The following is a 57,671-nucleotide window of genomic DNA, read 5'->3' as shown; positions in this document are numbered from 1 at the left end:
GGCAGGTCCTCTACGCCGGATCCGGGGCCTGGGACCGGCCCTTCTGGTCGCCGGCCGCCAAGGTCGCCGACCGGCTGGGCATCGGCGAGGCGCACTGCTTCGAGGTGGCGAACTTCTGCAACGCCGGGGCGGCGGCCCTGTGGCTGGCCGCCCAGAACCCGGCGCTCGGGCCCGGGGAGTACGCACTCGTGCTGGTCGGCGACCGGCTCAGCACGATGGTGGACTACGCGGATCCGGCGTCCAAGGGCCTGTTCAACTTCGGTGACGCGGCCGCCGCGATCCTGCTGGCGGCCGACGGCGACGCCGCCACCTCCTTCCGGGTCCTGCACTCCGCGATGCGCACGGACCCCAGCTGGTCCGACTACTACCACGGCGAGAGCCGGAACGACCGGGTCGTCATCCGGCGCGGCCCGCACCGCTCCGGCCTGGCGGACGCCTATGTCCGCACCTTCACCGAGCTTGTCCGGCAGACCCTGAAGGAACTGGGCCGGGACATCGACGACGTCGGCCGGCTGCTGATCAACCAGGGCGACCAGAACATGCACGAACGGCTGCTGGACGAGCTGGGCATCCCGGCATCGCGCAGCGTCTTCAACTACCACCGGTTCGGCCACATGGGCGGGGCCGACCCCTTCATCGCCCTGCGCGACCTCAGCGACGACGGACTTCTGAGCTCCGGCGACCTGATCCTGCTGGCCACCAGCGGCATGGGTTTCAGCTGGGGGATCACCGCCCTCGAATACCAAGGATGAGAGCCGTGCGCCCATGAGTACGCCCTTGAAGATTCTTGTCATCCACCAGGTTCCGTACCAGAAGATCTCGTACGACCGGGGCATCGACCACGACGTGCACCACGTCACCTACATCGGACGCGCCACGGCGATGGAGAACCTTCCCGACACCCTGCGGTGCGAGCGCGTCGTGCTCGGCGACGACGAGGACCTGGTCGCCGGGATCACCGCGCGCACCGCCCCGGCCGACGGCTTCGACAAGGTGCTGGCCCTGTCCGAGTTCGGGATCCTCGAAGCCACCCGGGTCCGGCTCCACCTGGGGCTTCCCGGACCCTCCGAGGAGCAGATCCGGCTGGTGCGGGACAAGGTTCTGATGAAGGAGGCCCTGCGCGGGTCCGGCATCCGGCTGCCGCGCTTCGTGGACGCGCCGCCGTCCTGCGGCCCGCTGCCGTGGCAGGGCCGGACCGTGGTCAAGCCCCGGCAGGGCGCGTCCAGCGAGAACGTGATGATCTTCGACAGCGCCCGTGAGGCCCTCGGCGCGTACCGCAGGCTGCCCGAGCCGCACGACTACCAGATCGAGGAGTACGTCGAGGGCGAACTCCACCACGCCGACGGGCTCGTCGCGAACGGCGTCCTGACCGATCTGGTGGTCAGCCGCTACGTCAACAAGCCCGCCGAGTACCTCGACGGCAGCCCGCTCGGATCGCACCAGATCCACCGCACCGAGGAGCACTGGACGTTCACCTCCCGGGTCGTCGAGGCGCTCGGCATCACCGAGGGCTGCGTCCATCTGGAGTTCTTCACCACGGCCGACGGCGAGACGGTCTTCCTGGAGATCGCCAACCGGGTCGGCGGCGGCGGCATCGTCACCATGCACCACCGCCACACCGGGGTGCATCTGCCCACCCACGAGATCGCCCTGCGCCTGGGGCTCCCCCGGCCCGCGCCGGACGCCGCATCCGGCCTCCACCACGGCTGGGTGGCGCTGCCCGGACACCAGCTGCCGGCCGGCAGCACGGTCCGCGTCGAGATCCCCGACGAGCTGCGCGCCGATCCGTGCGTGGACCGGATCCATCTGCTCGACCCCGAGCTGCCGCTCCCCGACCACGTCACCTACCAGGAATGGGAGGTTCCGGTGTTCATCGAGGCCTCGCACACCGACCCGGAGAAGCTCGGCGCCTTCCTGCGCACCTGCGCCCGGCGCATCACCCTGCACCACACCGCGCACCAGGAACCGGCCCGGGCGGAGGCGACCCTGTGAGGCACTACCCCACCGACCTGCTGCTCGCCGTCGAAGAGGCGGCGGCCCCGCTGACCGCACTGCTGCGGCGCGAGAAACTCGACGGTCTCGTCCCCCTGCTGGACGGCGCACCGCTCGCCGAGGCGCTCGACGAACTGCTCGGCGGGCTCAGCCAGTACCCCTGGCAGCCCCTCGCCGACACCAACGACGTGTACGAACTCCGGCCCGCCGGGGCGGTCGCCCTCGACGACCACCGGCCCGGCAATACCCTGCGCGGACTGCTGTACGCCTGGGCCACCGGCAACACCGTGGTGATCCGCAGCAGCCGCCCCGCCCTGTGGCAGGAGGTGCTGGAGACCCTGCGCGGCACCGGTCTGCCGCTGCCCGACGGCCGGGTCACCGGTCCGGACGCCCCGGCCGACGCCCTGCCGGTCACCGTGCCCGACCTGGTGCCCGTGCCCGGCGACCGGCCGCCCCCGGCGTGGTGGGACGAGCAGCTGTACGCCCCGTCCCGTACCCCGGGCGAACCGGCCATCGGCATCGCGGTCCCGGCCTCCGGCGACGGCCTCCCGGCGCCCGTCAGCGCCCTCGACGCCCGCGACGACTGGACGCGGGGCCTGCTGCGCCGGGTGTATCTGCCCGGCACCACGCTGGCCGCCGTCCGCAACGCCGACCCCGAGCGCACCGGGCGGCTCGACGCCAAGCTGCGCTATCTCCTCGGCACGGCCCGCCGCGCCCCGTACTACCGCGACCTGCCCCGGGTGCGCGGCACCGCGGAGCTGGACCGGCTCCCGATGCTCACCAAGGACCTGCTCGAAGCGCACTCCCTGCCGCGCTCCGCCGACCTGTCCAGCGGCGCCCGCCCCAGCGGAGAGGTGCTGCGCAGCGGCGCCACCAGCGGCGAGCCCCGCTATGTCGTCTTCTCCCGCACCGACTGGGAGAACATGGTCCGCGAGGCGCTGCCCGTCCTGCGGGAGCTGGGCGTGCGCAACGGCGACCGGGTCGTCAACACCCTGATCGGCGGCAGCATGTACGGCGGGCTGCTGACCAGCGCGAGCGAGCTGACCCGGCTCCCGGTGGAGGCGTACTCCACCGGTCAGCAGATCACGGTCGACCTGCTGCTGAAGCTGGTCGACCACTTCGACGCCAACGTCCTGCTGGGCCAGCCCGCGCTGATCCTGCCGCTGCTGCGCGACGCCAGGAAGCAGCACCCGGGGCTGCGCATCGAGACGGTCATCTACGGCGGCACGGCGATGACCGAGTCCGACAAGAAGTGGCTCCGCACGGAGCTCGGCACCCGGAAGATCACCAGCATCCTCGCGGCCAACGACGGTGCCCAGCTCGGCTACCAGTGCGGTGAACTGGGCGGCACGCTGCACCACCTCAACGACGACTACAACCTCATCGAGGTCGTCGACGACGAAGGCCGGCCGCTGCCCGACGGCGAGAGCGGGGAACTGCTCGTCACCAGTCTGCAGAAGTTCGAGGGCCCGCTGATCCGCTACCGGATCGGGGACGTCGGACGGATCGTCGAACGGGACTGCGCCTGCGGCGTCTCGGGCCGCACCCTGGAGTACCTGGGCCGCTCCGACGGCCTGCTCCGGTTCAAGTCCTGCACGGTCCACCACCACGAGGTCCTCGCGGCCCTGGAGACCTTCCAGGTCTCGCAGCTGCAGCTCGAACTGGACACCCGGGAGCACCGGGAGACGCTGATCCTGCGCACCGAGTCCCCGGAGCCGCTGGACGAGGCCCGCGTGCGCGCCCATCTGACCAGCACGCTCCCGGCCCTGAGCGACGAGCAGCTGTACGACGACAGCCTGTCCGCCTTCGAGCTGGTCGTCGAGTGCCTGGCCGAGGGGGAGCTGCCCCGGAACCCGGTCAGCGCCAAGATCCGCCCGGTCATCGACCGCCGCGTGACACAGCCCAGCCCCAGCCCCTCCCCCTCCCGACGACGGACGCCGCAAGGATGATGACGACCATCGCGACCACTCAGACACCGGCCCGCATCACGGAGCTCCTGGACCGGGAACTCGCCCGCCCCGGCAGCGAACTGGCTGAAATCGACCTGAACAGCGGCCGTTTCGAGCGGCTGCACACCTTCGGCGCCCCTCGCCTCTCCAGGCCCCTGCTGCTGGGGGCCGGTGAGATACGCGCGCTCGGCGAGGACCTGATGGTCCTGGTCGGCCTGCTCACCACCGCGCATCTGCGGCTCTTCGACGGCGACCCCCGGCGGCTCGCCACGGAGCTCGGCATTCCCGAGGTCCAGGCCCGGCTCATGTGCCGCCCCCGGACCCGGCCCGCGCCGCCCTTCGGGCGCATCGACGCCTACCACGACGGCGCGTCGCTGAAGGTCCTGGAGGTGAACGCCTCCAGCGACGCGGGCGGCGCCCACTGGGTGAGCGAGATCCCGGAGGCGTTGCGGGAGTTCCCGCGGTTCCGGGACTTCGCCGACACGCACGGCCTGCGGCACACGGACACCGTGGGCATGCTGGCCGACGCGCTGCGGGAGGTGGCCGCACCGGTGACTTCCGGCCACGACCCGGTGGTGGCGGTCCTCGAAGGTCCGGGCGGGCTCGCGGAGTACGGCGACGCGTGGCGCCCGCTGACGGAAGCGCTGCGGCTGCGGGGTCTCGACTGCCACCTCGGCGAGATCACCGACGTGACCTTCCGCGACGGCCGGGTGCTGCTCGGGGACGTACCGGTGGACGTGGTCTTCCGGGTGTTCTCGCTGGACCAGGTCACCGCGGACGCCGAGAACACGGAGAAGACCGAACGCCTCCTCGCGGCCCACGAGGACGGCCGGGTGGCCCTGTGGATCACCCCGCAGGCCGGCGACAACAAACGCTTCCTCGCCCACCTCTCCGACCCCCGGCTGCGCGGCCACCTCAGCGACGAGGAGCGGCGCGTCGTGGACCGCAGGCTGCCCTGGACCCGCGCCCTGCCCGACGAGGCGGCCCTGGACGGGGACCGGGAGCTGGCCGAGCAGCTGCGCGACGAGCGCGAGCGCCTCATCCTCAAGCCCGACACCGGCTTCGGCGGCCAGGGCATCGTCCGGGGCTGGGAGACCGACGACGACGCGTGGTGGCGGGCGCTGCGCGCGGCGGCGGCCGGAGGAGCGGTGGTGCAGCGGCGCGTCGTGCCCCGGGCCGAGCGGCTGTACGACCCCGCCACCGGGCGCACCGCGGACTGGGAGGCCTGTTGGGGGATGTTCTACCTGCCCTCCGGATACGCGGGCGGCGGCGGCCGGCTCATACCCGTGGGCGCCCCCTCCGACATCCCTCTGGAGCAGCGGCGCGTCGCCGGCCTGTTCCTCTGCCCCGACGACGCGACGGGCGCGCCGGCCGCGACCGCCGCGGGAGGTGCCACCCGATGACGTCCGACGTGCTCGACCCCTCTCCTCCCACGAAGAAGCAGCGCCACCGGCTGGGCCGCGACTACGGCTTCCAGGTGTCGGCCTACTCGGTCCAGACGCTGGGCGAAGGCGTCATCATCGCGACGCTGCCGCTGCTCGCCAGCAAGATCACCGAGGACCCCCGGCTGATCTCCTGGGTGAGCGTGGCCCATGAGCTGCCCTGGCTGCTGCTGGCCCTGCCCTGCGGCGTGCTGGTGGACCGCTTCGACCGCCGGAAGCTGATGCTCCGCACCCAGGCCGCCCAGGGCGGGCTGCTGTTCTGCTTCGCGATGCTGGCGTCCTTCGGGTTCGTCCAGCTGTGGATGGTGTATCTGCTGGCGTTCCTGCTGTGCACCGGCGACATCCTGTTCACCGGCGCCAGCCGGGCGATGATCCCCAACCTGGTGCCGCGCAGCCGGCTGGAGACCGCCAACGGGCGGATCGTGACCGCCGAGACGATCGGCAAGCAGTTCGCCGGACCGCCGCTGGGCACCGCGCTGTTCGCCTTCGCCCTGCCGCTGCCGCTGTGGTTCAACGCGATCACCTATCTGGCCTCGCTGGTGCTCCTGATGCGGATCAACGGCGCGGGCGGCCGGTTCCAGCCGGAGCGCCCGGACCTGGAGGAGGGCCGGGAGCGGCCGAAGCTGCTGGCCGAGGCGACGGAGGGGCTGCGCTATGTGATGCGGCACCGGGTGCTCGGCGTGATCGTGGCGATGGCCGCCGTCTCCAACTTCGGTGCGCTGATGGCCCTGTCGATCCAGGTGCTCTTCGCCCAGCAGGTCCTGGGCGTCGGGGACATGGGGTACGGACTGCTGCTGGCCGCCATGGCGACCGGCGGGGTGGCGGGCGCGCTCGTCAGCGAGCGGATCGTCCGGTGGCTCGGGGCGCGGAAGGTGGCCGTCACCGTCTCGCTCGGCAGCTCGCTCAGCCTGATGGCGATCGGGCTGATCGGCCGTCAGCCCTGGGTGGTCGTGCTGCTGTTCTGCGTCTGGTCCGCCGGTCTCGCGGTGTGGAACGTGATGGCCGCATCCGTCAGCCAGCGCCTCACCCCGGACGACCTGCGCGGCAGGGTCAGCGCCGGTTCGCGCATGGTCTGCTTCGGGGCGCTGCCGCTGGGGGCCTTCGTCGGCGGGTTCGTCGCCGCCGAGTTCGGCCTGGCCGCGCCCTGGATCGCCGGGGGCGCCGTCCACCTCGCCGCCACGATCCTGCTGGCCCCCGCCATCCTGCGCTGGCCGGACGAGGCCGTCGGCGCCGTACCGGAGGAGGAGGCCGGGGAGCCGGATCCGGCGGCGCACGAGGCGCCGGACACCGGGTCGGGGAGCGGACAGCCGTGACCCCGTGCCAGAACTCCGGACCGCTCATGGAAGCCGTACGTTCCCAGCGGCGCGGTGACGCCGACGCACCGCCGCACGAGGGGGAGTTCAGTGTCAGCACGCTCTCCCTGGACGGCCGGCACCTCACCCTGGGCGTCACGGCACGGCGGCCCGCCGGGTACGTCCATCCGGCGCCGCTGCCCGATCCCGACCGGGCCGCCGCCGAGGAGCAGTCGCACGCCCTGCTGCGACGGGCGGGCCATCGCACGGGGCCCGTACATGTCGAGTTCGTGAACACATCCGGCGGGCCCGTGCTGGTGCGGGCCCGGCCCGGGCACGGCGGCGCCAGGATCCCGTTCCTGATCGAACTCTCCCGGGGCGTCGTGCTGTCCCGGGACGGGAACGGAGGTCCGTGGCACGACGAGCCCGCCCGGCTGCCGCCCCCGTACCGCTGTGCGGAGATCGGCTTCTTCCGGGTGCCGGCGGGCCGGCTGTGGTCCGTCGCGGGGCTCGACAGCATCAGCGTCCTGCCGTACGTGCACGCGGTGCGCTTCCCGTTCGGGACCGGTGCGGTGGTGCCGCCGGCGGCCGAGGACGGCGCCACTGCCGACACCGGACACGGCTATGTGGTGGTCACCGGCGGCTCGCAGCGGGAGACCGCCCGGCGGGTGGGCCATGTCCGGACGCTGCTCCGCACGGACGTACGCCCTGGCGGGGAGCCCGGCGCCCGGGAGGCGGGGCGGCCGCGGACCTGATCTCCGGAGCGTCGGCCGGTCATGGCGGGGCGCCGGGTGCCGAGACGGGAACGGAACGGGAACGGCGCGCGGCAGTCTTCCTCCTGCGAAGCACGACCGACACCCACAGGGGGAACAGAAAATGCGCGGTACCACCAGATTCGCAGGGCTCGTAGCACTCGCCGCGGCAGCGGTGCTCATCTGGGGCGGCGCCGCCCCGTTCGGCGCGGAGGCGACGGACACCCGGTCGGCGTCCTCGGCCCAGGCAGCCCCGGCGGCCGGTGACGACGGCAAGCTGGAGGACAACAAGGGCAACGGCTGAGCCAACCGGCCCCCGAGTGCGCCCCCTTGCGCGCCCCTCGTACGCCCCGAACTTCTCGGGCGAGGCGTGGTTGACACAACTCCGGTGCGGATCGATCCTCACGTTGGATGGTACGTATCTGCGGGGGGCAGCACATCACCATGGGCGAAAGAGCACGCACGGGGACGCTCACGAAGCCGACTTTCCAGATCCTCGGCGCTCTGAAGGGGTGGCAGGGCGAGCAGCCACTACGGCTGGGCGGGCGGCTGCGCGAACGCACGCTGACGATGCTGCTGCTGGAAGCCAACCGCGTCATCCCGGTGCACCGGCTGGTGGACGCCGGCTGGGACGACGCGCCACCCAGCAGCGCCGCCCACCAGGTGCGCAAGGCCATAGCGGAGCTGCGGCAGAACATCCCGTACGGCCTCGAGACCATCGTCACCGACGGGCCCGGCTACCGGGCCTGCGTCACCCCGGAACAGGTCGACCTCGGCCGGTATCTGACCCTGCTGGGGCAGGCCCGGGAGGCGAAGGCGCGCGGCGAGTCCGCCACCACCGCCGACCGCCTCCACCAGGCCCTCGAACTCTGGCGCGGCCCCGTCCTGGCGGGCGAGGGCGGGCCGGTGATCAACGGTGCGTCGGCGGCCCTGGAGGAGCAGCATCTCGGCGCCACGGAGCAGCTGTTCGAGCTGCGGCTGGACGCCGGCAAGGACGCCGAGATCATCGGCGCGCTGCGCACCCTCGTCCAGCGGCACCCGCTGCGCGAGACCCTGCGCCGCCAGCTGATGCTGGCGCTGTACCGCACGGGTCAGCAGGCGGAGGCGCTGGAGGAGTACGGGCGGGCCCGGACGCTGCTGGCCGAGGAGTTCGGCATCGACCCCAGCGCCGAGCTGTCCGGCCTGTACGAGCGCATACTGCGGCAGAGCGCCGACCTCGCCCCGCTCCGACACCCGGCGGCCGTGCCGCCCGCGTCCGCGCCGGAGGAACCGGCGGAGACGACCGGACCGGCGGGAGAGCGGGGAGCGCCGGGCGCACCGGGCCACACCGCCCACACCGGCTATACGAGATCGGCGGGGCCGGCGGCCGTGGAGGCCGACGAGCCCAACACCCTGCCCTACGGCCTGCAGGACTTCTCCGGACGGGCCACCGAACTCGACTGGATCCGGGACGCCGCGGAGCGCACCCGGGGGCAGTCGGCCCATATCGTCGCCATCGACGGCATGGGCGGCAGCGGCAAGACCGCACTGGCAGCGCGCGCGGCCTGGCAGCTCGCCGAGTGGTATCCGGACGGTCAACTGTTCATCGATCTGCGGGGGTTCACCCCGGGGCAGGAGCCGCTCTCCCCGTCGGCCGCCCATGAGGCGCTGCTGGCCATGGCCGGGGTGTCGGGCACGGAACTGCCGGCGACCGCCGCGGGCCGGGCCGCACTCTGGCAGTCGGTCACCCGGCGGCGCAGACTCGTCGTCGTCCTCGACAACGCCGCCGACTCCGAGCAGGTGCGCTCCCTCATCCCGTCCTCACCGCACTGCCTCACCCTGATCACCAGCCGCCCCCGCCTGGTCGACCTGGACGCCGTCGAGTGGCTCTCCCTCGACGTGCTGCCCGAGCAGGACGGCATAGAGCTGATCAAACGGATCGTCGGGGCCGGGCGGGTCGACCGCGAGCCGGACGCCGTGATCGAACTCGTACGGCTGTGCGGCCGCCTTCCGCTGGCGATCCGCATCGCCGCCGGCCGGCTCCGCAACCGCACCAACTGGACGGTGCGGCGGCTGGTGGAACGGCTCGACGACGACGCGCGGCGGCTGGCCGAGCTCAGCTCCGGCGGCCGGAGCGTGGCCGGGGTGCTGCGGCTGTCGTACGACTCCATGCCGCCGGAACAGCGCACCGGTCTGCGTCTGCTGAGCCTGCACCCGGGCCGGGTGATCGGGACCGAGGACGCGGCGGCGCTGCTGGGCACCGGCACCGAGGACGCCGAGAAGCTGATGGAAGCCCTCACCGACGCACATCTGCTCCAGGAGAACCGGCCGGGCTGGTACACCCTCCACGATCTCGTCCGCAGTTTCGCGGGCGGCCTGTCCGACGAGAGCACCGCGCCGGAGGACGCCGCGGCGACCCGGCGGCTGCTCGACCACTACGTCCACACGGCGGAACGGGCCAACGCCACCCTCTTCCCGGAGCGGGTCCCGTACGGCGACTTCCTGCCCCCGGGCCGCTCGCTGCACCCCGGCTTCGGCAGCAGGGACGACGCGCTGGCCTGGCTGGACCTGCACCGCGACGACCTGCTCGCCGCGGTGGAGGTCGCCCACGCGCACGGGCTGCCGCGCCATGCGGCCACCCTGCCGCGCGAGCTGGGCTTCCACTCCGACATCAGGAACTACCCGCGCATGGCCTGTACCGCCTACCGCAGGGCGGTCGACGCCTCACGGCAGCTGGAGGACGTCGCCCTGCTGCGGCTCAACCTCACCAACCTGGCCATGCACCTGTGGCCGCTGGGTCGCTTCCGGGAGAGCGTGGCCTGCCTGGAGGAGGCCAGGGTCCTCGCGCGCGAGCTCCGCGACGAACGCGCGGAGGCGGCGTGCCTGGGCGGTCTGGGGCAGAACTACAACAGCCTCGGAGACTTCCCCGCCGCGCTCCGCCACACCGAGGAGGCGGCCCGGATGGAGGCCCGGCTCGGCCTGGTCCGGGGCCTCGCCTCGTCGTTGAACATCCTCAGCTCCGTCCGCCTGCGCACCGGCCGTTTCATCGAGGCCGCGGAGGCGGCCGAGGAGTCCATCAAGATCTTCGAGTCGACCGGAGAGACCCACAACTCCGCCCTCGGCCTCACCCACCTGGCGCTCGCCCGCACCGCACTGGGCGACCCGGAGGAGGCGGCGAACCTCCTCACGGCGGCCCAGGACCTCTGCGAGCAGGTGCACAGCCCCGCCAACACGGCGTTCGTCCTGGCCTGCTCCGCCGATGTCATGACCCTGCTCGACAGGGCGGACACGGCCCTCACCCTGATCGACCGCGCCCGGGCCCTGGTGCAACAGGCGGATGTGGCCGTACGCCAGGCGGCGGTGATGAACGCCGCGGGCCGGGTCCACCGCGCCCTGGGCGAACCGGCCGAAGCCCTCCGGTACCACCGGCAGGCCCGGGACCTCTCGGCCGGCATCGGCTTCCGCTTCGAGGAAGCACTCGCCCTGGACGGCATGGCCAAGGCCCACGCGCAGTCGCGGGAACCCACCGAGGCGGCCGACTGCCGGCACCGGGCGGACGCGCTGTTCGCGTCCATGGGCGTACCGGAGGGCCCACGCACCCTGTTCTGAGACCTGTGGCGGCCCGGGCGGCCCGGCCCTCTCGCACCCGACGGCCCGGGGCACGATGCCGGCCGGCCGGATCAGACCAGGAGGCGTCCCGCGGCGGACTCCCGTGCCGCCCGCGACTTCCGGAGATCCCGTGCGACCACCGCCTTCTGGAGCCAGCGGTCGGCTCCGTCGTAACGTGCCGTGAACGCGCGACGCCCGTGCACGGCATGGTAGTTGTCGACGACCAACAGGCATCCCGCTTCCACCACCACGTCCTGCTGCACCCGTTCCAGCTCCGTCACCAACTCCTTGAGCGCCACCTCCGCTTCGGCGTCGCCGTCCAGGCAGCGCATGAAGAACGGATCGATGCGCAGGTACGGGGCGTCCTCGGCGCCGAAGAGCACGGCGACGGGCTCGGGGTGGTCCCTCATCGCGCGCACCCGCAGCAGCCCCGGGTCGTCGGGCCGCTGGACCGCGAGCTGCCGCAGGTGCTCGTCGTCGGGAAGGATGTAGAACCGCGGCTCCGCCAGCACCTGTCGCGCTTCGGCCGGCAGGTCCACGTCCTTGACCGAGGCGAGTGTGGTCGGCACCCGGTCGTGGTTGCGGATGCCGAAGAGAGCCAGGTAGTCGCAGCGGTAGGGGTGGAATGCGTCCTCGGTGTGCCATTCGAGGAGCACGTCGCTGCCGTGGCCGCTCTGTTCGTCCTCCTCGCCCTCGATGGGCAGCACGTTCTGGATCATCCGTCCGGACTGCAGCGTGGGCCAGCTGAACACTTCGCCGAGGCACTGTCCCATCAGCGCGAGGAAGAGCTCTTCCCGGCGGGTACGTCCGGCGGCCGCGGCCTCGGCCCAGTTGCCGGGGGTCGGGCCGACGGCTTCGTCGTCGACGCCGAAGCCGCGCAGCAGGAAGCCGGCCGCCGCGTCATCACGTCGGAATTCCTCCAGGAACCGGCGAAGTCCGATCGGCGCCTTCGACACCAGCTCCCAGGCGTTGTCGTAGAACGCCTGCTCGCCGGGATCGCGCTGTGCCACGTTCGGGTCGGCGAGCAACCGCTCGAGGGACGATATCTCGTCGGCGGAGAGCTCGTAGCTCAGAATGCCGCGGTACTGACTCATGGGCGCCTCAATTCTCGTGTCGAATGGTTGCTGTCAGCCGTTGAAGACCGGCGCAAAAGACGATCCTGCTGTTCTTTCGCTGTGCCGCCGTCAGGCACCCACCACGGGATGTGATCACCGAGAGATTCGATCGGCATGACGGCCTTGAACATGTCGTTCTCCACATTGGCCAGTCGCGCGTCGTACGGTTTACCGACCGCGGCGAAAGCGCGATGGATTCCGGCACGTTTCCGGTCGATGGATCTGGCATTCCGGTCGAAAGTGCTGGCGGGTTGCAGCAGAAAGTAGATCCGTTGATCTCCGTAGGTGTGCCGCGGTGATGTATCCGGATAGCAGGGGGCGAAGGAGACCAGGAAGAACAGTTCACCTTCGATCATCGCGTACCAGCGTTCATCAGGCCGCGGATCTTCGGGAATGTATACGCTTGAGAACATCCGGGCGAGCGTGATGTAGAAGCGTCGGGTGAGCTCCGTCAGCGCGTCCAGCGTGCTACCGAGCGTCGTATCCTCGAAGGTGATGATCATGCCGTCGAGTGACTGCTCGGCGGCCGTTCGGAAGAAGTCCGCGATGATGTCGCGGTGCTGCGTCAGCTCGTTCTCGACGTCATCGGTCCTGATGGTGACCCCGGGCCCCATCTTCGACGGCTTGGCGAAGGGGCAGTACGTCTTCTCCGTGATCTCTTCGAAGCTCATTCCCAACTCCCCACCTTCACCGGTTCCGCGCCCACCTGCGCAGGTTCGCGATGGGCCGCCGTGGCCCGGCAGCCGATGACGAAGAACCACCAGCTGGCCACCACGATGGCGATCAGGACGTAGAACATCGCGGCCGGCACGAAATGCTGGAGAAGGAAACCGCAGAGTATCGGCCCCAGTGCTATGCCGATATGGATGAGATTCTGTGCGCCGAAATAGCTGCCGCGCAGGTTGTCGGGAGCGATGGAGTCGATGAAGGTGAACTCCGCCGGCACCAGAATGACCTCGCCAAGGCTGAAGATCACCACAGCGATGACGATGATGGCCGCATTCGTGGACAACGACAGCCCGACCAGCCCGACGACGAAGGCGCCGATCCCGACGGTCAGCCACTTCAGGAGGTTGTCCTGCCTCAGGCGGCTGCCGAGGGCGTACTGGGCGCCGATGACCGTGATGGCGTTGGCGGCGGAGATATAGGCGACCAGCTTGTAGGCGGTGTCGCGGTCCTCCACCAGGACGAGGTACTGCGACATGAAGGTCAGGAGCGGCCCGTACACCACGATGCTGAAGATTCCACCGATGGTGAAGTAGGTCAGCCGCCGGTCCGCCCCCATCACCTTCAGGACTTCACGGAACTTGGGAGTCTCTTCCTTGTCCTGCTTCTCCGCACTCTGCTCTGCTGCACCGGCCGGTTCCTTCGTGCCGCTGTCGGCGGGCACGAACCGGTGACGAAAGATCACCAGAGGGACCAAGGAGGCGCCGATGACAGTGATGCTGAGAAAAAACGGTCCACTGGATCCGGCCGCGACCGCTGCAATTCCCAGGAAGGGGCCTGCCGCTGCACCTATGTTCTGCAACGAATAGCGCAGAGAGAACACCTTGATGCGATTCTCGGACGGCACCAGTTCGGAGAGCAGGGCATTACCGGTGACGCCCATCCACCAGGAGGCGATGTTGGTCAGCAGCAGGATGACCGTAACGGCGACCGGATCGTGGAACATCGTCAGGCTGAGGTAGAGCAGCATGACCGCGACGTCCAGCACGATGACCAGGTCGACTTTCCTGACCCGGTCCGCGATATAGCCACCGTAAACGCTCGCCAGCGTGCCGACCAGTACGCTGCCGCCGATCACGTACCCGATGGTGGCGCCGTCCATGCCCACCGTGTCGTACAGGTAGATGGGCATGTAGGCCAGGATCGCGAAGGAGCTCAGGCTTCGTGCGGCAGTGGAGGCCAGCAGGACCTTCATCGCGAACGGAAGGCCACGAACCATCGTCAGGAAATTCTTCATCCGTTTTCCCCTGCCGCGATCGTCTCGAGCGTACCGATGATGGACTCCTTGATCTCGTCGATCTGGTCTTCGTCGAACAGATGAGGGTGGTATCCGACGGTAAATCTGATGCGCAGGCCCGGAGTTACCGTGATGCCGAGCGGGTAGTGCGGAAGCCCCTCCGCACCGTGCACCCGTTCACGCACCCGCAGTCCGCCGGTCTCGCTCTCGTCAAGAGAATCCGCGGGGTAGCTCTGGAACACGTAGCAGGCGTCGAACAGTTCGCCCGCCCCGAGCAGTCGCTGAATTTCGGTGAGTTCGATGGAGCGGTGCGGGAATATGTCCAGCTGTGATTCCTGCACCCGCGCCATGGTGGCGCCGAGGGGTTCGCCCGGGCGGATACGCACGCGCAGCGGCACGGTGTTGAGCAGCAGCCCGACCATGGACTCGACGCCGTCGAGTTCGGCCGGCCGTTCGGAGACGGTGTTGCCGAACAGCACGTCGTCCCGCCCGGTGAGACGGGCGAGCGCGATGCCCCACGCCGTCTGGAGCGCTGTGTTGAGAGTGATCCCGGCCTGTGCGCACCGCTGCCGCAGCGATCCGGTCAGCTCCGGTGTGAGTGCGACACCCAGGGTGCGCAGCGGGACGTCCGGCGCCGGCTTGGCGGCATGGACCCTGGTCGGGCCGTCGACGTCCGTCAGATAGCTTCGCCATGCCGACACCGCGGCATCGCGGTCGCACGACGCGAGCCACGCCAGGTAGTCACGGAAGGGCGGCGCCGCCGGCAGCCGTTCGCCGCGGTACAGGGCGAACAGCTCCCGCCACACCAGCGAGTTCGACCAGCCGTCCAGCAGGATGTGGTGGTCCCCGACGATCAGCCGGTGCCGCTCCGCTCCGAGGCGCAGCAGGGTGAAGCGCATCAGCGCGGGCACCGACAGGTCGAACCGCCGGTCCCGGTCCGCAGCGAGGATCTCCGCCTCCCGGTGCTCCTGCTCGGCCGGTGCGAGCCGGGACAGATCGTGCACGGTCCACTCCACCTCCACCTGTTCCCGCACCACCTGCACCGGGGCCTGAAGGCCTCTGTGGGTGAAGCCGGCGCGCAGGTTGGGGTGTCTCCTGAGGAGGGCGTGCGCCGCCTGCCGCAGCCGCTCGGTGTCCAGCGGCCCGTCCAGGTCGAACAGGCTCTGTCGCTGATAGGGATCAGGGCCCTGGTGGCCGGCGGCGGTGTGCAGCAGGAAGCCCTGCTGGAGCGGGGTGAGCGGCAGGATGTCGCAGAGGCCGGGGTAGTCGGTCTCCAACTGGTTGATGGCCGACTGCCTGGCATCGACCAGGGCGACGTCCGATGGAGTCAGCCCACCGAGCTCCGGATGCTCCGCGAGGTCTGCCAGCGCGACCAGGAAGGTCACCCACCGGTCGGCGAGCGCCGCCACAGCGGCTTCCGTGAACCGGGTGGCGTCCCAGGACCAGCTGGTCTCCAGAGCCCTGCCGTCATCGGCCGTCCGGACATCGATGCCGAGAGCGGGTTCCGTACCGTCGTCCCCGAAGCGCACGCTGCCGTCGGCAGGAGCCGTACCGGTGGGCATCACCCGGCAGCGCACCTGCGAAGCCCCGTACGAGGACAGTCGCCGCGCGGCCGCCGGGTCGGCGAGCAGCGCGGAGTAGTTCCGGCCGTCCTCCGGTACGGCGCGTACCTGCTCCTTGACCCGCTTCAGCACCCGCGCCAGCTCCTGCGGTTCGGCCAGAACCCTGTCCAGGTCCGGGGCGCCCGGATTGAGACGGACCGGGTGCGCGGCCGGCGAGCCCGCCGTGGCCAGGTCGAGTCGCAGCCAGGCTCCGGCCCCGGGCAGCTGCGTCCGGCGCCACTCGATGAGCACCGGCGCGAGCGCGGCCAGCGCGATGTGTTCGGGGCCGCAGCGGTACAGGCGCGGCAGGCCGGTCAGCAGCCGCTCGGCGTCCTTGCCGACCACCCGCCGGGTGATGCGCCGCCGGTCCACGGCGGGTGAGGCGTCGGACGCCGGGTAGGCCGGATCGGGGGTCCGCAGGATCTTCTCCCAGGCATCGACGTCCACGGCCGCGCCGTCGCTCGCCGGGTGCGCCTCGGCGTGCTGAGCGGCCCGGGCCACCAGAGCCTCGACCGTCTGCTCGTGGAACACATCGCGCGGGGTGATCCGGAAGCCCTCTGCGCGTGCCCTGCTGACGAGCTGGATGGACCGGATGCTGTCGCCGCCGAGGTCGAAGAAGCGGTCATCCGCGCCGACCGCCGCCAGGCCGAGCACGTCGGCGAAGAGCGCCGCCATCGTGGCCTCCTGCGGCGTGGCCGGCGGCCGTCCCGCCCGGGAGCCGAACTCGGGAGCGGGCAGCTGCCGGGTGTCCAGCTTGCCGTTGGGCGTCAACGGCAACGCGTCCAGTACGACGACGGCGGCGGGCACCATGTGGTCCGGCAGCCGCCGGGCCGCATGGCGGCGCAGTGCGGTGGCGAGGTTGCGGCCGCGATCGGCGGCCTGCGGGTCGTTGGCAAGCTCCCGCAGCGGGCGCTCGTCCTCGTCCGCGGCCAGGAACACATCGGTGAGCCCCTGCCCCGCGGCCCGCCCGGCAGCGAGGAACACCACGTCGAACCGGTCGCCTTCCTCGGTGTCGGTCCACGTCGGATGCACGGTGTAGCCGAGCCGGGCGCCGAGCTCGCACAGGGTCTCGGGGTCGACCCCGGACCGTACGTCTGCGGCCTCGGACAGGCTGCGCACGAGAGCGCCGGCCCCGGCAGCCACCCGCTGCGCGGTCGCCACCTTCGCCGTCACCCGGCCGTTGGGCACACCGGTGACACGCAGCGCCTGCGGCCGGGCCGTACCCAGGTGGGTGTCGACGTCCTCGGCACCGCTCCATTCACGCGTGGGCACATCGGCGAGGGACACCAGGTCCGCTCCGCGCTTGTGCAGGACCACGTCGTAACGGAAGTCCGTCAGCTCGTTCCTGAACGAACCCCGCTTGAGCTGTACGTCCACACCGGCGACGTCCGGAACCAGATCGCCGATCCGGGCGAAGAAGGCCGGATCGAGCAGCAACTCGCTCTCCAGCTCCAGCTGGTGGGCCACGATGTCCCGCACCGTGGCCAGGGACTCGTCGGCGTGCGCGCCGTCGTGCAGGACGATGGCGGTGACGAAGGCCCGCAGCAGCCGCAGATTGCGGATGTCACCCAGCACGATCCGTCCGCCGGGAGCGAGCAGTTCCATGCTCCGGCGCACGACGTCGATCAGGTAGTCGGCGCTGGGGAAGTACTGCGCCACCGAGTTGATCACCACGGTGTCGAAGCGGGCGGGCGCCAGCGCACCGATCTCGTGGGCGGCCAGGGTGTGCAGGTCGACCCGGTCGTGCAGGTCGCCGCCCTCGATCGCCCTGCCGAGGGTCCGGATCAGGGCGTCGGAGAAGTCCACACCGGTGTACGCGGTGCAGTGCGGTGCGACCGGCCGCAGAATCAGACCGGAGCCGACCCCGACCTCCAGCACATCGGCCGGCCGCAGATCGAGAATGCGCCGGACCGTGGCCGACTGCCACTCGGTCATGTGCTCCAGTGGCAGTGGCGCGTTGTCATAGCTGGAGTTCCAGCCGGTGAAGTCCTGCTCGGCGCCGAGGTCGTGCTGCTCGCTGTATCCCTGCTCATGGATCTGGTGCCACTTGTCGACGTGCTCGATGTCGTGGGCCCCGCCGTGCGTCCGGGGAACCACATAGCCGACGAGCTGCTGGTGGCCTGGGGTGTCCTCGCGGACGAGGACGGCGGACTGCGCCACCTCCTGGTGGTCCTTCAGCACCGTCTCGATCTCGCCGAGTTCGATGCGCATCCCGCGGATCTTGACCTGGTCGTCGGTGCGGCCGACGAAATCCACCACACCGGCCGCACCGTTCGCGCGCCAGCGCGCCAGGTCTCCGGTGCGGTACATCCGGCTGCCGGGGGCGCCGAACGGGCAGGCCACGAACCGCTCGGCGGTCAGGGCAGGCCTGCCGAGATAGCCGCGAGCCAGTCCGTCACCGCTGATGTACAGCTCGCCGGTGACGCCGGGCGGCACCGGCCGCAGCGCGGCGTCGAGGATGTACACCTGGGTGTTGCTCAGCGGACGGCCCACGGGCACCGACGCGTCCTCGAAGCCGTCCGGACCGCTGCCGCACTCCCAGTACAGGGTGTCGACGGTGGCTTCGGTCGGCCCGTACGCGTTGATCATCCGGCGGCCCGGCGCCCAGGCGGCGGCCAGTGCGGGCGGGCAGGTCTCACCGGCGACCATCACGTTGCCGCAGTCCGCGAGCGCGTCCTGCGCCATCCCGCCGAGGATGGTGGGCGAGAAGGTGATGTGCGTCGGCCGGTACCGGGCCATCACGTCACGCTGCCGGTCGGCGGAGAGCAGCTCGTCGGGCGAGGTGAGCACGACGGTCGCGCCGGCGAGCAGGGTGCAGCACAGCTCGCAGAACGTCGGGTCGAAGTTGATCGAGGAGAACTGCAGGAACCGCGAGCCCTGCTCCAGCCGGAACCGCTCGAGGTAGCTGTGGGCGAGGTTGGGGATGCCCCGGTGCGTGACGGCGACGCCCTTGGGGCGCCCGGTGGAGCCGGAGGTGTAGATGACGTACGCCAGGTCGTCCGGGCGAAGCGGCGCACGGCGGTCCGCATCCGTCGGCGCGTCGGAACGGCACCGCGCCAACGCGCCCGCGGTGTCCGGGTCGTCGAACTCCAGGCGGGGCAGCTGCCGCGCCTCGTCGGTCAGCTTCGCGGCGACGTCGCTCGTGGTCAGGAGCATGGTGGGAGCACTGTCCGCGATCATGAAAGCAAGGCGGTCCTGCGGATAGTCCGGGTCGAGCGGCAGATACACACCACCGGCCTTGAGGATTCCGAGCAGCGCGCACAGCAGCTCGGGACCGCGCCGCAGGGAGAGTCCGACCACGTAGTCACGGCCGACGCCACGGGAGATCAGCCAGTGAGCGATCCGGTTCGACCGACGGTCCAGTTCGGCGAAGGTCAGCTCCGTGTCCTCGTGGACGAGCGCGACGGCGTCAGGGGTACGGGCCACCTGATCGGCCAGCAGCTGCGGGTAGGTCGCCCCGGACAGCTCCAGGCCGGTGTCGTTCCACTCCTGCACGATGGTGCGCCGCTCGGCTGTGCCGAGGACGTCGATGGACGCCAGCGGACGCGCCGGGTCGTCGGCCACCGACCACAACACCCGCAGCAGCCGTTCGGTCAGGGTCTCGGCCGTGGACCGGTCGAACAGATCGGTCGCGTACTCGATCTCACCACGGAGCCCGTCCGGCCGGCCGCCCGCGGTGAACCGCTCGGTCAGCTCGAAGGTCAGGTCGAACTTCGAGGTACGGGTCGGCACCACCTCGTGCGCTGCCGCGAGTTCGCCGAGGCGCCACTGCGGGGCCACGTTGTTCTGCAGCACCAGCATGACCTGGAACAGCGGGTGGTGACTGGTGCCGCGGGCCGGGTTCAGCACCTCGACGAGGTACTCGAACGGCAGGTCCTGATGCTCGTACGCGGCCAGATTGGCGGTCCTGACCCGGGCCAGCAGGTCGGTGAAGGACGGATCGCCCGACGTATCGGTGCGCAGCACCAAGGTGTTGACGAAGAAGCCGACGTTGTCGTCGACGGCCCGGTCGGCGCGGCCGGCAAGAGCGCTGCCCAGGGGGATGTCGGTGCCGGCGCCGAGCTTGGTCAGCAACGTCGCCGTGGCCGCCTGGAGCACCATGAACAGGCTGACGCCCGCCTGCTTGGCCAGCTCGGTCAGCCGGTCCGCGAGCGGGGCCGGCACGTCGAAGGGCACTACATCGCCCCGGTAGGTCGCCGTGACGGGGCGCGGGCGGTCGACGGGCAGCTCCAGCAGTTCGGGCGCACCGTCGAGTTGTTCGCGCCAGTAGGCGAGCTGCCGCGCCATGAGGCTGTCCGCATCGTCGGCCGAACCGAGGAGTTCGCGCTGCCACAGCGTGTAGTCGGCGTACTGGACCTCCAGCGCCGGCGTCGTGGGAGCCGTGGCCGCACGGTGGGCGGTGTACGCGTCGCACAGGTCGCGCACCAGCGGGACCAGCGACCAGCCGTCGCCGGCGATGTGGTGGATGCACAGCAGCAGCACGTGCTCGTGTCGGCCGGTGCGGAACAGGTCGACGCGTACCGGAATGTCGGTGGTGAGGTCGAAGAGGTGTCCCACCGCGGTGTCGACGGCGGCGGGCAGCTCCTCGTCCGTGACCTCGTGCACGGAGATGTCGGCGGCGGCGGCCACGGCGGCGTCGGAGCCGGCCACCACCACCTGCTCGGCCCCGGAGGGCCCGTCCGCGAACCGGGTGCGCAGGCTTTCGTGCCGCTGCAGGAGGTGGACGACGGCCGCGCGCAGCGCCGCCAGGTCGAGCTCCCCGGTCAGCCGTACCGCGACGGGCATGTTGTAGGTGGCGCTGGGACCTTCCATCCGGTGGAGGAAGTAGAGACGTTGTTGGGCGTACGACAACGGGAGCGAGGTGCCGCGGTCCATCGGCCGCAGGGCGGGGCGGGCCTGATCGGCCTCGGTGAGCAGCAGTGCGAGGGCGGCCGGGGTGGGCTCGTCGAAGACGGCCCGGATGGGTATCTCGACGCCGAGTTCGCCGCGGATGCGGGCGACGAGGCGGTTGGCGGCGAGCGAGTTGCCGCCGCGGTCGAAGAAGCTGTCGTCGGCGCCGACGTCGCCGAGCCCCAGCACCTCGCCGAACAGGTCGGCCAGCACCCCCTCCTGCGGGGTGACCGGAGCCCGGCCCGCGCCGGTGCCGGAGCGGGTCGCCGACGGCAGCGCCTTGCGGTCGATCTTGCCCGCCGGGGTCAGGGGGAAGCGGTCGAGAACCCCGATGCCGGACGGCACCATGTGCGCCGGGAGCCAGGCGCCGAGGGCGCGGCGCAGCTCGTCGGCCGTGGGGCTGTGGCCGCTTGTCGGTACGACGTACCCGGTCAGCTGGGCCACGCCCGAGACGTCCTCGCGCATGATCACGCGCGCCTGGGCCACCGGGGGCAGCCGGCGCAGTGCCGCTTCGATCTCGCCGAGTTCGACGCGGTAGCCCCGGATCTTGACCTGCTCGTCGGTCCGGCCGACGAAGTCCAGTGCGCCGTCAGGGCGTTGCCGCACCAGGTCTCCGGTGCGGTACATACGGCTTCCGGGGGCGCCGAACGGGCAGGCCACGAACCGTTCGGCGGTCAGCGCGCCGCGTCCGCGGTAGCCGCGGGCCAGGCCGTCCCCGGAGAGGTAGAGCTCCCCCGTCGCGCCGTGCGCCACCGGCGCCAGGGCTTCGTCCAGGACGTGGACTCCGGTGTTCCACATCGGGCGTCCGATGGTGACGGGATCCCCGGCGACCACTGGTGCCAGGAGCGACCAGATGGTGGTCTCGGTCGGGCCGTAGAGGTTCCACACCGAGGCCGTGCCCGCTGCGAGGAAGTCGGCGAGATCCTGCGGCAGCGCCTCGCCACCGCACAACAGACGTGCGGTACCGGGAAGTTCGTCCGGGCTCCAGTCGGCCTCCCGCAGCAGCTGCCACAGCGCCGGGGTTCCCTGCACCAGCGTGGGCCCGGCCAGGGCCAGGTACCGGCGCAGCGCAACGCCGTCCACGGTGGTCTCCCGCGGCACCAGATGCACCGCGGCACCGTTCACCAGCGGCAGGTACAGCTCGAGCGCGGCGATGTCGAAGGAGATCGAGGTGGTGGAGAGGGCGACGTCGCCCGCGTGCACCTGGAACCGGTCGGTCAGGCAGTCGAGGAAGTTCGCGAGCGAACGGTGCGTGACGACAACCCCCTTGGGGCGCCCCGTCGAGCCCGAGGTGTAGATGGTGTAGGCGCCGCGGTCCGGATCGAAGTCCGGGCCGACGGTGCCGGCCGGAGCGGATTCCCGCTGGTCCGCGCGCTGGTCCGCGCGCTGGTCCAGGTACAGCACCGCGCCCGTGTCGACCCCGGACAGCTCGTCGAAGCCTGCCTCCGCCTCCCGGGTGGTGATCAGTGCCCGGGGTGCGGCGTCGGCCACCATGTAGGCGAGCCGGTCCGGCGGGTAGTGGGGGTCCAGCGGCAGGTACATCGCCCCGGCCTTGAGGGTGCCGAGGAGCGCGGCGACCAGGTCGGGAGAGGTGGGCAGGAGGATCCCGACGATGTCCTCCGCCGTGATGCCCAGGTCGGTCAGCCGACGCGCCACCCGGTCGGCCCGGTCGTCGAGCTCGCCGTACGTCACGACGGTGTCCCCGGCGATCAGTGCCGGTGCCCCGGGGGCGCGGGCGACCTGTTCCGCGAACCGGCCGATGAGACCGGTCGCCGGTTCCGCTCCCTGGACGAGGGTGGCGAAGCGTTCGAGTTGCTCGGTCATGAAGCCAGTTCTCCCGCCACGCCACCCGGACGCACGGGGCCCAGGTCGGTCCAGTTCTTCTCGATGTGCTCGGCGCAGGCCGTCCGCGGTGCGGGGCCGAAGTCGGTGTGCCACCCCACGGGCACCTCGACGGACCCCGGCCACAGGGAGTACTGACCGGCGGTGTTGCGCAGCACGAGGTACACGCCGGTGGTGTCCTCGAACGGGTTGGTCGCTGTGCTGTCCATGGTGATCAGTTCTCGCCCAGGTAGTTGGTGGTGCGGGCCACGAGATACGGGGCCTCTTCGATGCAGAGCCGCTGGCCGTAGAACTCGGAATCCAGCACTTCCGCGGTCAGCTCGCCCTTGACGACCGAACTCCACGCGTCGAGCGTGTGGTTGTCCTGCGCGAGAAGTAGCAGCAGATCGACGTCCGCGGGCTCGGGGCGGTACGACTCCCACGCCCGCGCGGTGCTGACGAAGGAGGTGTGGAGGCGGCGGCAGAACGCCTCGGCCCGCTCGTCGAAGCCCAGGCCCGCGCCGAACATGGCGGCGGCCGAGTTGCGCAACGCCACGTCGAGGTCGGCGTCCTGCGGGCTCATCGCCGGAAACCGTCCGGTGGTGCCCGACATGCGCAGGACGCCTTCGTAGAAGTCCACGATCAGCTCGTCCTCGGACATCGCGCCGACGGGGTGCTGTTCGAGGTAGCCGTCCACCACGATCGTCCGGCCGATGGTCAGCCCGCGATCGGCGGCGATGCGGTTGAGTTCCAGGCAGAGCGCGCCACCCGCGCAGGAGCCGAAGAGATGGAACTCGTCCTCGCCGAATTCGTCCTGCAGCGCGTCCGCGTAGCGCCCGGCGAGCCCCTGGATGTCGTCCGGCACACTCCCGGCGCCCTCGACCAGCAAGGGGGACTGCAGCCCGTAGCAGGCCCGGTCCGCGCCCAGCTCCCGCACGAGCCGCCCGTATCCGTCGACCATGCCGTGCCCGGCGTGGACGAAGACGATCGGAGTGCGCGAGCCCTGATTGCTCATCCGGATCAGCGCGGTCTCGGTGTTGGCGGCCTGCGGCTGCGCCTTCTCCGCGCTCAGTTCGGCAATGGTCTGGAACCGCATCAGGTCGCCCAGGTTGATCCGCCAGCCGAGGCGCTGGTTGATCTGCTCGATGGTGCCGAGGGCCGTCAGCGAATCGCCCCCGGCTCGGAAGAAGTTGTCGTGCACGGTCACATCGCGCTTGAGCGTGGTGCTCCAGATGTCCAGGAGGATCTGTCGCACCAGGCTCGGCGCCGCCGGTTCGGCCGACGGGATGACAGCCGTCTGAGCTGCATTCATACGCTTGGTCCTTTACGGGAGTCTCACGGGCGGTCGGCAGGCCGCCCCAGGGGGTGGCAGGACGCCCCCTAGGCCAGAACAGGCCCCGGGCCGATCCGGTGCGACAGGCCGGGCCGCCCGTCCAGATGGACGTAGACCCGGTGCAGCCAGCGGTCGTTGCCGTCGTAGCGGGGGGTGAACTCGGTACGGCCGTGCACCACGAGGCGGTTGTCCAGGAACGCCATGTCGCCCGGCCGCAGCACCAGTTCCGAAGCCACCTCGGCCAGGGCGGCGCCGAGCCGGCGCAGCGCAGCGCCGGCCTCGTCGTCAAGTGCCCTGGTCGCGCTGAAGTCGACCTGGATGTCCGGGTCGTCGAACGAGCCGTTCAGGACGCCGTGCGCGGTGGTCGCGTCGCCCGCACGGAACGACGGCGGCGCGGCGGTGACGAAGCGGGGCCGGCGCAGCATCGCCACGTCGCTGTCGTCGAGCAGCACCCGCGCCCGCCTGATGGAGGAGAACAGGGTGCCCGCCGTGCCCTCGTGATCGCTGCGCAGGCACAGCAGCCCGATGAGGTCCGGCCGGTGCGGGTGGAAGGCGTTCTCGTTGTGCAGTCCGAGCTCGACGGAACCGCCGTTGCTCTGCGAGGCGGCCAGCGCCGGGACGGGCACGACGTTGTGCACCAGCGCCCCGTGCTTCTCGTTGCGGAAGGCGAACACATCGCCGAGCTGCTGGCCGAGAAGCATCGCCGTCGCAGCGGGCACCGTGGCCCTGCGCTCCACCGAGTCCGGCACGGACGGAGTGCCGGGCAGCGTATCCGCGTCGACGGGGAGGTTCCCGACCAGCAGGGTTCCGCCGGGACCGGGCGCGGAGCGGAAGTCGCGCAGGGCTTCGAGCAGCCGGACCGGCAGCCGGCAGCTGTGCCGCCGCGCCTGCGCCAGCCAGCGGGGGTCGTCGACCTGCCCGGCGGCCGGGGACCGGTGCAGTTCCTCCGCCAGGGCGCGCACCTCGGTGCGCTCCCGGTCGGTCAGCGTCAGGCTCGGTCGGTCGATGTCCTCGGAGGTTCGATGGCTCAACACGGGAATGGGCATGTCTGGTCCTTCGAGCGTCTACGCGGCCTTGATGCTGGATGGCACGCCGCGTTCGTTTGCGTGGTGTGTGGCGGTCACGAGCCGCATCGGCCGTCTACGCGCTGATCACGGCGGTCATTTCGCGCTCGACGAGGTCGCGCAGCGCTCGGGGGAAGCGAAGGAACTCCCAGTGGTCGCCCTCGAGAACGTGGTACGTGGCCGAGGCGCACTCGTCCCATCCGGGCCGGACCTCGGCCTGCGGGACGACAGCGTCCTCGGTCCAGCCGATCACCGAGACGGGGATGTTCCGGCTGGGCAGCGCCTCGGCCCGGTAGCCACGCTGCAGACGCACATCGGCAAGCAGGGTCTCCGCGGCCATCTCCAGGAATTCCGGCGGCAGTCGGTGGCCCAGCGCCGCACACCGCTCCTCGATCTCGGCGACCATGTCGACCTCGTCGAGGTCGACGAAGTTCAGCCTGCCGTAGAGCCCCTTGTGCGGAGCGCCCCACCCGGAGGCGAACAGCCGCCGGGGGACCGGCAGCCCCTGCTTCTCCAGATGAGCCGCGATCTGCAGCAGGAACGGCACCGCACCGCAGTGCCCGATCAGCGCGTACGGCCGGTCCAGCTGGTCGGCGATCTCCGCCACCAGGCCCTCCGCGAACTCCTGGTGACTGCCGACGTGGGCTTCGCCGAACCGGTTCTCGCGGCCCGGCGGCTGTACGGCGCAGAACCGGCCCGCGCCGAGCTCTCGCGGCCACGCCGTGAACGAGGCGGCTCCGGTGCCCGCGTACGGTACGCCGAAGACCAGGTAGTCGCCGTCGGCCGGAATGGGCTGCAGGGTCCAGACGGTCATCCCGCGGTCACCTCGACGGGAACGCTCTTGTACTCGAGCATGAAGTTCGACCGGAGCCGGACCGTCGCTCCGGCCGGTACCAGCCGGCCGGGCCGCTCGCGCAGTCCCTGGAGCAGGGCGGCGAGCGCGGTCCGGCCCATCGCGGCGCCGATGCAGTGATGGGGCCCGCTGGCGAAGCCGACATGGCGGTTGGGGGTGCGGCCGAGGTCGAACCGGTTCGGGTCGGGGAACTGGTCCTCGTCGCGGTTGGCGGACGCCGTCCACAGCGTGACCGAGTCGCCCTCGGCCAGGGGCACGCCGCGCACCACGACCGGCTTGGTGACCTGCCGCTGCACGTACGAGGCGGTGGACGTCCAGCGGACGAACTCCTCGAGGCCGGTACCGACCAGCTTCGGGTCCGCCCGCAGCCTTTCCCACTGCGCCGGGTCGTCCATCAGCGCGAGCAGACCACCACTGGCGCTGTGCTGGGTCGTCTCGTTGCCGCCGATGGCCAGGTTCATGAGGTTGAACAGCAGCGTGTCCTCGTCGAGTTCACGCTCGCCCGGCTCGGGCCGGAGCAGGATGCTCACCGCGTCGTCGCCCGGCTCGGCCCGGCGCTCGGCGATCAGGTCCAGGAAGAAGTCGAAGACGTCCGCCTGAGCCGTAGCGAGCCGCAGCCCTTCGTGCGCGATGCCGAGGCTGTGGTCCTCGTCCCGGTACCCGATCATGGTCTGGGTGAGGCGCAGCAGGTGCAGCGCGTCGGCGTGCCCGATGTTCAGCTGGGCCATCAGACCACCGGCCGGCAGCTCGCGGGCCACGTCGGTGGTGAAGTCGCCGCCGCCGTCGGCCCACATCCTGTCCAGCACGACGGCGACCCGCTGGCGGACCGTCTCCGTCACCCGCTCGATCATCTTCGCGGAGAACACCCGGTGCATCCGGCGGCGCAGCTGCCGGTGACGCTGGGCGTCGGAGGTGACGAGCATGCGCCCGGAGGCGGTGTCGAGCTCGTTGCGGAACGATCCGCCGATGACCGTTCCGTGCTCCGAGCTGAACGTCTCGGTGTCCCGGAAGGCCATCAGCACGTCGTCGAACTTGGTCAGTGCCCAGAACCCGCCCTCGGGCGTGGGGTTCCAGTGGACCGGAGCCTCCTCGCGCAGCCGCGCCCACAGCGCGTGCGGGTCGCCCGTGACGAAAGCCTCGGTGTCGTTGAGGTCGATGTCGGAGGCCGACATCAGGGTCTGCGTCATGCGGTCGGTTCCTTGCTCGTCGACGTGTCGAGGGCGAGCGCCATGTCGGACAGCACGGTGTTGCCGAGCACGTCCTGCAGGCTGATGCCCGCCGCCTGGTCCCGGCTGATCCGGCGGCTCATGCGGAACGCCAGCATCGAGTTCCCGCCGAGCTCGAAGAAGTCGTCGTTGACGCTGATCCGCTCGGTGCCGAGCAGCTCCTCCCAGACCTTGGTGAGGTAGCGCTCGCTGTCCGTGCGCGGAGCCACGTAGTCGCTGCGGCGCCGGTCCCGGTCGCCCAGGAGCTGGAGCAGCGCCGCCGTGTCGCGCTTGCCGTGCGGGGTGGACTGGATCTCCGGCACCTGAACGAACTCGGAAGGCACCTGAAAGTCCGGGATGGTCGCCTCGGCGTACGCACGCACCTCGGGCATGGTGGTCCTGCCCTGCGGCACGACGAACGCGACGAGCCGCTTGTCCTGGCCCTCGCCCTGCGACAGCACGGCGACGTCGAGAACGCCGGAGCAGGTCAGCAGCGAACGCTCCACCTCGCGCGGCTCGACCCGGTAGCCGCGGATCTTCACCTGGTCGTCGTTCCGGCCGAGGTAGTCCAGTACGCCGTCGGGGCGCTCGCTGACGAGGTCGCCGGTCGCGTACATGACGGATCCGGGAGTGCCGAACGGGTCGGGCAGGAACCGCTCCGCCGTTCGCGCGGGATCACGGAGATAGCCGCGGGTCACGCCGGCTCCGCCGATGTGGAGCTCGCCCGGTGTGCCCTTCGGGACCGGGCGCAACTGCGGGTCGAGGACGTGCAGTCGTACGCCTGCGAGACCGGCGCCGATGGGCACGCTCGTCGCGTCCGGCGCTACGTCGGTGATGGTGAACGCGGTGGCCGCGGTGGTTCCCTCGGTGGGCCCGTACAGATTGACCAGTTGGCCCGAGAACTTGCTCGCGAGCACGTCGCGGCAGGCGGCGGGACGGACCACGTCGCCACCGGTCTGCAGCACCCGGAGCGAGGAGAACACGTCGGCGTCCTCGGCCGCGATGTGGTTGAAGGCCATCGTCGGCGAGAGCAGCGCTGTGATCCGGCGGCGGCGCAGCTCGCGGCCGGGGTCGCCCTTCACCAGGTCGGGCACCGAGGGCATCATGACGATCTCGGCACCGGCCCAGAACGAACTCCACAGCTCCCAGTGGAAGGTGTCGAAGGAGATGTTCGCGATCTGGGCCACACGGTCGGCGGGGCCGATCCGAGGCAGCAGCGGATTCGTCGCGAAGTGCACGAGGTTGTGGTGCTCGACCACGACGCCCTTGGGGGTGCCGGTGGAGCCGGAGGTGAACAGCACGCACGCGGCGTCCTGCGGGGCCGGCTCGGGCAGTCCGGCCTTCGGGGCGTCGGCCCGGGCGCGTTCGGCGTCGTACTCCCAGACCACGGTGCGTACCCGGTCCCCGAGCTGTTCCCGCTCGCCCGGGCCGACCAGGGTCAGGCGGCCGTCGGCCGCGCGGAGCATGAGCTCGCGCCGGGCCTTCGGGTACCGCAGGTCCACGGCCACGTAGGCCGCGCCGGCCCGCAGTACGCCGAGAATGCTGATGACGAGGTCGACATCCCGCTCGCGGTGGATGCCCACCCGGTCCTCGCGGCGTACGCCTTCGTCGATGAGGCGCTGGGCCAGCTCCGCCGACGCGCGGTCGAGTTCGGCGTAGGTGAGCCGACGGCCGGAGTCGTCCGACACCGCCGGAGAGTCGCCGTGCGCGGCGGCTGACCGGGCGAAGAGCTCGGTGAGGGTGAGGGGCACGCCCAGGGCGGTGCGGTCGTCCGTGTTCACGGTGCGAGCAGTCCTCTTCATTCGGGGAGACCGTCTGCGATGACCTGAAGCAGGTCCGCCGGTGCCGATCGGTGGGTGTGGTCGTCTCCGGTCAGCAGGATGTGGTGCACATTTCCGTAGGCCGACCACTCGTCCATCTCGTCGGGACGTACGTGGGTGTCCCCGGTCCAGGAGATGGTGGTGACGTCCAAGGGCGTGCTGCCCGCGCCCGGGGGCTGGTAGCCGCAGGTCAGCGCGATGTCGGCGCGCAGCACCTGGACGGACAGGGCGAGCAGCTCGTCCGGGGGTGCGGGCTCGCCGCGCTGCTCGCAGCCGTGGCGCAGCTCCTCCATGTACTCCTCGTCCGTGGTCTCCGGTGTGAAGGGGCCGGAGCGGCCGCCGCCGAAGTAGCCGCCGCGGTGGGGAGCCAGACAGGAGGAGGCGAAGATCTGCCGGGGTGCCGGACAGCCACGGGCGGCGAGCTCGACCGCGAGGCCGTAGCTCAGGCGCGCCCCGAAGCAGTGGCCGAAGAGGCCGAAGGGCTTGTCCAGGTACGGCTGGAGTGCGTCGGCCGCGTCCTTGGCGAACTCCTCCATGGACGTATGGGCGGGGGATCCGATCCGGTTCTCACGGCCCGGGAGCTGCACGGGGCAGATCTCGATGTCCCCGGTCCGGGTGGGCCAGTCGCGATAGGCGGAGGCGCCTGTTCCTGCTACCGGGAAGCAGAACACCCGGGCTCGCGCGTCGGGATCGACATCGCGGACGAGCCACTTCCGGCCGCCTGCTCGCACGGTCATATGTGCACCCGGCCCACACCGGCCGGGCGGGAGTCCACCCAGTTCGCCGCGATCCACTCCAGGCAGCCGGCCTTGTCGCCGCGGTACCCGGCTTCACTCCATCCGGGGGGAACGGAAAGGCCGGCGGGCCACACACTGTGCCGCCCTTCCGTCGTACACACGGCCAGCCATGTGGCGCTCTCCACTGTTTCCCATGAGGGTTTACTCATCACTACTCCGATCAGGATGTGGGTGGGTGAGCTCAAGGGCGGCGGCCCTCCCAGATGAAGCTCAGGAATTCAGGCTAGAACCCGTAGTCGACGGATTCCGGCAGCTGCTGAGGCAGAAAAGCGGCAACTGCGGTGCACGGGGGCGGATCCCTGGGGAAATCCGCACCATCACAGGCGTTTCCGGGCCGTGATGGGGAAATGCGTCATCCCTGCGATGAAGATCGACCGCAGATGCTGCGGCTCTCCGGCGAGTTCGATCGAGCTGAACCGCTGGAGCAGTTCCTCGAAGAAGATGCGCAGGGTCATCCGGGCCAGTGGCGCCCCGATACAGAAGTGCGGTCCGAAGCCGAAAGCGACCTGGCGCTTCGCATTGGCGCGCGTGATGTCGAAGGTATGCGGATCGGGGAACCGGGACTCGTCCCGGTTGGCCGACCCGATCCATGCCACGACCGCTCCGCCGGCGGGGACCGTGCCCCCGCCGATCTCCACGTCGTCCACCGCGTAGCGCATGAAGTTGCACGCGGACGACGTCCAGCGCAGCCCTTCCTCGACGAGGTTGGGAACCGACGACAGGTCGGCGGCGGCCCGCGCGTACTGCTCGGGGTGGTCGATGAGCGCCTGCACGGTGCCCGAGATGGTGGACGGGGTCGTGATGTTCGCGCCCAGGAGGATGCTGTAGCCGTCGAGGGCGATCTCCTCGTCGGTCAGCGGCGCGTCTCCCGCGCGGACGCTCATCAGGTGGTCGAGCAGACTCCCGTCCCCGCCCCCGTCCGACCGGCGCCGTTTGACCCAGCGGGTCACGTAGTCGACGAGTTCGTGGTGGGAGATGGCCAGTGTCGCCGCTTCGCTGCCCAGCTTGAAGTGCGGGTCCGAAGGGGCCATCACCATCGAGGTCAGCTGGACGAGTTCGTCCCAGTCCTTCTCCGGGATTCCCAGGAGCGGACCTGTGACGATCGCCGGCAGACGTTGCACCTGCTCGCCCAGGTCGAAGACGGAGCCGTCGAGGGCCGGTTCGAGGAACCGTACGACGGCCCGCCGGATACCGTCCTCCCAGGACTTCACCACGCGTGCGGTGAGCTTGGGCGCGATCGGCCGACGGACCTCGGTGTGCCGGGGCGGATCGGTGGACGTCAGCAGCACGCCGGCCGCCACGTCGTCCTCCCCGAGATGGGTGATCACCGTGCCCCGCTCCGAGGTGAACTCGCGATGGTCGCCGAGCACACGACAGACATCGTCGTAGCGGGTCACCGACCAGAACTCCCGGCCGTCCGACAGCCTTTGGTGATGCAGAGGCTCCTTCGCCCGCATCACGTCCCAGATCCGGTGCGGATCCCCCGACGTGAAGAGGTCGAGGTCGAGCAGGTCGACATCGGCGAGTCCGATGTCGCCGCCGGTGCCCGGTGTCAGCCTCACGTCAGAGCCTTGTCCCGCTCGATCAGCTCGGCAACCCGAGCCGGGGTCTGCGCCAGGTAGAAGGCACGTACGGACAGCTCGACTCCGTACATCTGCGAAATCCGCTCAAGAATCTGGATACCGATCAGCGAATTTCCCCCGCATTCGAAGAAGTTGCCGTCCGGCCCGACCTCGTGCTCGGTGAGATATTCCGCCCAGAGATGCACAATCTCTTGCGCAAGGGAAACGGACGGGTCGAGCTGTTCCGATGCCCCGCCCTGTTCGCCCTGCAGCAGAACGGTTTTCGTCGGTGATTCCATTGTCAGTCTTTCCTTCTCCGTCAGGGACGATGTATTGACTTCACGCGGACTGCGGTTCCGGCAGTACCGTCTCCTCGGCCTTTTCGATGTCCTCGGCCATGGCCCGGGCCAGACCCTCGGCTTGGTCGAAGAGGTAGAAATGGCCCCCGGGCAGGAAGTGGAAACGTACGGGCCGGGTGCAGTACGACTGCCAGTCGTCGATCAGTTCGGACGTGGACAGCTCGTCGTCGGCTCCCATGAAGACCGACATCGGTACGTCGACGGGCGGTCCTTGCGCGTATGCGTAGGTGTCCACCAGGTGGAGGTCACCCCGCAGGATGCCGACCATCCAGTCCGCCGTCCCGGGGTCGGCCAGCAGCTCGTCCGGGGTGCCGCCCAGCGCCCGCATGAAATCGACCAACCGCTCCGGTGGCCACAGGTCGCGGCGTTCCGAGAAGCGGGCGCTCGCCAGCTCGGGCGCCGGCATGGCGGACACCCCGAGCCAGACGGGCGGGGAACCGGCCCGCTCCAGCGCCCGGACGAGTTCGTATCCGATCAGGGCGCCCATGCTGTGCCCGAACACGCAGTACGGTCCGTTCACGTCGGCCAGGAGGGCGGGCATGAGCAGCTCCACGGCTTCTGCCGCATCGCGGCAGTGCGGCTGAAGGGAAGCCGAGCCGCGGCCCGGAAGGTCGACGGCGCGCAGCCGCCAGCCGGCGGGGAAGGACCGTGCCATCGGCGTGAAGCCGGCGGCGGAACCGCCCGCATGGTGAAGGAAATAGCAGGTCAGCTCCTCGGTCGGCCCGCTGGACGACGTCTCGGGACGCTTCCGGAGATCTCTGAACATCGTGGTCCTGCCTGTCTCATGGGCCTGAACACCTGGCGGAGTGCCGTGGCACGGCGCCCGGTCCGAAGCGGGGCGCGGTGTTACCGGGCGGCCCGGTTGACCGCGGAGGCCACGGCGCACACGGCCGCGTCGGCCTCGTCGAGGTGGACGCCGACGCCCCAGACGCTCTCCCCGCCGATCGCGCACTCGGCGTACACGACCACCGAGGGGTTCTCGGCGGTGGCCGGCTGGACGGTGAGGGACTGCGCGACCACATCGGTCCCCGCGCCCCGCAGCGCCTCGGCGAACGTCTCACCGCAGCCGGCCCGGAAGCCATGGGCGGCTCCGTCGAGTTCCGCCTCGACGACGCCGGTCGCCGTGCCGACCGCCGCGCCGGTCAGCCGCAGCCGCGTGCCCTCGGCCAGGAACTCCCGGGCGAAGAGCTCCCACACCTGCGCGCCCCCGACCTCGGTGGCGCTCTCCTCGCTGTGCTGCTGGACCAGGTGGGAGAACTCCACCTGGAGGCGGCGGGGAAGGTCGAAGCCGTGCCCCGTCTTGAGCAGGTACGCGACCCCGGCCTTGCCCGACTGGCTGTTGACGCGAATGATCGCCTCGTACGAGCGGCCGACATCCCTCGGGTCGATCGGCAGGTAGGGGACGCCCCAGGGGCTGTCGGCGACATGAGCTCCGGCGCTCCGCGCCGCTCGCTCCATCGAGTCGAACCCCTTCTTGATCGCATCCTGATGGGAGCCGGAGAACGCCGTGTACACCAGATCACCCGCGTACGGGTGACGCGGATGGGTCGGCAACTGCGTGCACTCCTCGACGACCTGACGGACCGTCTCGATATCGGAAAAGTCGATCATCGGGTCGACGCCCTGCGAGAAGAGGTTCATGCCGAGCGTCAGCAGGTCCACGTTGCCGGTGCGCTCACCATTGCCGAACAGACAGCCCTCCACCCGGTCCGCCCCGGCCAGGACCGCGAGTTCGGCCGCGGCCACGCCCGTGCCCCGGTCGTTGTGCGGGTGCACGGAGAGGCTGATGTGCTCGCGACGGCTCAGGTTGCGGTCCATCCACTCGACCTGATCCGCGAACTCGTTGGGCAGGGTGCACTCGACGGTCGCGGGCAGGTTGATGATGATCGGGCGTCCCGGAGCCGGCTGCCACACGTCCATCACGGCCTCGCAGATCTCCAGCGCGAACTCGGGCTCGGTCGCGGTGAACGACTCCGGCGAGTACTCGAACAGGATCTCTCCGCCGACATGCCGCTCCGCGAGCTCGGTGATCAGCCTGACCGCCTGCACCGTCATGTCGAGGATGCGCTCACGTCCCGCACCGAACACCACTCGGCGCTGGAGCGGCGAGACGGAGTTGTACAGGTGGACCACGGCGCGCGGGGCGCCTCGCAGCGACTCGAAGGTGCGCTCGATCAGCTCGGTGCGTGCCTGCATGATGACCTGGATGGTCACGTCCTGCGGGATCAGGTCCTGTTCGATCAGCTCGCGCACGAAGTCGAAGTCGACCTGGCTCGCCGACGGGAAACCGACCTCGATCTCCTTGAAGCCCATGGCGACGAGTTGCCGGAACAGCCGGTGCTTGCGCGCCAGGTCCATGGGCTCGGGCAGCGCCTGGTTGCCGTCACGGAGGTCCACCGAGCACCACAGGGGAGCTGTGCGGAGCTTGCGCGTCGGCCACCGGCGGTCCGGCAGTTCCGGCCCTTCGAAGGGCTTGTAGCGGTGCACCGGCATACCGCTCGGCTGCTGAACGGAACCGGTCAGTGAGGTGGCGGCGGCCGCGAAGGCGGGCCGCTCCATGAGTGTGCTTGACATCAGTGGTCCTCTGCCCAAATTGAAAGGAAATGTTCTACTTCGAGGCATACGCCGCCCCGGGGTCGGCGTGCAGGGGTGTCGCATGTGATGGCGGGAGAGCCGGAACGGCGGCGGCGGGCGGGTACCCGCGGGTCCCGTTGCTCTGCGGTTCGTCCGTGGATCACGACCCTAGGAGCGTCGGCGACCCGGGATCGGCAGCATCAGGGGCAGCCGACCGGTGACTTGCGCCCCGTACTGCCGGTCGGATCGCCCGGGGTGCCGCCACCTGGGCGGGTTCGCCCGGAGCGGCGCGAAATTCCCGTCCCAGCAGGGGGGGTTGACGCCGCTGACCGGCACCGACCGGCAGGTGAAGCCTGCCTCTTCGAGAGTGGTGCACACCACAGCCGGGGGTCCGGGCCGCCACTAGCCTGACCCGTATGACAAACCGCTTCGACGATGACGGTGACCATGAGGGCGTCGCTCCCTCGCCCGGGGAGGAGGTGGCCGACCAGGAGCGTGACTACTGGGTGAACCGGCGGCTCACCCAGGAACTGGACGACGACGACGCCGGACGGCGGGAGCGGCGTCGGCTGAAGGCGCAGGAACGGAAGATCCATCTGCGGGTCCGCATGCATCGTTTCGCACGCCGGCAGGGTGAGGGCCCGCTGCCGAGTGCCCTGGTACTGCCGCCGCTGCCCCGGGACGACGACTTCCACGATCACGACTTCAGGGACTCCGACCACGACCTGTACTGACGGTTGATCCGTCGGCCCGTCGCCTTCCGGCTCCGGTACGACGGCCCGTGTCGCCCGTCCGCCGGGGCGGCACGGTGATCGCGGTCAGGAGAAGGCCGTCCCTGTGCAGCCATGTGCCGTCGAAGCTGTCCAGAACTTCCCCGTCCAGGGTGGGCCCCTCGACGAGCAGGTGCGCTTCGAAGGTTCCCACCGGACTGATCCTCACGATGACGTCCTCGAAGCCGAGCCAGCGCCCGGTGAGGGGGAACCACGTCTTGTAGACGCTTTCCTTCGCGCTGAACAGCAGCCGGTCCCAGGCGGTTCCGCTCGGCGGCAGGGCCGCCAGGAGGTCGGCCTCCGCACGGCCCGCGAGCACATCCAGCAGGCCACCGGGGAGCGGAATGTTCGGTTCCGCGTCGATGCCCAGAGCGGCGATCCTGTGATCGTGCGCCACGGCCACACCCCGGTAACCCGTGCAGTGGGTCATGCTCCCCACGATTCCGGCCGGCCAGCGCGGTTCCCTGTGCTCACCGGGAACCAGGGCCACGGGCGCCTGCCCGAGCTGCGTGAGCGCGTCGCGGGCGCAGGCGCGCACGGTCGCGTACTCCGCCCGGCGGGAGGGGACGGCCGCGGCGATGGCGGGCCGCTCCTCGGGGAACAGCATGGCCTCGGCACCGGCCCGGTCACCCAGGGAGTGCGCTGTCCGGACCGTGGGGGGAAGTATGTGTTCGAGCACGTGCTCTCCGTTTCTCCTCCATCAGGTCGTGACGACCGGAAATGCGGTCGGGGCGGTCCGGGAACTCACGCCGCACAGGACGAGGACCGTGCGCCCACCGGGGACTGCCAGCGCAGCGGCATCCCGGAACCGTGCGCGGGCGCCGCCGGAGCGGCGCTCTCCGCCAGCAGGTGGCGGACCAGGTTCAGCACGGTGAACCTGGGGGCGCCGCCGGCGTCCCCGTGGGCCGGGCGCACCAGGCCCTGGGTGCAGAGCAGATGGACGGTGCTCAGCGCAGACACCTCGACCTGCCCGGGAGAGGAGAAGGCCTGGGCCATGCTCCAGGGGTACGGATGGGCGGCGAGCCGGTGCAGGACGTCGGCGTCGCGCGGTTGCAGCGATCCGATGGACGCCTCGAGCGCCGCCCGAAGGCGGGCGCTTTCGCGGCCGGGCGGGGTGGCGATCTTGAAAGGATTCCGCCCGGCCAGGCCCAGGAGCTGGTCCGGGCTGTAGAGGAGGAGCCACGCGGAGGCGGCTTCGATCGCCTGGGGGATGCCGTCGAGGCTCCGGCAGATGCCGTCGAGAGCGGCCATGGTCCGGCTGTCGGCCAGTGCCTCGCGCTCGAGGGAGCCGCACCGCGACAGCATCAACCGCAGAGCGGGGCTGATGGCCGGCACACGGCCCGTGGGGCCGGCCGGACCGTCCGATACGGCCAGCGGCGAGACGGGGTAATCGGTGCCCGATCCCCACTTCGAGCCCTCACGGGCCTCGCACAGGACGTGAAGTCCCCGGCACCGCACCAGCAGACGGCGAAGCGCCGCTTCCGAGCCGGGGTTCATGGTGACGTCGTGCAGCACCAGCAGGATGTCGTCGGTGCCGAAGGCGGCGGCCAGACGGTCCAGCTCACCATCGCCGCGGAGGAGGGCGGCGACCTGCGCGTGCAAGGGTTCGGAGGGCCTGCCCCAGGGCCCGCCCTCCGGCTCCGCCCAGACGACGGGCATCTGACCGGAGGCGTCGACCACCCCGGCGACCTCCTGAATCAGCCGGGTCTTGCCGACTCCGGCCATGCCGACCACCCGGATCAGGCGGTGGCCGCCGAGCCTGATCAGACCCGTGAGGGCTTCGATGTCGCGCTCGCGGCCGATGGTCGGCTCCAGGACCGCGGGCGGTCGGGCGAAGGAGGGGGCCGGCAGGCCCCGGCAGGCCGGCCCGGCGGCCGCCTCCTCGACCTTCGCCCGCTGGACACCGGTCAGCCGCAGACCGTCCATCAGCAACCGGAGGGTTTCCCGCCGGGGATTCTGGGTGAGCCCGAGTTCGAGATCGCGGATCGTCCTGACGCTGACGGCCGACAGGTCGGCGAGCTGGCTCTGGGTGACGCCGATGCGTCGGCGCGCCGCCTTGAGCACAGCCCCGAGGCTCGAAGGCGCCTGGTGGTCCACCGTTACGGTGCGCTCGTCGCGGTTCTGCGTAGAAATCACAATGTCCTCGCCCCTGTGTCTCTTACTGCGGACAGCAAACTGGATCTGGTCGCACCCCATCGCTGCGTCAAGGGGTGTTCGGACAGCTCACGACCATGGATCGCTCCCGTACCGCTCCACCGCGGACAGAGCCGCGTCGAAGTCACGCTGCACCGTCTGTTCCTCGGTGTGGAGGAACTGGGCCCGGTCCGTCGGCGGGGCTCCGTGCTCCCGTGTGCCGTGGAAGCTCTCCAGCCCCTTCAGTTGCCGCATGAGGCCGCGGTACCGCAGAGAGCCGGACTCCGCAGGGGGCAGAGTGACCCAGGCCGTGTGTCGTAGCCGCCGGTAGGGTTTGGCGGCGCGCAGCCGGAACCACTCAGGGGCCAGGTAGGCGAAGACGGTCCAGTCGGCCGGTCCTTCGCCGATCGCGGCGCGCGTGAGCAGCGGCTCGTCCGTCGCGCAGATGCCCGCGCTCGGAGCGAGCCGGACCGGGCCGTGCACGGTGTGCCCGAAACGCGTGCAGGCCGGCCCGTCGCGCAGTCCTGCCGCGTCGAGTCCCGTCAGCGTGAGGTCCGCGAGGCGGTCCTGCCGCTCGCCTCGGCGAGCGAGCAGCATCGCACCGCTCGGCCGCCCGTCGGGCTGCGGCGAACCCGTCCGCCCCCTCTCCCAGATGTCGCAGATGTAGTGGACCCCGTCCAGGCTTACCGAGTGGACCTCGAATTCCGTCGGCCCGGCTGTTTCCGCCACGTTCCGCGGGCCTGCGCCTCGTCGCACACCGCTGCCTCGCAGACCCAGATCCGTGCTCAGATCCGCAGCGAGTTCCACCCCCGTTCCGAGACCGGGCAGCACGGCCGTCGGACGGAAGGAGGAGACGCGGTCCAGAGTTTCTAAAAAGTCCCCCCGGTGTATCAAGAGCTCGCGAACATCGTCGCGCCGAAAAGATGCTGCAACCCCTTCGGATATCGCTGTTTCGCTCTGTACGTGGACAATTTCATAACCTCGCTCCCGAATCGATGGAACGAGCAGTCGCGCACTGGAGTAGGCATCGACCAGAGCTACCACGGGACGATCGGTCATCCTGACCCTTCCTTCTTCGCGCCTGTGCCAGGCATCGGGACAGCCGTGTGCGGTCCTGCCTCGCAACGGCCGGCCGACACGTTTCGGATCTCGCTCAAATGCTGTCCCCTGCACATTAGTTGACGCCACTCACAGGCGTTCCTCGATCCGCCCACCGCATTGCTGCGGGTCATCGGCCCACGATGATGCGGATCGGATCGGGCGGTACGTCGACCACGCCGCGGCGAAGGCGCTCACCTCAGGCCGGTCGGAGCCGTGAAGGGAGCCGGGAAGTCACCCCCACGCAGAGTCGTCCTGCGGGGAATTTCCGTTGCTCTGAGAAGCGGATACCGCGTATTCGGCATGAGCCGGCTTCGTGCTGTCGGCATGGAAACCAGCGGCGCCGAGGAGCAGCAGAGCAGCGGTTCCGAGACCGATATAGGTGGTGCGAATGCAGCCCATCATGATTCCCCCTGGATTCAAGAACTAGGTTTCCGTTCCGGTGTTAAGAATCATCCTCCGCCGCTCGCCGCCAGTGAAGATTCAGCTGGCATCATGAGTGGGCAGTGCAAGAACACGAAGGGTGGACAAATGTGCACAGAGGAGGATCAGGTGGGGGAATCGCGCCCCCCTGAGCTGTGCGAGCGGGGCCTGGAGCGCTATCGCGACGCACTGGCAGCAGGTGCCGTCACGGCGGATCAGGCCCCCGACTGCCTGGTCGGCCTCGGGTTGCTCCGGTCCCTGCCGGACGACCCGGGATCTCTCACTCCGGTCCCTCCGGACCTCGCCGCCGCCTCGCTCTCCCGGCCGATCAAGCGCGCGATCATGGGGCACGAGGAAACCCTGATGGCGATCCGCGACACGATGGCCGGGGTGCAGGCCGTCTACGCGGAGTCCCAACAGGGTGGCAGCACCTCGGTCCAGGTGCTCTCCGGCGCGAGCGAGATCGGGGCCGCGCTGGAAGAGGCGGTGCAGTCCTGCCGTGAGGAGCTTCTGACCGCCCAGCCCAACGGCGGCCGCTCGCCGGAACTCCTCGCCGAAGCCCTGCCGCGCGATCTCGCCCTGGCGGCTCGCGGCGTCAAGCAGCGCACGCTGTACCAGCACACGGTCCGGGCACACGGCCCCACGCTCTCCTACATCGAGCGGGTGGTGGCCGCGGGCGCGGAGGTCAGAACGCTCGACGAGGTGTTCGAGCGGCTCATCGTGTGCGACAACAGGACCGCCTTCGTCCCCGGTCCGTACGACCGCAGCCAGTCAGCGCTGGTCATTCGGCACCCCAGCATCATCGACTACCTGATCAAAGGGTTCGAGCAGGCGTGGGGCCGTGCGGCGGCGGTGGGGGAGGCTCCGTCCCGGTTGCGCCCGCCGCCCCTCACCAACGAGACCCGAAGGGCCGTACTGCGGCTCATGGTGGAGGGCTACACCGACGAGGCGATCGCGGGACGGCTGGGCATCAGCAGACGCACGGTGGGCACCCATGTCCAGAAGACGTCGGAAGTCCTCGGCAGCCGCAGCCGGGCACAACTCGCCTACCTCATTGCACAGACCGACCTTCTGGACCACTCCGACCTGGACGCCGCGGACGCGTCCGAGGTCGGGACGGCGATCTGAGCCGTTCTGATGCGAGATCCCCCCTGACCAGCGTTTCCGCTGGTCAGGGGGGATCTCGGGATGTGGAGCCTAGGAGATTCGAACTCCTGACATCTGCCTTGCAAAGGCAGCGCTCTACCAACTGAGCTAAGGCCCCGGGCCATGACGAACGATGGCAACGTCCAGCACATCCGCGCCAGGGCTACCGTCGCAGACCAGAGTACCGGGTGACCCCCGTAATCCTGCAAAAGGATAGGGACTCCCGGGGAACGACCACGCTCCGTAAGATGCTCGCAAGGTTCGCAGCAGCGAAGCGGCAGCGATGGGGAGACGCCATGGACGCAGCGCAACAAGAGGCGACGGCAAGAGCCAGAGAGCTTCAACGCAGTTGGTACGGGGAGCCGTTGGGGGCGCTCTTCCGAAGGCTGATCGATGATCTCGGCCTGAATCAGGCCCGGCTGGCCGCTGTTCTCGGGCTCTCCGCCCCGATGCTCTCCCAGCTGATGAGCGGCCAGCGGGCCAAGATCGGCAACCCCGCGGTGGTCCAGCGCGTCCAGGCCCTCCAGGAGCTGGCGAGCCAGGTGGCCGACGGCAGCGTCAGCGCGGGCGAGGCCACCGAACGCATGGAGGAGATCAAGAAGTCGCAGGGCGGCTCCGTCCTGACCTCCACCGGCCAGACCACCTCCACCGGGGGCGCTCCCACCGTCCGCCGTGTGGTCCGCGAGATCCAGTCCCTGCTGCGGTCGGTCGCGGCCGCCGGCGACATCATCGATGCCGCGGACGCCCTCGCCCCGACCCACCCGGAGCTGGCAGAGTTCCTCAAGGTGTACGGAGCGGGACGCACCGCGGACGCGGTCGCGCACTACGAGGGGCACCAGAGCTAGCGAAGCGCTCCGGAGCACGACGGAACGACGACGGAGCCAGGGCACGCGCACCGCGCAGCGCCCTGGTACCGGCAGGACACGGGGGCCGGACACGGGCCGCGGCGGACGCCGCGGCACCACAGGAACGGGGAGCGGGCGCAGCACAATGGGTGAGGTCTTCGCCGGTCGGTACGAACTGATCGATCCGATCGGACGCGGTGGGGTCGGCGCCGTCTGGCGGGCCTGGGACCACCGCCGCCGCAGGTACGTCGCGGCCAAGGTGCTCCAGCAGAGCGACGCGCACACGCTGCTGCGCTTCGTCCGCGAGCAGGCACTGCGCATCGAGCACCCGCATGTGCTGGCCCCGGCCAGCTGGGCCGCCGACGACGACAAGGTCCTGTTCACCATGGACCTGGTGAGCGGCGGCTCGCTCGCCCATGTCATAGGCGACTACGGCCCGTTGCCCCCGCGCTTCGTCTGCCTGCTGCTGGACCAGCTGCTCTCCGGGCTGTCCACGGTGCACGCCGAAGGGGTGGTGCACCGCGACATCAAGCCCGCCAACATCCTGATGGAGGCGACCGGAACGGGCCGCCCGCATCTGCGCCTCTCCGACTTCGGCATCTCGATGCGCAAGGGCGAACCGCGGCTGACCGAGACCAACTACGTGGTCGGCACGCCCGGTTACTTCGCCCCCGAGCAGATGATGGGCGCCGAGCCCGACTTCCCCGCCGACCTCTTCGCGGTCGGCCTGGTCGCGCTCTACCTCCTCCAGGGCCAGAAGCCCGACTCCCAGGCACTGGTCGAGCACTTCGCCGAGCACGGCACCCCGAGCGCTCCCAACGGCATTCCCGAGCCGCTGTGGCAGGTTCTCGCCGGACTGCTCCAGCCCGATCCGCACGCCCGGTTCCGGACCGCGACGGGCGCGCGCAAGGCCCTGACCGCGGCGGTCGAGATGCTGCCCGAAGCCGGCCCGGACGACGAGCCGGTGGAGGTGTTCGACCAGATCGGGCCGCTGCCCGCGGGCTTCGGCCCCGACGGCCCGGTCACCGCTCCCCAGCAGCCCGCCGGCCCCGTACCCGGCCCCACGGCCGGCGCCGCTCCACAGACCTCCGGTGTACAGCCCCCGGCACCGCCGCCGGTCTCCATGTCGGAGACGGGCAGCTTCCACCTCGCGCCTCCGCCCGCGGCCGCACCGCAGCAGCAGCAACAACAGCAACAGCCGTACGCCCAGCCGGGGTTCCAGCAGCCGCCGCCCGCCGCCCCGTTCACGACGGACGCGCCGCCCCCGTACGCCGTCGGCGCACCGCACTCCTCCCAGGCGCCGACCTCCGGCGTACCCGACCCCGCGTCCACCCGCGCCTACACCGCCCAGCAGCAGCACCCGCCGGTACCGTCCCCGCCGGTGCAGCACGCCGCGCCCCACGCCCCCGCACGGCAGACGCGTCCGGGACCGCCCCCGAAGGTGGCGGTCCCGGTGCTGGTGGTGGCGCTGATCTGCTTCGCGGTCGGCATCTGGGCCCTGACCCAGATCTGACACGTACGGGGCCCTGCGGCCCGCCTACCAGCCCTGCGGCGGCTGGTGGCCCCCACCGGCCGGGTGACCGGCGGCCGGATGACCGGCCGCCGCACGACGGCGGGCCAGCAGCGTCCAGACGCCCAGCCCGAGCACCAGTACGGACCCCGTGCCGATCCCGGCCGCGGCGACCACCGTCATCGGTCCGCTCCGCGCGGCCTGGCGGGCGTTCTTCCCGTCGCGGGCCACTTCCCGGTCCTGGTCGGTGACGCCGAAGACCCCGGTGTCACCCTCGTACGGGGACTCCTCGGCCTTGTTCTTCACCTGGACCGACAGTTCGAACGGGATGGGCTCGGTGCCGTAGGACTCCTTCAGCTTCGGGCTGAGGGAGACCGACAGGTAGTACCAACCCGCGAAGCGCATGGCGCCGACCTGGCTCGAGGCGTCGAACCGGTTGCGGTAGGCCACCGGCGGCAGGGGCCGCAGGGACGCGGACGCGGGCCCTCCGGAGTACGACAGCGTGGCGTCGGAGACAGGTCCCTGGACCGGGTTGGTCAGCGACAGGGTGAGCGCGTTGCCCACGAACTCCTTCTTCCCGCCGGCACTGTTGGAGAGCCCGGCGGTGGCGTAGATCTGCTGGCCCCAGTCCACCGGCACCCGGTAGAAGCGGGTCTGCCCCGGCGCGACGGTGTCCTGCCAGCGGCCGTTCTCCAGGCTGGTGGCCTCGGAGTACCCGGCCCCGCCGGACCGCTTCTGCTGCTGGCCGGTCAGGGGCTGCGGCGAGGCCGACGGCCAGCTGTCGGGCCCCTCGGTCGGCAGGGCGGAGCCGCTCCTCACCTGCGGCTCCTGCAGGAAGCGCAGCTCCAGGTCCCAGGCGTCGGTGTCGGCAGCCGACTTGGTCTCGCGCTCGACGAGGACGTCGTAGGGGCCGCTGTCCTGGCAGGTGCTGCTGCCTTCCTTGATGGTCCGGTAGGCGTACGCGGAGACGGGCCGGGCGTACCCGCCCGACCCGAAGTTCGCCCGCCCCGAGCCGCACTGGCTGTCGTCGGTCTCCCGGAGGCTGACGGTGATGCCGTCGCCGTAGGCGACCGGTCCGCTGTCGCCGGGCACCGCGACCGCCGAGACATAGGCGGCGGAGACGTCGTCCAGGGTGACCCGGTAGTACAGCTTCTCGCCCGGCCTGATCGTGCTGCGGTACGGGACGCCCTCGTCCAGCTCGGACGCCTCGACGTTCGCCGTCGCCCCCTGCACGTTCTTCGCGTCGGTGTCGAACGCGTACGCCCCGGGGCCGGCCGCGTACGCCTGCCCCGGCAGGACCGCCGCCGCGCACAGCGCCGCGAGTACCGCGGCCACCGCCCGCCCCCTGTTGCGCTGCCGCTGCCTCTTCACGCGCTTCCCCTCGTCGTCCTCACGCGCCGATGCCCGTCGACCGCCCGGCCGCCATGCCGGTCCATCCTGCCCCGCCCGCACCACTGCTGTCTCCGGCCGCAGCCGGATTGCCCTTCTTGTCCGCGTTCCGGGCCCCGCCGGCGCGCTCAGGTCACTTCACTTGCGCAACGCGAACGGACCCCGGACAGCACGAAGCCCCGGCCGCTCAGCGACCGGGGCCCGTAGCAGACTGTGCCGTCTCACACACCCGAACCTGCGGGCACGGAGTCGGTAGCCTCCGTCCACAGATCCTGCTCGGCGCGATCCGCCTGGATCTGGCGGTACACGAGGAGCCCGCCGATGGCGGCCAGTGCGACCAGGAGAAGCTTCTTCACCGCGCTACCTCGTCTTTCCTTGGCGTAGGGGCCTTCTGCCGCCGACTATACACACCGGCCGATACCGATCGGTGACCTGCCCGGAACCCAAAAGCAGCCCCTTCCCGGAACCCCGAACGACCTCCCGGCGACCCGTTCCGACCCCTCACGAGGGGCTGTCCACCCCGGTTGCACCATACGAGTGGTGTTAATCCGAAGATCGGCGCAGAGCGGGCGTCGCTCCTCGAAATCGCGGCCCGGATCCACATGATCGGAGAAGTCAGCAACCGGACCGTCCGAAAGCGAGGGGCCATGAGCACCTTCCAGCCCAAGAACATCTGGACCGCCTTCATCACCGCCTTCTTCGCCCTCCTGGCGTCGCTGGGCCTCGCCACCGCCACGGCGAGCGCCACGAACGCCACGAACGCCGCCGCGCAGCCGAGCGCCACGACCCACGAGCACACGGGTGCCACCGCGGCAACCCCGCTCGCCCCCTCGGTCCGATGGACCCTTCCGCGTGACCGGGCCCTGCCGCCCACGATGAAACAGCGCATCCGGGCCGAGGCCCACGGCTCCTCCCCGGCCACCCGCCACCTGTCGCTCGACCCCGCCGACACCGCCCGCACCACCGGCCAGACCGGCTCCCACTCCACAGCCCCGGAAGGCGACTCCCCGGCGCCACCCCCCTGATCCCGCCGCCACCGCACTTCCGGGGCCCCTGGTCCGGTTCACACCGGCCGGGGGCCTTTTCGTGTGCCCGGGGCCGCCGTCCGGGACGGTCTGGGAGGATGCCGGTACGCGGCCCGGCCGCGACGTGATCAACGGGGGGACGCCATGGCCGCGTTGGGCTTCTTCTTCATCATCCTGCCGTGCCTCGCCATCGCGAGCTTCACGTGCTTCGCCGCGTGCCGGGCTCAACGGCACAGCGCCTTCAAGGCCCTGGCGTACGGGTTCCTGTCGGTCGGCCTCGTGTGCGGGCTGACTCCGATAGCCGTGCTGATCCGGGCCGCCACCCTGTAGCCGCCCCTCCTCCCCGGCCGGCCCCTGCTCCGGACACGCAGAAGGCCCCCCACCGTTCCCGGTGAGGGGCCTTCGTGCTGGTGGGGCTAACAGGATTTGAACCTGTGGCCTCATCCTTATCAGGGATGCGCTCTAACCAACTGAGCTATAGCCCCGCCGCGCTGTACTGCTCCGCGCTGACTTCAGAAGATTAGCGCACGTCGGGGCCAGTCCCAAAATCGATACCCGGCGCGCTACTCGTCCTCGGCAAGCGTGAGCTCGACGCCGCCCACGAAGCCCGCCGACAGGTTGTAGATGAAGGCGCCCAGCGTCGCCAGCGCGGTGGCCAGCACCACGTCGATCACGGCGATGACCGAGGTGAAGATGAGCACGCGCGGCAGCGACAGGAACGACTGCAGATCGAAGCCGTTGCTCTCGTTCGAGCCGGTGGCCTCGCTGATCGTGCCGCCGACGGTCTCGAAGACGCCCATCGCGTCCATGACCATCCACAGCACCGCCGACGCCACCACCGTGCAGATGCCCAGCGCGATGGACAGCAGGAAGCTGACCTTCATCACCGACCACGGGTCGGCCTTGGCCACCCGCAGACGGGCCTTGCGGGTACGCGGAGTGGTCCGCGCCCCCGTGCGCGGCTTGCGCGTCGCCTGGGCGCCGCCCACGCCCTGCGCACCGCCCAGCGTGCCGCCGCCCGGCTGTCCGGGGCGCTGGTCGCCCTGGGTGCCGCCGCCGGGCGCCTGATACGCCTGGGGCGGGTGGTACGGCCCCGACGGCCCCGGTGCGGGCTCACGCTCGCCGGGCAGCGGCCCGGTCGCGTAACCCTCGTACTGGGGCTGAGGCCCTCGTGTGTCCGTCACAGTGCCCCCTTGGGAGTCCGTGGCAGGGCCACGGGCGCCGTTCGCGCCGGCTCCGGAAGCGGCCGAACCTGCGCCCGTGGCTCCACTCACGCTCTACTCCTCGTGCTCCCCGGTCGAAGGCTCCGTGCCCTCGACAGTGCCCTCTACCACGCCCTCGGCGTGGGCCTCGGCCGTCTCGCTCTCAGCATCATCGGCCCCATCGACCTCTTCCGCCTCACGACCGGCCTCGGCATTGCGCGCGATGCCGACGACGGCGTCGCGCTTGCCCAGATTGATCAGTTGGACGCCCATGGTGTCACGGCCCGTCTCCCTGACTTCATTGACTCGCGTACGAATCACACCACCGCCGAGCGTGATGGCGAGGATCTCGTCCGTCTCCTCGACCACCAGCGCACCGACGAGCGAGCCCCGGTCCTCGACGATCTTGGCGGCCTTGATGCCGAGGCCGCCGCGACCCTGGACGCGGTACTCGTCGACGGCGGTCCGCTTCGCGTACCCGCCGTCGGTAGCGGTGAAGACGAACGTACCGGGCCGGACGACATTCATCGAGAGGAGTTCGTCGCCCTCGCGGAAACTCATCCCCTTCACACCCGAGGTGGCACGGCCCATCGGGCGCAGCGCGTCGTCCGTCGCGGTGAACCGGATCGACTGGGCCTTCCTGCTGATGAGCAGCAGATCGTCCTCGGCCGACACCAGCTCGGCGCCGATCAGCTCGTCGTCGCCGCCCTCCGGCATCTCGCGGAGGTTGATCGCGATGACACCGCCGGAGCGGGGCGAGTCGTAGTCCTTGAGCGCGGTCTTCTTCACCAGACCGCCCTTCGTCGCCAGGATCAGGTACGGCACGGCCTCGTAGTCGCGGATCGCCAGGATCTGGGCGATCTTCTCGTCCGGCTGGAAGGCCAGCAGGTTGGCGACGTGCTGGCCGCGCGCGTCCCGGCCGGCGTCCGGGAGCTCGTACGCCTTGGCGCGGTAGACCCGGCCCTTGTTCGTGAAGAACAGCAGCCAGTGGTGGGTGGTCGAGACGAAGAAGTGGTCGACGATGTCGTCTTCCCGCAGCTTCGTGCCGCGCACGCCCTTGCCGCCGCGCTTCTGCGAGCGGTAGTCGTCCGTCTTCGTGCGCTTCACGTAGCCGCTGCGGGAGATCGTGACGACGATGTCCTCTTCGGCGATCAGGTCCTCGATGGACATGTCACCGTCGAAGGGCACCAGCTTCGAGCGCCGGTCGTCGCCGAACTTCTCGACGATCGCCGCCAGCTCCTCGCTCACGATGGAGCGCTGCTTGGCGGGCGAGGACAGGATCTCGTTGTACTCGTTGATCTTCGCCTGGAGCTCGTCGTGCTCGGCGGTGATCTTCTGGTGCTCCAGTGCGGCCAGCCGGCGCAGCTGCATCTCCAGGATCGCGTTGGCCTGGAGCTCGTCGATCTCCAGCAGGCCCATCAGGCCCTCGCGCGCGATCTCCACCGTGTTGGAACGCCGGATGAGGGCGATGACCTCGTCGATGGCGTTCAGGGCCTTGAGGAGGCCGCGCAGGATGTGCGCCCGCTCCTCCGCCTTGCGCAGCCGGAACTTCGTCCGCCGGACGATGACCTCGATCTGGTGCGTCACCCAGTGGCGGATGAACGCGTCGATGGAGAGTGTCCGCGGCACCCCGTCGACCAGGGCCAGCATGTTGGCGCCGAAGTTCGTCTGGAGGTCGGTGTGCTTGTACAGGTTGTTCAGGACGACCTTGGCGACCGCGTCCCGCTTGAGGACGACGACCAGGCGCTGCCCCGTACGCGAGGAGGTCTCGTCGCGGACGTCCGCGATGCCGCCGACCTTGCCGTCCTTGACCAGGTCGGCGATCTTCTGCGCGAGGTTGTCGGGGTTGGTCTGGTACGGCAGCTCCGTGACGACCAGGCACTGGCGGCCCTGGATCTCCTCGACGGCGACGACCGCGCGCATCGTGATGGAGCCGCGGCCGGTGCGGTACGCCTCCTCGATGCCCTTGCGGCCCACGACCAGCGCGCCGGTCGGGAAGTCGGGGCCCTTGATGCGCTCGATCAGCGCGTCCAGCAGCTCCTCGTGCGAGGCCTCGGGGTGCTCCAGATACCACTGGGCGCCGGCGGCGACTTCGCGGAGGTTGTGCGGCGGGATGTTGGTCGCCATGCCGACCGCGATCCCCGCGGAGCCGTTGACCAGCAGGTTCGGGAAGCGCGCCGGCAGGACCGTCGGCTCCTGGTTGCGGCCGTCGTAGTTGTCCTGGAAGTCGACGGTCTCCTCGTCGATGTCCCGGACCATCTCCATGGACAGCGGCATCATCTTGCACTCGGTGTACCGCATGGCGGCGGCCGGGTCGTTGCCCGGGGAACCGAAGTTGCCGTTGGAGTCCACCAGCGGCATGCGCATCGACCAGTGCTGCGCGAGGCGCACCAGGGCGTCGTAGATGGAGGAGTCGCCGTGCGGGTGGTACGTACCCATGACGTCGCCGACGACGCGGGCGCACTTGTAGAACCCCTTCTCGGGGCGGTAGCCGCCGTCGTACATCGCGTACAGCACCCGGCGGTGGACGGGCTTGAGGCCGTCCCGTACGTCGGGCAGCGCACGCGAGACGATGACGGACATCGCGTAGTCGAGGTAGGAGCGCTGCATCTCCGTCTCGAGCCCGACGGGCTCGACACGCATGCCCACACCGGGGACGATCGCTTCCTCGGGAACCACGGGTTCAGGTGTCACAGGGGTGTTCTCGTCGGCCATTGCTGGTCAAAGTCCTTTCGAGCTGCGGCGTCGCTGGTACGGCCGACTCAGATGTCGAGGAAGCGGACGTCCTTGGCATTGCGCTGGATGAACGAACGCCGTGCCTCGACGTCCTCACCCATGAGCACCGAGAACAGGTCGTCGGCCTGCGCTGCGTCGTCCAGCGTGACCTGGCCGAGGACCCGGTGGTCGACGTCCATGGTCGTGACGCGCAGCTCTTCGGCGTTCATCTCGCCGAGGCCCTTGAAGCGCTGGATCGAGTCTTCCTTGATCCGCTTGCCGTTCTGCTTGCCGAGCGCCACGAGCGCGTCGCGCTCCCGGTCCGAGTACGCGTACTCGAAGTCGTCCCGGCCCCACTTGATCTTGTAGAGCGGCGGACGCGAGAGGTAGACGTGCCCCGCCTCCACCAGCGGCCGCATGAAGCGGAAGAGGAAGGTCAGCAGCAGGGTGTTGATGTGCTGACCGTCGACGTCTGCGTCCGCCATCAGAATGATCTTGTGATAGCGGAGCTTCTCGATGTCGAAGTCCTCGTGGACCCCGGTGCCGAACGCCGAGATCAGCGCCTGGACCTCGGTGTTCTGGAGGATCTTGTCGATCCGGGCCTTCTCGACGTTCAGGATCTTGCCTCGGATGGGCAGGATCGCCTGGTACATCGGGTTGCGGCCGGACTTCGCCGAACCACCGGCGGAGTCACCCTCGACGATGAAGATCTCGCACTTTGTGGGGTCGTTCGACTGGCAGTCGCTGAGCTTGCCCGGCAGCGAGGCGCTCTCCAGGAGCCCCTTGCGCCGCGTCAGGTCGCGCGCCTTGCGGGCCGCCACACGGGCGGTCGAGGCGGCGATGCCCTTGCGGATGATGTCGGCGGCCTCGTTGGGGTTCCGGTCGAACCAGTCCGTCAGCTGCTCGTGGACGACCTTCTGCACGAAGGTCTTGGCCTCCGTGTTGCCCAGCTTGGTCTTCGTCTGGCCCTCGAACTGCGGCTCGCCCAGCTTCACCGAGATGATCGCGGTGAGGCCCTCGCGGACGTCCTCGCCGGTGAGGTTGTCGTCCTTCTCACGGAGCAGCTTCTTGTCGCGCGCGTACCGGTTGACCAGCGAGGTCAGCGCCGCACGGAAGCCCTCCTCGTGCGTACCGCCCTCGTGCGTGTGGATCGCGTTGGCGAAGGAGTAGACGCCTTCGGTGTACTGCGTGTTCCACTGCATGGCGATCTCGGCCGAGAGCAGACGGTCCTTGTCCTCGGCCTCGATGTCGATCACCGACTGGTGGATGACGTCGCCCTTGCGGGAGTTGAGGTACTTCACGAAATCGACGATGCCGTTTTCGTAGTGGTACGTGACCGAGCGGGCGGTCTCCTCCTCGGCGGGCTCGGCCGCGTCCGCGCTGTCGGCGCCCGCCGTGGCCTTCGCCGACTCGCGCTCGTCGGTGAGCTTGAGCGTGAGGCCCTTGTTGAGGAACGCCATCTCCTGGAAGCGGCGCGAGAGGGTCTCGAAGCTGTACTCGGTGGTCTCGAAGATGTCCCCGTCGGCCCAGAAGGTGACCGAGGTGCCGGTCTCGTCCGTGGCCTCGTGCTTGGCCAGCGGGGCGGTCGGGACACCGAGCTTGTAGTCCTGGGTCCAGCGGAAGCCGTCGGTCTTGACCTCGACGGCGACCCGGGTGGACAGGGCGTTGACGACGGAGACGCCGACGCCGTGCAGACCGCCGGAGACGGCGTAACCGCCGCCGCCGAACTTGCCGCCCGCGTGCAGGACGGTGAGCACGACCTCGACGGCCGGCTTGCCCTCGGACGGCACGATGCCGACCGGGATGCCACGGCCGTTGTCGATCACGCGCACCCCGCCGTCGGGCAGGATCGTGACGTCGATGGTGTCCGCGTGGCCGGCCATCGCCTCGTCGACCGAGTTGTCGACGACCTCCTGCACCAGGTGGTGCAGGCCGCGCTCACCGGTCGAGCCGATGTACATGCCGGGTCGCTTGCGGACCGCGTCCAGCCCTTCCAGCACGGTGATCGCGCTGGCGTCGTACGAGGCGGCGGCGGTGGCGTCGACCGCGCCCGCCTCGGCGACGGTGGACGGAATGTTCTCGTTGGGGTTGCCGGAATCGGCCACGAAGCGCCCTTTCTGGCACAGCACAGGCCGTTCTCCGGGCAGGCGGGAGCGGCTGCGTCGTTCGGCTTGTATCGACGACTCCCGCCTCAGCGGCGGGATTACTCACCAGTCTACCGGTAGCGCCGACATGATTGGGGGTTTGCCGGTACCTGAGTCCGGCTGTGCCGCCCTGAATGAGCGGCTGACGACTCCCCATATTCAGGAAGGGGCTCCAAGAGGCCCTGACGGGCTTTGAGCGCTTCGGCCTGTCAACCTCCCGCTACGGTGAGGGACGCTCCGGCCGTACCGTCCGGTTTCCTGTGGCGCGAACCATGACGAACCCGACGCAAAGCTCGCCCAGTACACGACAATTTTACGCCGAACGTGCAGCTCAGCCTTGGCGAGCGGTGATCGGTACGGAAGCGGCGGAGAAACGGGAAACCCGACCGCGGGGCCCACGCCGGCCCGTCCGCGTCCGGTGGCGGGCCGGGAAACATCCCGGCCGGCTCCGCGCCTCAGCCGTAGGTGTCGCCCGGCCCCTTGCTGCCGGGCGCCCGCAACGGCCCGTACCGGCGCTCCGGACCGCCGGGACCGACCACTTTGATCAGCCGTACGGTGCCCTGGCCCAGATCCGCGTTGAGCCGGGCCACCAGCTGCGGGGCCAGCAGCCGCAGCTGCGTGGCCCACGCCGTCGAGTCACAGCTCACGGTCAGCACCCGGGCATCCGGATCGTCGTCGTACCGCAGCGGTACGCAGTGCTTCGCCAGGTCGTCGCCGACGATCTGCGGCCACCGGCCCATCACCCCGCCGACCGCCGCGGGCGTCTCCCAGCCCCGCTCGGTGATCAGCCGGTTGATCGCGGAACCCAGCGCCAGCGGATCCCTGCCGTCCGACCGGGCCCCCGAGCGCAGCCCGCCGCCCCGCCGGGCCTGCTTCTTCTGCTGCGCCGCCGCGCCCCGCGCCCTGGCCTGCTCCTTCGCCGCCCGCAACGCGACCCGGGCCAGATCGACCCCGGTCACCTCGGGCGGCTTCGAACCGCCGGAAGCCGACCCGGAAGACGCTCCGGAAGCCGCCGGGTCCGGCAGCGCGTCCCCCGCGCCGCCCGGCCCGGCCGCACCCCTGCCCCGGCCGGTCATACGCGCTCCACCTCGCCCGCCGTCACCGCGTACCGCGTCCCCGCCAGCACGCCCGGAACGTCCTCCGCCACCGCGGCCGTCACGAGCACCTGCTCGCCCGGGGCCACCAGCTCCGCCAGCCGCTCCCGGCGGCGGGCGTCCAGCTCGGCGAAGACGTCGTCCAGGATCAGCACCGGTTCGTTGCCCTCGGAGCGCAGCAGCTCGTAACTGGCCAGCCGCAGCGCCAGCGCGTAACTCCAGGACTCGCCGTGACTCGCGTACCCCTTCGCCGGCATGCCCCGCAGCCCGAGCAGCAGATCGTCGCGGTGCGGGCCGACCAGCGTCACGCCCCGCTCGATCTCCTGCTTGCGGACCCCCACCAGCGCCGCGATCAGCTGCTCGTACAGCTCATCGCGGGTGCGCTCGGGACCCACGTCCTCGCCGACCGAGCTGCGGTACTCCAGCGCCACCGGCCCGCCGCCCGGCGCGACGTCCCCGTACGCCTTGTCGGCCAGCGGCTGGAGCGTGGCGATCAGATCGAGCCGCTGCGCGAGCAGCTCGGCGCCCACCCGGGCCAGGTGCTGGTCCCAGACGTCGAGCGTGGACATGTCCATCGAGCGGCCGCCGTGCCGACGGGCCATCGCTGCGGACTTCAGCAGGGTGTTGCGCTGCTTGAGCACCCGCTCGTAGTCGGAGCGGACCCCGGCCATCCGGGGCGACCGCGCGGTGATCAGCTCGTCCAGGAACCGGCGCCGCTCGCCCGGGTCGCCCTTGACCAGGGACAGATCCTCCGGCGCGAACAGCACCGTCCGTACGATGCCGAGCACATCACGCGGTCTGACCTGCGAGGACCGGTTGATCCGGGCCCGGTTGGCGCGGCCCGGATTCAGCTCCAGCTCGATCAGCTGGGAGCGCTCGCCCTGGGTCACCGCCGCGCGGATCACCGCCCGCTCCGCGCCCATCCGCACCAGCGGGGCATCCGAGGAGACCCGGTGGCTGCCGAGGGTGGCGAGATAGCCGACGGCCTCGACGAGATTGGTCTTGCCCTGCCCGTTGGGCCCCACGAACGCGGTGACGCCCGGGTCGAGAGGGACCTCGACCCGGGCGTACGAGCGGAAGTCGGCCAGCGAGAGATGGGTGACATGCATGTGCGCCGACCTCCCGGGCCTTTCCGTTCCGCTGTGTTGTGCTGGTGCCGCTTCTCTCGGTTCCGCGGCGGGACTACTTCTTGTTCTCGACCGCGTGCCCGCCGAACTGGTTGCGCAGCGCGGCGATCATCTTCATCTGCGGCGAGTCGTCCTGGCGCGAGGCGAACCGCGCGAACAGCGACGCCGTGATCGCGGGCAGCGGCACCGCGTTGTCGATCGCGGCCTCCACCGTCCAGCGGCCCTCGCCCGAGTCGGCGGCGAAGCCCCGGAGCTTGTCCAGGTGCTCGTCGTCGTCCAGTGCGTTGACCGCGAGGTCGAGCAGCCAGGAACGGATGACCGTGCCCTCCTGCCAGGAGCGGAAGACCTCGCGCACGTCGGTGACGGAGTCAACCTTCTCCAGCAGCTCCCAGCCCTCGGCGTAGGCCTGCATCATGGCGTACTCGATGCCGTTGTGGACCATCTTCGCGAAGTGGCCGGCGCCGACCTTGCCCGCGTGCACGGAGCCGAAGTCGCCCTCGGGCTTCAGCGCGTCGAAGATCGGCTGGACCTTCGCCACGTTCTCCTCGGTGCCGCCGTACATCAGGGCGTAGCCGTTCTCCAGGCCCCAGACGCCACCGGAGACGCCGCAGTCGACGAAGCCGATGTCCTTGATGCCCAGCTCGACGGCGTGCTTCTCGTCGTCGGTCCAACGCGAGTTCCCGCCGTCGACCACGACGTCGCCGGGCGAGAGCAGCGCGGCCAGCTCGTCGATCGTGGACTGGGTCGCGGCACCGGCCGGGACCATGACCCAGACGACCCGCGGGCCCTTCAGCTTGCCCACAAGCTCTTCGAGACTGTGGACATCGGCGACATCCGGGTTGCGGTCGTAACCGATGACGGTGTGGCCTGCGCGGCGGATGCGCTCGCGCATGTTGCCGCCCATCTTGCCGAGGCCGACGAGACCGAGCTCCATCAGAGATTCCTTAAGCGTCGTGGCGATAAGCGTCGGGGCAGGTGCGCCCGGGACCGAGCCTACGCCCGGCCGGGGACAGCACGGCGGGCCCGCTCCGCGCCGAGCGGGCCCGCCGGAAACTGCCGCGGATACGTCCCCCGGCCGGCCGGGGCAACCGGGATCAGCCGGAGAGCCGCACCGGCATGATCAGGTACTTGTACGCGTCGTCCGCCTCGGCGTCGACGGCCGGGCGGCCGCTGAGCAGGGCGGGCTTGGTGGACGTGGTGAACGAGAGCTGGGCGACCGGGGAGTCGATCGCGCTCAGACCGTCCAGCAGGAACGTCGGGTTGAAGGCGATCGAGATGTCGTCGCCCTCCAGCACCGCGTCGACACGCTCCACAGCCTGTGCGTCGTCGCTGGAACCGGCTTCCAGGATGAGGACGCCCTGCTCGAAGCTGAGGCGTACGGGGGTGTTGCGCTCGGCGACCAGGGCCACACGCTTGACGGCCTCGACGAAGGGGGCCGTCTCGATCACCGCGACGGAGTTGAACTCGGTCGGGAAGAGCGTGCGGTACTTCGGCAGGTCGCCCTCGAGAAGGCGGGTGGTCGTGCGGCGGCCGGCGCCCTCGAAACCGATCAGGCCCTCGCCCGCGCCGGAGCCGGAGAGCGCCAGGGTGACCGTGTCGCCGCTGGTGAGCGCCTTGGCGGTGTCCAGGAGCGTCTTGGCGGGCACCAGGGCGACCGCCGAGGCGTCCGCGTTCTCCGGCTTCCACAGGAACTCGCGAACCGCGAAGCGGTAGCGGTCGGTGGAGGCGAGCGTGACGGTGTCGCCCTCGATCTCGATCCGCACACCGGTGAGCACCGGCAGGGTGTCGTCACGGCCGGCGGCGATGGCGACCTGCGCTGCGGCGGAGGCGAAGACCTCACCGGGGACGGTGCCCGTGGCGGTCGGCATCTGCGGCAGCGCGGGGTACTCCTCCACAGGCAGTGTGTGGAGGGTGAAGCGGGAGGAGCCGCAGACGACCGTGGCCCGCACACCGTCGGTGGAGATCTCCACCGGGCGGTTGGGCAGGGCGCGGCAGATGTCGGCGAGCAGCCGGCCGGAGACGAGCACCGTGCCGTCCTCGTCGATCTCCGCGTCGACGGAGACCCTGGCGGAGACCTCGTAGTCGAAGCTGGAGAAGCTGAGAGCACCGTCCTCGGCCTTCAGCAGAAGGCCCGCGAGAACGGGCGCCGGCGGACGGGCCGGGAGGCTGCGGGCCACCCAGGCCACCGCCTCCGCGAGTACATCGCGCTCCACCCGGATCTTCACCGGAACCGCCTCCTGCTGTTGCTCGCTCGCCCTGCTGGCCTTCGTCGTCTGGACCGGAGTCCGCTGCCGAGACGGCGGAGGCTCCGGGGTCCAGTCTGACGTACGGCACCGACAGCCGTTGCTGCTCGGGGTCAAGTCGGGCCAAGAGGTTCGCGGCGGTCGACGGTCGAGTTGTACACAGGCCCCACTTCGAAGCGGATTCCTGGCTAACTCTGGGTGGTAGTAGTAGTAGGCCTTGTGGATACCGTGGATAACGTCGTTTGCGCAGGTCAGCGACTGTTTTTTGTCCACCGGTCCTGTGGGCGGCGCCCGTGGACAACCGGGGCTTTCTGTGGACGGGCGAAAGTTCTGCACACCCGATGCACAGGAGGGGGCCACTTCTCCCCAGGCCTGTCCCCAGCTTTACCCACGTTCCCCACAGCCCAACCCAGCACCTTGGTGTGACGCCTTTCACTCCGGGCGGTGAGAGCGTGTGTTGCGTTGCCGAACAGTGGACAGGGGTGTGGAGAAGCAGGGAGAAGCTGGGGACAACAGGGCTCAGTCTGTGGGCCGCCGGTGGACAACATCGACGACCCCCTGTGGACGAAAAGTCTGTCCACAGGCTGTGGATCACGGTTGACCACAAATCCCCAACCACGTGACCTGGCCTGATGGAGTATCGGCAGCGAGCCCTGTGGACGCAATATGGACAACTTCCCGGTCCCCAGGCTGTGGACGGAAGATTTCCCGCACATCTGTGGAGAAGGGCCTCTGAGCAGCCTGTATTCGAACAGAACGGGTCCGGCAGGGCGTTCGCGAGGGCCTCGGTGACGCCTGGAAGGGCTCGTCGCGGGCTCCCGGAACCCGCTCACAGGGCCCGGGAACGCGAAGAAGCGCCCGCCCCGGACCGTGGAGGTCCGTGACAGGCGCCCGTGAGAATCGCTCCAGGAGAAGCTCAGAAGCCCAGAAGCCCAGAAGCCCAGAAGCCCAGAAGCCCAGAAGCCCGGGAAGCCGGCGTCAGCCGTTCTTGATGCGGTTGGTCAGCTCGGTGACCTGGTTGTAGATGGAGCGCCGCTCCGCCATCAGCGCCCGGATCTTCCGGTCCGCGTGCATCACCGTCGTATGGTCGCGGCCGCCGAACTGCGCACCGATCTTCGGCAGCGAGAGGTCGGTCAGCTCGCGGCACAGATACATGGCGATCTGGCGCGCCGTCACCAGCACCCGGCTGCGCGAGGATCCGCAGAGGTCGTCCACGGTGAGGCCGAAGTAGTCCGCCGTCGCCGCCATGATGGCCGGCGCGGTGATCTCCGGGGCCGACTCCTCGCCGCCCGGGATCAGGTCCTTCAGCACGATCTCGGTCAGCCCGAGGTCCACCGGCTGCCGGTTCAGCGAGGCGAAGGCCGTCACCCGGATCAGGGCGCCCTCCAGCTCGCGGATGTTGCGCGAGATCCGCGAGGCGATGAACTCCAGGACCTCCGGCGGGGCGTTGAGCTGCTCCTGCACCGCCTTCTTGCGGAGGATCGCGATCCGGGTCTCCAGCTCGGGCGGCTGGACATCGGTGGTCAGGCCCCACTCGAAGCGGTTGCGCAGCCGGTCCTCCAGCGTCACCAGCTGCTTGGGCGGCCGGTCCGAGGAGAGCACGATCTGTTTGTTCGCGTTGTGCAGCGTATTGAAGGTGTGGAAGAACTCCTCCTGCGTCGACTCCTTGCTCGCCAGGAACTGGATGTCGTCGACCAGCAGGATGTCCACGTCGCGGTAGCGCTTGCGGAAGGTGTCGCCCTTGCCGTCGCGGATCGAGTTGATGAACTCGTTGGTGAACTCCTCCGAGCTCACGTACCGCACCCGGGTGCCCGGGTAGAGGCTCCGCGCGTAGTGCCCGATGGCGTGCAGCAGATGGGTCTTGCCGAGCCCCGACTCCCCGTAGATGAAGAGGGGGTTGTACGCCTTCGCGGGCGCCTCGGCGACGGCGACGGCCGCGGCGTGCGCGAACCGGTTGGACGCCCCGATGACGAAGGTGTCGAAGAGGTACTTCGGGTTCAGCCGGGCATGCGGTTCACCGGGTCCCGGCGCGGGGGCCGGCTGGGCGCCCATCGGGCCGGGGACCGAGCCGCCGGTCCGTCCGGGGCCGTGTCCGCCCGGGCCGCCCTGACGGTGCTGCGGCTGCTGGTCCTGCCGGTCGGAACGCTGCTGCTCGTACCCCTGGTGCTCGGGCGGCTGCGAGCGGTAGTCGTGCTGCGGCTGCTGGGGGCGCCCGGTGCCGTACGGCTCGCGCCACTGTTCGGTGGGCTGCTCCCGGTACGGCTCGCTCTCGCGGTACGGCTCGTTCTCCCGCTCCCGGTACGACTCGCTCTCGCGGTACGGCTCGCCGGAGGGCTGCTCGCGGTCCTGGTAACCGCCGTGCCGGGGCTGCTGCCAGGAGAGGTCCTCCTGGGTACGCGGCCAGGCGCCGGGCTCCGGGCGCTGCTGCTGGTAGTCGGGGTAGGCGGGCCGGGCCGTCGGCATCCCGTCGTCGGAGGGCCGGTGACCGTATCCGTCGTACCCGTCGTTGCGCTGGGCGTCCGGCTGCTGCGCCGGGTAGCGGTGGCCCTGCTGGCTCTGGTGCGACGGGTGCATCGGAGGCGCCGGCGGAGCGGGCTGCTCGCCCGCCGAGTCGTCGACGGTGATCGCGATCCGGATGGGGCGGCCGCACTCGCGGGTCAGCGTCTCGCTGAGGAGCGGCGCGAGCCGGCCCTCCAGGACGTGCTTGCCCCATTCGTTGGGGACGGCCAGCAGCGCGGTGTCGGCGACGAGTGCCAGCGGCTGGCAGCGCTCGATCCACTGCTTGTCCTTCGGCTCGATGCCCTGCTGGCCCTCCCCGAGGAGTTGTTCCAGCAC

General features: G+C 70.3%; 43 protein-coding genes and 2 tRNA genes (1 of these 45 running past the window's edge). 14 read left to right on the top strand and 31 right to left on the bottom strand.

Features of this window, described 5'->3' with window-relative positions; genetic code table 11:
* The 8 genes from AC0VY3_RS00225 to AC0VY3_RS00190 all read left to right on the top strand — a co-directional run.
* Positions 1 to 752, top strand: partial view of a 3-oxoacyl-ACP synthase III family protein gene (locus AC0VY3_RS00225; protein ID WP_475548631.1) — the 3' portion only. It extends 217 nt beyond the left edge of the window; only the last 752 of its 969 coding nucleotides appear in the window; the start codon falls outside the window, past its left edge; the stop codon is at positions 750 to 752.
* A 13-nt stretch (positions 753 to 765) separates the two neighbouring features.
* On the top strand, positions 766 to 1,992 hold the full coding sequence (locus tag AC0VY3_RS00220; RefSeq protein WP_242743236.1) for an ATP-grasp domain-containing protein: 1,227 nt from the start codon (positions 766 to 768) through the stop codon (positions 1,990 to 1,992).
* Positions 1,989 to 3,941: a phenylacetate--CoA ligase family protein gene (locus AC0VY3_RS00215; RefSeq protein WP_475548630.1), complete on the top strand. Its 1,953-nt coding sequence runs from the start codon at positions 1,989 to 1,991 to the stop codon at positions 3,939 to 3,941. The genes AC0VY3_RS00220 and AC0VY3_RS00215 overlap by 4 nt, the downstream gene beginning before the upstream one ends.
* The gene (locus AC0VY3_RS00210; RefSeq protein WP_146065861.1) at positions 3,938 to 5,344 is read left to right on the top strand and encodes a hypothetical protein; all 1,407 of its coding nucleotides are present in this window, start codon (positions 3,938 to 3,940) and stop codon (positions 5,342 to 5,344) included. The genes AC0VY3_RS00215 and AC0VY3_RS00210 overlap by 4 nt, the downstream gene beginning before the upstream one ends.
* Positions 5,341 to 6,696 (top strand): MFS transporter, encoded by a 1,356-nt coding sequence (locus AC0VY3_RS00205; RefSeq protein ID WP_103509416.1) that lies wholly within the window; start codon positions 5,341 to 5,343, stop codon positions 6,694 to 6,696. The genes AC0VY3_RS00210 and AC0VY3_RS00205 overlap by 4 nt, the downstream gene beginning before the upstream one ends.
* Before the next feature lie 26 nt (positions 6,697 to 6,722).
* On the top strand, positions 6,723 to 7,430 hold the full coding sequence (locus AC0VY3_RS00200) for an ATP-grasp domain-containing protein (protein WP_146065862.1): 708 nt from the start codon (positions 6,723 to 6,725) through the stop codon (positions 7,428 to 7,430).
* 121 nt (positions 7,431 to 7,551) lie between these two features.
* On the top strand, positions 7,552 to 7,731 hold the full coding sequence (locus tag AC0VY3_RS00195; RefSeq protein WP_103509418.1) for a hypothetical protein: 180 nt from the start codon (positions 7,552 to 7,554) through the stop codon (positions 7,729 to 7,731).
* Positions 7,732 to 7,871: 140 nt separating this feature from the next.
* Positions 7,872 to 11,015 carry an AfsR/SARP family transcriptional regulator gene (locus AC0VY3_RS00190; RefSeq protein WP_475548629.1) on the top strand — a complete coding sequence of 1,048 codons (3,144 nt, stop codon included), beginning with the start codon at positions 7,872 to 7,874 and terminating at the stop codon, positions 11,013 to 11,015.
* A gap of 71 nt (positions 11,016 to 11,086) precedes the next feature.
* Here the strand turns inward: AC0VY3_RS00190 and gntD are convergent, their stop codons facing one another.
* The 16 genes from gntD to leuA all read right to left on the bottom strand — a co-directional run bounded on the left by gntD (position 11,087) and on the right by leuA (position 33,957).
* Positions 11,087 to 12,109: a guanitoxin biosynthesis L-enduracididine beta-hydroxylase GntD gene (gene gntD / locus AC0VY3_RS00185; RefSeq protein ID WP_103509419.1), complete on the bottom strand. Its 1,023-nt coding sequence runs from the start codon at positions 12,107 to 12,109 to the stop codon at positions 11,087 to 11,089.
* On the bottom strand, positions 12,106 to 12,801 hold the full coding sequence (locus tag AC0VY3_RS00180) for a hypothetical protein (protein WP_475548628.1): 696 nt from the start codon (positions 12,799 to 12,801) through the stop codon (positions 12,106 to 12,108). The genes gntD and AC0VY3_RS00180 overlap by 4 nt, the downstream gene beginning before the upstream one ends.
* Complete coding sequence (locus AC0VY3_RS00175; protein ID WP_475548627.1) at positions 12,798 to 14,093, bottom strand: MFS transporter; 1,296 nt, start codon at positions 14,091 to 14,093, stop codon at positions 12,798 to 12,800. The genes AC0VY3_RS00180 and AC0VY3_RS00175 overlap by 4 nt, the downstream gene beginning before the upstream one ends.
* On the bottom strand, positions 14,090 to 22,408 hold the full coding sequence (locus tag AC0VY3_RS00170) for an amino acid adenylation domain-containing protein (RefSeq protein WP_475548626.1): 8,319 nt from the start codon (positions 22,406 to 22,408) through the stop codon (positions 14,090 to 14,092). The genes AC0VY3_RS00175 and AC0VY3_RS00170 overlap by 4 nt, the downstream gene beginning before the upstream one ends.
* On the bottom strand, positions 22,405 to 22,635 hold the full coding sequence (locus AC0VY3_RS00165) for an MbtH family protein (protein WP_242743247.1): 231 nt from the start codon (positions 22,633 to 22,635) through the stop codon (positions 22,405 to 22,407). The genes AC0VY3_RS00170 and AC0VY3_RS00165 overlap by 4 nt, the downstream gene beginning before the upstream one ends.
* Positions 22,636 to 22,640: 5 nt before the next feature.
* On the bottom strand, positions 22,641 to 23,717 hold the full coding sequence (locus AC0VY3_RS00160; protein ID WP_475548625.1) for a thioesterase domain-containing protein: 1,077 nt from the start codon (positions 23,715 to 23,717) through the stop codon (positions 22,641 to 22,643).
* A 68-nt stretch (positions 23,718 to 23,785) separates the two neighbouring features.
* Positions 23,786 to 24,784 carry a TauD/TfdA family dioxygenase gene (locus tag AC0VY3_RS00155; protein WP_475548624.1) on the bottom strand — a complete coding sequence of 333 codons (999 nt, stop codon included), beginning with the start codon at positions 24,782 to 24,784 and terminating at the stop codon, positions 23,786 to 23,788.
* Between the two features lie 94 nt (positions 24,785 to 24,878).
* Entirely contained in the window at positions 24,879 to 25,616 is a 738-nt protein-coding gene (locus tag AC0VY3_RS00150; protein WP_475548623.1) for a thioesterase II family protein, read from the bottom strand.
* Positions 25,613 to 26,842, bottom strand: coding sequence for a cytochrome P450 (locus AC0VY3_RS00145; RefSeq protein ID WP_475548622.1), 1,230 nt, complete (start codon positions 26,840 to 26,842; stop codon positions 25,613 to 25,615). The genes AC0VY3_RS00150 and AC0VY3_RS00145 overlap by 4 nt, the downstream gene beginning before the upstream one ends.
* Entirely contained in the window at positions 26,839 to 28,641 is a 1,803-nt protein-coding gene (locus AC0VY3_RS00140) for a non-ribosomal peptide synthetase (RefSeq protein ID WP_475548621.1), read from the bottom strand. Before AC0VY3_RS00140 ends, AC0VY3_RS00145 begins: the two co-directional genes overlap by 4 nt.
* A 17-nt stretch (positions 28,642 to 28,658) precedes the next feature.
* Positions 28,659 to 29,417 carry a thioesterase II family protein gene (locus AC0VY3_RS00135; RefSeq protein WP_475548620.1) on the bottom strand — a complete coding sequence of 253 codons (759 nt, stop codon included), beginning with the start codon at positions 29,415 to 29,417 and terminating at the stop codon, positions 28,659 to 28,661.
* Positions 29,414 to 29,626: an MbtH family NRPS accessory protein gene (locus AC0VY3_RS00130; protein WP_103509489.1), complete on the bottom strand. Its 213-nt coding sequence runs from the start codon at positions 29,624 to 29,626 to the stop codon at positions 29,414 to 29,416. The genes AC0VY3_RS00135 and AC0VY3_RS00130 overlap by 4 nt, the downstream gene beginning before the upstream one ends.
* Before the next feature lie 168 nt (positions 29,627 to 29,794).
* Positions 29,795 to 31,039 (bottom strand): cytochrome P450, encoded by a 1,245-nt coding sequence (locus tag AC0VY3_RS00125; RefSeq protein WP_475548619.1) that lies wholly within the window; start codon positions 31,037 to 31,039, stop codon positions 29,795 to 29,797.
* Positions 31,036 to 31,338: a phosphopantetheine-binding protein gene (locus tag AC0VY3_RS00120; RefSeq protein ID WP_103509434.1), complete on the bottom strand. Its 303-nt coding sequence runs from the start codon at positions 31,336 to 31,338 to the stop codon at positions 31,036 to 31,038. The genes AC0VY3_RS00125 and AC0VY3_RS00120 overlap by 4 nt, the downstream gene beginning before the upstream one ends.
* A 40-nt stretch (positions 31,339 to 31,378) precedes the next feature.
* Positions 31,379 to 32,164, bottom strand: coding sequence for a thioesterase II family protein (locus AC0VY3_RS00115; protein WP_475548618.1), 786 nt, complete (start codon positions 32,162 to 32,164; stop codon positions 31,379 to 31,381).
* Between the two features lie 80 nt (positions 32,165 to 32,244).
* Positions 32,245 to 33,957: a 2-isopropylmalate synthase gene (leuA, locus tag AC0VY3_RS00110; protein ID WP_103509437.1), complete on the bottom strand. Its 1,713-nt coding sequence runs from the start codon at positions 33,955 to 33,957 to the stop codon at positions 32,245 to 32,247.
* Positions 33,958 to 34,388: 431 nt separating this feature from the next.
* Here leuA and AC0VY3_RS00105 point away from each other — a divergent pair, with 431 nt between their 5' ends.
* The gene (locus tag AC0VY3_RS00105) at positions 34,389 to 34,706 is read left to right on the top strand and encodes a hypothetical protein (protein ID WP_137229396.1); all 318 of its coding nucleotides are present in this window, start codon (positions 34,389 to 34,391) and stop codon (positions 34,704 to 34,706) included.
* Here AC0VY3_RS00105 and AC0VY3_RS00100 read toward each other — a convergent pair.
* From AC0VY3_RS00100 to AC0VY3_RS00090, 3 genes are all read right to left on the bottom strand, one after another.
* Positions 34,678 to 35,421 carry a 4'-phosphopantetheinyl transferase family protein gene (locus AC0VY3_RS00100; protein WP_475548617.1) on the bottom strand — a complete coding sequence of 248 codons (744 nt, stop codon included), beginning with the start codon at positions 35,419 to 35,421 and terminating at the stop codon, positions 34,678 to 34,680. The two genes, AC0VY3_RS00105 and AC0VY3_RS00100, sit on opposite strands and share 29 nt — an antisense overlap.
* Before the next feature lie 65 nt (positions 35,422 to 35,486).
* Entirely contained in the window at positions 35,487 to 36,878 is a 1,392-nt protein-coding gene (locus AC0VY3_RS00095) for a helix-turn-helix domain-containing protein (protein WP_475548616.1), read from the bottom strand.
* Positions 36,879 to 36,965: 87 nt separating this feature from the next.
* Positions 36,966 to 37,604, bottom strand: coding sequence for a hypothetical protein (locus AC0VY3_RS00090; RefSeq protein ID WP_146065863.1), 639 nt, complete (start codon positions 37,602 to 37,604; stop codon positions 36,966 to 36,968).
* A gap of 921 nt (positions 37,605 to 38,525) precedes the next feature.
* On the opposite strand from AC0VY3_RS00090, the gene AC0VY3_RS00085 reads away from it, so the two are divergent.
* A complete protein-coding gene (locus tag AC0VY3_RS00085; protein WP_258047187.1) occupies positions 38,526 to 39,524 on the top strand; it encodes a LuxR C-terminal-related transcriptional regulator in 999 nt (332 codons plus the stop codon).
* Between the two features lie 63 nt (positions 39,525 to 39,587).
* Here the strand turns inward: AC0VY3_RS00085 and AC0VY3_RS00080 are convergent.
* A tRNA-Ala gene (locus AC0VY3_RS00080) sits at positions 39,588 to 39,660 on the bottom strand.
* A 178-nt stretch (positions 39,661 to 39,838) separates the two neighbouring features.
* Here AC0VY3_RS00080 and AC0VY3_RS00075 point away from each other — a divergent pair.
* Both AC0VY3_RS00075 and AC0VY3_RS00070 read left to right on the top strand, forming a co-directional pair.
* A complete protein-coding gene (locus AC0VY3_RS00075) occupies positions 39,839 to 40,387 on the top strand; it encodes a helix-turn-helix domain-containing protein (RefSeq protein ID WP_103509445.1) in 549 nt (182 codons plus the stop codon).
* A gap of 145 nt (positions 40,388 to 40,532) precedes the next feature.
* Entirely contained in the window at positions 40,533 to 41,900 is a 1,368-nt protein-coding gene (locus AC0VY3_RS00070) for a serine/threonine protein kinase (protein WP_475548615.1), read from the top strand.
* A 24-nt stretch (positions 41,901 to 41,924) separates the two neighbouring features.
* Here AC0VY3_RS00070 and AC0VY3_RS00065 read toward each other — a convergent pair whose 3' ends face one another.
* Both AC0VY3_RS00065 and AC0VY3_RS00060 read right to left on the bottom strand, forming a co-directional pair.
* Complete coding sequence (locus AC0VY3_RS00065) at positions 41,925 to 43,268, bottom strand: hypothetical protein (protein ID WP_103509450.1); 1,344 nt, start codon at positions 43,266 to 43,268, stop codon at positions 41,925 to 41,927.
* Positions 43,269 to 43,507: 239 nt separating this feature from the next.
* Positions 43,508 to 43,642, bottom strand: a complete 135-nt coding sequence (locus tag AC0VY3_RS00060) for a DLW-39 family protein (RefSeq protein WP_003958712.1) — start codon at positions 43,640 to 43,642, stop codon at positions 43,508 to 43,510.
* A 291-nt stretch (positions 43,643 to 43,933) separates the two neighbouring features.
* Here AC0VY3_RS00060 and AC0VY3_RS00055 point away from each other — a divergent pair, with 291 nt between their 5' ends.
* Positions 43,934 to 44,311, top strand: coding sequence for a DUF6344 domain-containing protein (locus tag AC0VY3_RS00055; protein WP_030077222.1), 378 nt, complete (start codon positions 43,934 to 43,936; stop codon positions 44,309 to 44,311).
* Positions 44,312 to 44,455: 144 nt separating this feature from the next.
* Positions 44,456 to 44,641, top strand: coding sequence for a hypothetical protein (locus tag AC0VY3_RS00050; protein WP_258047188.1), 186 nt, complete (start codon positions 44,456 to 44,458; stop codon positions 44,639 to 44,641).
* Between the two features lie 78 nt (positions 44,642 to 44,719).
* Here AC0VY3_RS00050 and AC0VY3_RS00045 read toward each other — a convergent pair.
* The 9 genes from AC0VY3_RS00045 to dnaA all read right to left on the bottom strand — a co-directional run bounded on the left by AC0VY3_RS00045 (position 44,720) and on the right by dnaA (position 57,671).
* Positions 44,720 to 44,796 (bottom strand) — tRNA-Ile (locus tag AC0VY3_RS00045).
* 78 nt (positions 44,797 to 44,874) lie between these two features.
* Complete coding sequence (locus tag AC0VY3_RS00040) at positions 44,875 to 45,495, bottom strand: DUF3566 domain-containing protein (RefSeq protein WP_103509452.1); 621 nt, start codon at positions 45,493 to 45,495, stop codon at positions 44,875 to 44,877.
* 93 nt (positions 45,496 to 45,588) lie between these two features.
* A complete protein-coding gene (gene gyrA / locus AC0VY3_RS00035) occupies positions 45,589 to 48,228 on the bottom strand; it encodes a DNA gyrase subunit A (protein WP_103509454.1) in 2,640 nt (879 codons plus the stop codon).
* Positions 48,229 to 48,275: 47 nt separating this feature from the next.
* Positions 48,276 to 50,357, bottom strand: coding sequence for a DNA topoisomerase (ATP-hydrolyzing) subunit B (gene gyrB, locus AC0VY3_RS00030; protein WP_103509456.1), 2,082 nt, complete (start codon positions 50,355 to 50,357; stop codon positions 48,276 to 48,278).
* Between the two features lie 470 nt (positions 50,358 to 50,827).
* Positions 50,828 to 51,331 (bottom strand): DciA family protein, encoded by a 504-nt coding sequence (locus tag AC0VY3_RS00025; RefSeq protein WP_030077230.1) that lies wholly within the window; start codon positions 51,329 to 51,331, stop codon positions 50,828 to 50,830.
* A 113-nt stretch (positions 51,332 to 51,444) separates the two neighbouring features.
* On the bottom strand, positions 51,445 to 52,575 hold the full coding sequence (gene recF, locus AC0VY3_RS00020) for a DNA replication/repair protein RecF (protein WP_475548614.1): 1,131 nt from the start codon (positions 52,573 to 52,575) through the stop codon (positions 51,445 to 51,447).
* Positions 52,576 to 52,648: 73 nt separating this feature from the next.
* Entirely contained in the window at positions 52,649 to 53,527 is an 879-nt protein-coding gene (gnd, locus tag AC0VY3_RS00015; RefSeq protein ID WP_103509458.1) for a phosphogluconate dehydrogenase (NAD(+)-dependent, decarboxylating), read from the bottom strand.
* A gap of 160 nt (positions 53,528 to 53,687) precedes the next feature.
* The gene (gene dnaN, locus AC0VY3_RS00010; RefSeq protein ID WP_003967886.1) at positions 53,688 to 54,818 is read right to left on the bottom strand and encodes a DNA polymerase III subunit beta; all 1,131 of its coding nucleotides are present in this window, start codon (positions 54,816 to 54,818) and stop codon (positions 53,688 to 53,690) included.
* 996 nt (positions 54,819 to 55,814) lie between these two features.
* Positions 55,815 to 57,671, bottom strand: a complete 1,857-nt coding sequence (dnaA, locus tag AC0VY3_RS00005; RefSeq protein ID WP_475548613.1) for a chromosomal replication initiator protein DnaA — start codon at positions 57,669 to 57,671, stop codon at positions 55,815 to 55,817.

The sequence above is a fragment of the Streptomyces sp. iso_384 genome (assembly GCF_056172905.1).
This window is presented reverse-complemented; position numbering and strand designations above follow the sequence as displayed.

Bases quoted from the DNA above. Each gene is read 5' to 3' on its own strand.
- AC0VY3_RS00220 (WP_242743236.1), top strand. From the start codon at position 766: ATGAGTACGCCCTTGAAGATTCTTGTCATCCACCAGGTTCCGTACCAG.
- AC0VY3_RS00210 (WP_146065861.1), top strand. From the start codon at position 3,938: ATGATGACGACCATCGCGACCACTCAGACACCGGCCCGCATCACGGAG.
- AC0VY3_RS00205 (WP_103509416.1), top strand. From the start codon at position 5,341: ATGACGTCCGACGTGCTCGACCCCTCTCCTCCCACGAAGAAGCAGCGC.
- AC0VY3_RS00200 (WP_146065862.1), top strand. From the start codon at position 6,723: ATGGAAGCCGTACGTTCCCAGCGGCGCGGTGACGCCGACGCACCGCCG.
- AC0VY3_RS00195 (WP_103509418.1), top strand. From the start codon at position 7,552: ATGCGCGGTACCACCAGATTCGCAGGGCTCGTAGCACTCGCCGCGGCA.
- AC0VY3_RS00190 (WP_475548629.1), top strand. From the start codon at position 7,872: ATGGGCGAAAGAGCACGCACGGGGACGCTCACGAAGCCGACTTTCCAG.
- gntD (WP_103509419.1), bottom strand. From the start codon at position 12,109: ATGAGTCAGTACCGCGGCATTCTGAGCTACGAGCTCTCCGCCGACGAG.
- AC0VY3_RS00180 (WP_475548628.1), bottom strand. From the start codon at position 12,801: ATGAGCTTCGAAGAGATCACGGAGAAGACGTACTGCCCCTTCGCCAAG.
- AC0VY3_RS00175 (WP_475548627.1), bottom strand. From the start codon at position 14,093: ATGAAGAATTTCCTGACGATGGTTCGTGGCCTTCCGTTCGCGATGAAG.
- AC0VY3_RS00170 (WP_475548626.1), bottom strand. From the start codon at position 22,408: ATGACCGAGCAACTCGAACGCTTCGCCACCCTCGTCCAGGGAGCGGAA.
- AC0VY3_RS00165 (WP_242743247.1), bottom strand. From the start codon at position 22,635: ATGGACAGCACAGCGACCAACCCGTTCGAGGACACCACCGGCGTGTAC.
- AC0VY3_RS00160 (WP_475548625.1), bottom strand. From the start codon at position 23,717: ATGAATGCAGCTCAGACGGCTGTCATCCCGTCGGCCGAACCGGCGGCG.
- AC0VY3_RS00155 (WP_475548624.1), bottom strand. From the start codon at position 24,784: ATGCCCATTCCCGTGTTGAGCCATCGAACCTCCGAGGACATCGACCGA.
- AC0VY3_RS00150 (WP_475548623.1), bottom strand. From the start codon at position 25,616: ATGACCGTCTGGACCCTGCAGCCCATTCCGGCCGACGGCGACTACCTG.
- AC0VY3_RS00145 (WP_475548622.1), bottom strand. From the start codon at position 26,842: ATGACGCAGACCCTGATGTCGGCCTCCGACATCGACCTCAACGACACC.
- AC0VY3_RS00135 (WP_475548620.1), bottom strand. From the start codon at position 29,417: ATGACCGTGCGAGCAGGCGGCCGGAAGTGGCTCGTCCGCGATGTCGAT.
- AC0VY3_RS00130 (WP_103509489.1), bottom strand. From the start codon at position 29,626: ATGAGTAAACCCTCATGGGAAACAGTGGAGAGCGCCACATGGCTGGCC.
- AC0VY3_RS00120 (WP_103509434.1), bottom strand. From the start codon at position 31,338: ATGGAATCACCGACGAAAACCGTTCTGCTGCAGGGCGAACAGGGCGGG.
- AC0VY3_RS00115 (WP_475548618.1), bottom strand. From the start codon at position 32,164: ATGTTCAGAGATCTCCGGAAGCGTCCCGAGACGTCGTCCAGCGGGCCG.
- leuA (WP_103509437.1), bottom strand. From the start codon at position 33,957: ATGGAGCGGCCCGCCTTCGCGGCCGCCGCCACCTCACTGACCGGTTCC.
- AC0VY3_RS00105 (WP_137229396.1), top strand. From the start codon at position 34,389: ATGACAAACCGCTTCGACGATGACGGTGACCATGAGGGCGTCGCTCCC.
- AC0VY3_RS00075 (WP_103509445.1), top strand. From the start codon at position 39,839: ATGGACGCAGCGCAACAAGAGGCGACGGCAAGAGCCAGAGAGCTTCAA.
- AC0VY3_RS00070 (WP_475548615.1), top strand. From the start codon at position 40,533: ATGGGTGAGGTCTTCGCCGGTCGGTACGAACTGATCGATCCGATCGGA.
- AC0VY3_RS00055 (WP_030077222.1), top strand. From the start codon at position 43,934: ATGAGCACCTTCCAGCCCAAGAACATCTGGACCGCCTTCATCACCGCC.
- AC0VY3_RS00050 (WP_258047188.1), top strand. From the start codon at position 44,456: ATGGCCGCGTTGGGCTTCTTCTTCATCATCCTGCCGTGCCTCGCCATC.
- gyrA (WP_103509454.1), bottom strand. From the start codon at position 48,228: ATGGCCGACGAGAACACCCCTGTGACACCTGAACCCGTGGTTCCCGAG.
- recF (WP_475548614.1), bottom strand. From the start codon at position 52,575: ATGCATGTCACCCATCTCTCGCTGGCCGACTTCCGCTCGTACGCCCGG.
- gnd (WP_103509458.1), bottom strand. From the start codon at position 53,527: ATGGAGCTCGGTCTCGTCGGCCTCGGCAAGATGGGCGGCAACATGCGC.